Raw genomic sequence first — 57546 nt, 5'->3', positions numbered from 1 at the left:
GGCGACATTCTGGTAGGCAAGGTCACGCCGAAAGGCGAGACCCAGCTCACTCCGGAAGAGAAGCTGCTGCGTGCCATCTTCGGTGAGAAAGCGTCCGACGTGAAGGATACCTCTCTGCGGGTTTCCTCCGGCGTCAAGGGCACGGTCATCGACGTGCAGGTGTTTACTCGTGATGGTGTCGAGAAAGACGAGCGCGCCAAGCAGATCGAGCAAGAGGCCCTGGAGAAATTCCGTAAGGACCTGAAAGACGAGTACCGGATCCTCGAGCAGGACATCCTGGATCGTCTGCGTTCCGTGATGACCGGCAAGAAGGTCAACGGAGGGGCCGGCCTCAAGCGTGGCACCCAACTGACCCGCGAGATCCTTGATGAACTGGATGCGGACAAATGGTTTGAACTGCGCCCGGCGGACGAGGACGTGGCCGAACAGCTCGAACGTGCGCACCAGTACCTGGAGCAGCACAAGAAAGAGCAGGACGAGCGCTACAAGGACAAGCAGGCCAAGATCTCCGGCGGTGACGATCTGTCCCACGGTGTTCTGAAAGTGGTCAAGGTTTACCTGGCCATCAAGCGTCGTATCCAGCCCGGTGACAAGATGGCCGGTCGTCACGGTAACAAAGGTGTGATCTCCGTGATCATGCCCGAGGAAGATATGCCGTATGACGACAACGGTGTTCCGGTGGATGTGGTGTTGAACCCGCTGGGTGTGCCGTCGCGGATGAACGTGGGTCAGATTCTTGAAACCCACCTCGGCTGGGCCGCCAAAGGTCTGGGCGAGCGCATCGGCGAGATGCTGGACGAGCAGAAGAAAGTCGCCGAAGTGCGTGACTTCCTCGATCAGATCTACAACCGCACCGGCGCCGGTGGCAGCCGCGAAAGCCTGGACGAGTTCTCCGATGATGAAATCATCGAACTGGCCAGCAACCTGCGTGGTGGTGTGCCGATGGCGACCGCGGTATTCGATGGTGCCAAGGAGTACGAGATCAAGGCGCTGTTGGAGTTGGCCAAGCGGGACCGTTCCGGCCAGATCGAACTGTGGGATGGCCGTACCGGCGAGAAGTTCGACCGTAAGGTGACCGTCGGCTACATGTACATGCTGAAGCTGAACCACTTGGTGGACGACAAGATGCACGCGCGTTCCACCGGTTCCTACAGCCTGGTTACCCAGCAGCCGTTGGGTGGTAAGGCGCAGTTCGGTGGTCAGCGTTTCGGTGAGATGGAAGTGTGGGCACTGGAGGCCTATGGCGCCGCCTACACTCTGCAGGAAATGCTCACCGTGAAATCCGATGATGTGAATGGGCGTACGCGCATCTACAAGAACATCGTCGACGGAGATCACCGGATGGATCCGGGCATGCCGGAATCCTTCAACGTGCTGTTGAAGGAAATCCGCTCCCTCGGTATCAACATCGAGTTGGAAAACGACTGAGGCCGCGGCGCCGCTCTTCCAACAACAGAGCGGCGCCACTGCCTGACCCGGATTTAGTAGGAAAGAATCGCGAGCGAAAGCTCCATACGGAGGACTGGCCTTGAAAGACTTGCTGAATTTGCTCAAAAGTCAGGGACAAGTCACGGAGTTCGACAAGATCCGCATCGGTCTGGCACCGCCGGATCTGATCCGCTCCTGGTCTTTTGGCGAAGTGAAAAAGCCGGAGACCATTAACTACCGGACCTTTAAGCCGGAGCGTGATGGCCTGTTCTGCGCGCGCATTTTTGGTCCGATCAAGGACTACGAATGCCTGTGCGGTAAGTACAAGCGTCTCAAGCACCGTGGTGTGATCTGTGAGAAATGTGGCGTTGAAGTCACGCTCTCCAAGGTTCGCCGTGAGCGCATGGGCCATATCGAACTGGCCAGCCCGGTTGCCCACATCTGGTTCCTGAAGTCGCTGCCGTCCCGCATCGGTCTGATGCTGGACATGACCCTGCGCGACATTGAGCGGGTGCTGTACTTCGAATCCTTTGTCGTGACCGAGCCGGGCATGACCACCCTGGAACGTGGCCAGCTGCTGACCGACGAAGAGTACTTCGATGCGCTGGAACAGTTCGGTGATGAGTTCGAAGCGAAGATGGGCGCGGAGGCGGTGCAACAGCTTCTGCAGGATCTGGATCTGCGCGACGAGATCAACACGCTGCGTGAAGAGATCGACTCCACCAACTCCGACACCAAGCTGAAGAAGCTGTCCAAGCGACTGAAGCTGATGGAAGCGTTCCAGGCTTCCGGTAATGAGCCGGAGTGGATGATCATGACCGTTCTGCCAGTGCTGCCGCCGGATCTGCGTCCGCTGGTGCCGCTGGATGGTGGCCGCTTCGCCACTTCCGATCTGAACGATCTGTATCGCCGGGTGATCAACCGGAACAACCGTCTCAAGCGCCTGCTGGACCTGAACGCCCCGGACATCATCGTGCGTAACGAAAAACGCATGCTGCAGGAGTCCGTGGACGCGCTGCTGGATAACGGCCGCCGCGGCCGTGCCATCACCGGTTCCAACAAGCGCCCACTGAAGTCCCTGGCGGATATGATCAAGGGTAAGCAAGGGCGTTTCCGTCAGAACCTGCTCGGTAAGCGGGTGGACTACTCCGGTCGTTCCGTGATCGTGGTGGGGCCGACCCTGAAGCTGCACGAGTGCGGCCTGCCGAAGAAGATGGCGCTGGAGCTGTTCAAGCCGTTCATCTTCTCCAAACTGGAAGGGCGCGGCCTGGCCACCACCATCAAGGCGGCCAAGAAGATGGTCGAGCGCGAAACCGCCGAGGTCTGGGACATTCTGGCCGAGGTGATCCGCGAGCACCCGGTGATGTTGAACCGGGCGCCGACCCTGCACCGTCTCGGCATTCAGGCGTTCGAGCCGGTACTGATCGAGGGTAAGGCGATTCAGCTGCATCCGCTGGTGTGTGCCGCCTTCAACGCCGACTTTGACGGTGACCAGATGGCGGTGCACGTACCGCTGACCCTGGAAGCGCAGCTCGAAGCCCGGGCACTGATGATGTCCACCAACAACATCCTGTCTCCGGCCAACGGTGAGCCGATCATCGGCCCGACCCAGGACGTGGTGCTGGGTCTGTACTACATCAGCCGTGAGAAGGTGAACGTCAAAGGCGAAGGCCGGGTGTTCGCCGACACCAAGGAAGTGATGCGCGCGCTGGGCACCAAAGAGGTGGATCTGCACGCCCGCATCAAGGTGCGCCTGGAGGATGTGGTCAAGGACCAGGAAGGCAACATCCACCGGGAATGGCGTATCGCGGATACCACTCCGGGCCGCTGTAAAATCTGGGACATCGTGCCGGAAGGCATCGGCTTCGACATGGTCAACCAGAACATGACCAAGAAGGCGATCTCCAAGCTGCTGAACACCTGCTACCGGATCCTGGGTACCAAGGAAACCTGTATCTTCGCTGACCAGATCATGTATCTGGGTTTCCGCGAAGCGACCTTGTCCGGCTCCTCCATCGGTGTGGAGGACATGGTCATTCCGCAGGCCAAGTACGAGCTGATCGGCAAGGCCGAGGAAGAGGTGCGCGAGATCGAGGAGCAATTCGCTTCCGGTCTGGTAACCCGCGGTGAGCGCTACAACAAGGTTGTGGACATCTGGTCCCGTACCAACGACCAGATCGCCAAGGCGATGATGGAGAACCTGAAGACCGAAGTGGTGAAAAACCGCGAAGGCAAGGATGAAGAGCAGGGCTCCTTCAACTCCATCTTCATGATGGCCGATTCCGGGGCGCGGGGTTCCGCCGCCCAGATTCGTCAGCTGGCCGGTATGCGCGGCCTGATGGCCAAGCCGGACGGCTCCATTATCGAAACGCCGATTACCAGTAACTTCCGTGAAGGTCTGAACGTACTGCAGTACTTCATCTCCACTCACGGTGCCCGGAAAGGTCTGGCGGATACCGCACTGAAGACCGCGAACTCCGGTTACCTGACCCGTCGTCTGGTGGACGTGGCCCAGGATCTGGTGATCACCGAGGAAGATTGCGGCACCGAGCAGGGTCTGATCATGACCCCGCTGATTGAAGGTGGCGATGTGGTCGAGCCCCTGCGTGAGCGGGTGCTGGGTCGGGTCGTGGCCCGCGACGTGATGAATCCGCTGAACCAGGACGAAGTGGCCGTGGAAGCCGGCACCCTGCTGGACGAAGTATGGGTGGACAAGCTGGAAACCATGGGTGTGGACGAAGTGAAGGTGCGTTCCTCCATCACCTGTGCCACCCGTTGGGGCGTGTGTTCCTCCTGTTACGGCCGTGATCTGGCCCGTGGCCATCAGGTCAACGTGGGTGAGGCTGTCGGTGTCATCGCGGCCCAGTCCATTGGTGAGCCGGGTACCCAGCTGACCATGCGGACCTTCCACATCGGTGGCGCGGCAAGCCGGGCCTCCGCGGTGTCCAGCATCCAGATCAAGCACGGCGGCAAGGTGCGTTTCCACAACGCCAAGCACGTGACCCACAAAGACGGTCTGGTGATCGTTTCCCGCTCAGCCGAGCTGGCGGTGGCCGATGATCTGGGCCGCGAGCGCGAGCGCTACAAAGTGCCCTACGGTGCTCTGGTTACGGTGAATGAAGGGAATTCCGTGGACGGTGGTCAGGTCGTGGCGACCTGGGACCCGCACACTCACCCGATCATCGCCGAAGCCGCGGGTAAGGTGCTGTTCGGTGATATGGAAGAAGGTATCGCGGTTACTTATCAGACCGATGAGCTGACCGGCCTGACCAACATCGAAGTGATGCCGAGTCAGGACCGTCCGTCCGCGGGCAAGGACCTGCGTCCGGTGGTTCGTGTGGTGGATGGCAAAGGTAAGGCGGTAAGCCTGCCGAATACCGATGCCCCGGCCAACTACTTCCTGCCCGGCGGCGCGTTGTGCGGCCTGAAGAACGGGGCCGATATCTCGGTGGGTGACGTGATCGCGCGGATTCCGCAAGAGTCTTCCAAGACCCGGGATATCACCGGTGGTTTGCCGCGGGTGGCGGATCTGTTCGAGGCCCGTAATCCGAAAGAAGCAGCTATTCTGGCGGAAAAAACCGGTACCGTGTCCTTCGGCAAGGAAACCAAGGGCAAGGTGCGTTTGGTGATTACCCCGGACGATGGTGGCGACACCTACGAGGAGCTGATCCCCAAATGGCGCCAGCTCAACGTGTTCGAAGGTGAGCACGTGGAGAAAGGCGAGGTGGTTTCCGACGGCCCGCTGAACCCGCATGACATTCTGCGTCTCAAGGGTGAGGTGGAGCTGGCCCGCTATATCGTCAACGAAGTGCAGGAGGTATACCGCCTGCAGGGTGTGAAGATCAACGATAAGCATATCGAAACGATCATCCGCCAAATGTTGCGTAAGGTGGAAATCACCGAAGTCGGCGAGTCGGCCTTCATCAAGGGCGAGCAAGTGGAATACGCCCGGGTGATGGAAGAGCTGGATCGCCTGAAAGGTGAAGACAAGATGCGGCCTCAGTTTGATCGGATGCTGCTGGGTATCACCAAGGCTTCCCTGGCCACCGAATCGTTCATCTCCGCGGCCTCCTTCCAGGAGACCACCCGGGTGTTGACCGAAGCGGCGGTAACCGGGAAAGAAGACGATCTCCGCGGTCTCAAGGAGAACGTGGTCGTGGGCCGTCTGATTCCGGCCGGGACTGGCTATGCCTATCACATGGATCGCCGGCGCCAGCGTGCGGATGCGCGCGGTGACGGTCCGACCATGGACGAGGTGGAAGCGGCTCTGTCCGAGGCGCTCAGCTCTTCTGATCAGGAGTAAGGGGGCAGGAATTAAGCGCCCTCCAGGCCCCCTGGCATCTTGACTTGGTGCCGGGGGGTCCCTAGAATCGCTCGCCCCTATTCTGTAGGTAGGAATCGGGTGGCGAAAATCTGACAATCAAGTCAGTTCGTCACAGAACTGTAAGCGTGGAGCAGTAGTTTCATGGCAACTGTAAACCAGCTGGTGCGCAACCCGCGCAAAAGCAAGGTAGAGAAAAGCGACTCGGTCGCCCTGCAGGGCTGCCCGCAGCGTCGCGGCGTTTGCACCCGGGTGTACACCACTACCCCGAAAAAGCCGAACTCCGCGCTGCGTAAAGTGTGCCGGGTGCGCCTGACCAACGGTTATGAAGTGTCTTCCTACATCCCGGGAGAAGGCCATAACCTGCAGGAACACTCCGTGGTGCTGATCCGTGGCGGTCGTGTTAAAGACCTGCCTGGTGTGCGCTACCACACCGTGCGTGGCACTCTGGATACCGCTGGTGTTCAGGATCGCAAGCAGCGCCGTTCCAAATACGGTGCCAAGCGGCCGAAGAAGTAAGTCGTAACCCTATTCATACAGCCGGGCGTTGCTCCCGGTAGGATGAGTAAGGCCGGGCCTGGTCCCGGATAACCTGAAGCATTCCCGCCCCGCGGGTAGTAAGAGGAACACATCCGATGCCAAGAAGACGCGTCGTTGCCAAACGTGAGATCCTGCCGGATCCGAAATTTGGAAGCCAGTTGCTGGCCAAGTTCATGAACCACGTAATGGTGGACGGTAAGAAATCCGTCGCCGAGCGTATCGTCTACGGCGCTCTGGATATCGTGACCGAGCGTAAGAGCGGCGAAGCCCTGGAGCTGTTCGAGAAAGCCCTGGATAACATCCGTCCGGTGGTCGAGGTGAAGAGCCGTCGTGTTGGTGGCGCCACCTATCAGGTGCCGGTGGAAGTTCGTCCCAGTCGTCGTACCGCCCTGGCCATGCGTTGGCTGGTGGACTCCGCGCGTAAGCGGGGTGAGAAGAGCATGGCCCAGCGCCTCGCCGGTGAGGTGATGGACGCCGCTGAAGGTAAAGGCGCGGCGATGAAGAAGCGGGAAGACGTACACCGCATGGCGGAGGCGAACAAAGCCTTCTCCCACTTCCGCTTCTAAGGCAGAGCGTAGACAGAGTAAACCGGCCTGCGATCAGGCCGGTTTTTGTATTGGATCCAGAGACTCGAGGTTAGCAGCGTGGCACGTAAGACTCCTCTCAACCGCTATCGCAACATCGGTATCTGCGCCCACGTGGACGCGGGTAAAACCACCACCACCGAGCGGGTTCTGTTCTACACCGGTGTGTCTCACAAAATCGGTGAAGTGCATGATGGTGCCGCGACCATGGACTGGATGGAGCAGGAGCAAGAGCGGGGTATCACCATCACCTCCGCCGCGACCACCTGTTTCTGGCAGGGCATGGACAAGCAGTACGAACAGCATCGCATCAACATCATCGACACCCCCGGGCACGTGGACTTCACCATTGAGGTGGAGCGTTCCCTGCGGGTGCTTGACGGTGCCGTTGTGGTGTTCTGTGGTACTTCCGGTGTGGAGCCGCAGTCCGAAACAGTGTGGCGTCAGGCCAACAAGTATGAAGTGCCCCGTATCGTGTTCGTTAACAAAATGGACCGTGCTGGCGCCAACTTCGATCGCGTATGCGACCAGATTCGCACCCGTCTTGGGGGCAAGGTCGTGCCGATCCAATACAACATCGGCGCGGAAGACGAGTTCAAGGGCGTGGTCGACCTGATCCGCATGAAGGCGATCTTCTGGAACGAAGACGACATGGGGATGACCTACGACGAGCGCGATATCCCGGAAGATATCGCCGGTCGTTGCGCCGAACTGCGCGAGCAGATGGTGGAATCCGCGGCGGAAGCGTCTGAAGAGCTGATGGAGAAGTACCTGGAAGAGGGTGATCTCAATAATGAAGAGATCAAGACCGGGCTGCGTCAGCAGGTTCTGGCCAACGAGATCGTTCTGGCTCTGTGCGGCTCCGCGTTCAAGAACAAGGGCGTGCAGGCCATGCTCGACGCGGTGGTTGAATTCCTGCCCGCTCCGGATGAGGTGAAGGCGATTCAGGGTACGCTGGAAGATGGCGAGACCGTTGAGTCCCGCAAATCGTCCGACGATGAGCCCTTCTCCGCCCTGGCCTTCAAGATCGCTACCGACCCGTTTGTAGGCTCTCTGACCTTCATCCGTGTTTACTCCGGCGTGGTGAACTCCGGTGACAGCGTGATGAACTCCGTGAAGTTGAAGAAGGAGCGGATCGGTCGCCTGTTGCAGATGCATGCGAACAGCCGTGAAGAGATCAAGGAAGTCCGTGCCGGCGACATCGCCGCTTGCGTGGGGCTGAAGGATGTCACCACCGGTGACACCCTGTGTGATCAGAACAAGGTGATCGTGCTGGAGCGGATGGAATTCCCCGAGCCGGTAATTTCCGTGGCGGTGGAGCCCAAATCCAAGGCCGACCAGGAAAAGATGGGGCTGGCGCTGGGTCGTCTGGCTCAGGAAGACCCCTCTTTCCGCGTGAAGACCGACGAGGAGACCGGCCAGACCATCATCTCCGGTATGGGTGAGCTGCACCTGGACATCATCGTTGACCGCATGAAGCGCGAGTTCAAGGTGGAAGCAAACGTGGGCGCGCCGCAGGTGGCGTACCGTGAAACCTTCACCAAGCCCGCCGACGTTGAAGGCAAGTTCGTCAAGCAGTCCGGTGGTCGTGGCCAGTATGGTCACGTCAAGGTTAAGTTCGAGCCGATCGACCGGGACGAGGAGTTCCAGTTCGAGGAACAAATCCATGGTGGTGTGGTGCCGAAGGAATACTTTGGCGCGATCCAGAAGGGTATCGATGAGCAGCTGCAGTCTGGCGTGCTCGCTGGTTATCCGATCCTGGGTGTGAAGGCCATTCTGTATGATGGCTCCTACCACGAAGTGGATTCCAACGAGAACGCCTTCCGCATGGCGGGTGGCCTGGCGGTGCGTAATGCCGCCAAGGAAGCCGGCGCGGTCCTGCTGGAGCCGATCATGAAAGTGGAAGTGGTCACTCCGGAAGAGTACATGGGTGACGTGATGGGTGACCTGAACCGTCGTCGTGGTACCGTCCAGGGTATGGATGACACCGTCTCCGGCAAAGTGATTCGCGCCGAGGTGCCGCTGTCCGAGATGTTCGGCTACGCCACCGACGTGCGTTCCATGTCCCAGGGGCGTGCCAGCTACTCCATGGAGTTCCTGAAGTACTCCGAGGCTCCGCGCAATATTGCCGAAGACGTGATCAGCGGCAAGAAATCTTAAATTTACGGTGAATTTGTAAAGGTATAGAACCGTGGCAAAGGAAAAGTTTGAACGTAATAAACCGCACGTAAACGTGGGCACGATTGGTCACGTTGACCATGGTAAGACGACGCTGACGGCCGCTTTGACGCGGGTGTGCTTCGAGGTGTGGGGTTCTGGTTCGGCGAGCGCCTTCGATCAGATCGATAACGCCCCGGAAGAGCGTGAGCGTGGTATTACGATCGCGACCTCCCACGTGGAGTACGACTCTCCGACCCGTCACTACGCGCACGTTGACTGCCCGGGTCACGCCGACTACGTGAAGAACATGATCACCGGCGCGGCGCAGATGGACGGCGCGATTCTGGTGGTGTCCGCGGCGGACGGCCCGATGCCGCAAACGCGGGAGCACATTCTGCTGTCTCGCCAGGTGGGCGTGCCGTACATCGTTGTGTTCCTGAACAAAGCGGACATGGTGGACGATGAAGAGCTGCTGGAACTGGTTGAAATGGAAGTGCGTGAGCTGCTGAGCGACTACGACTTCCCGGGCGACGACACCCCGATCATCAAGGGTTCCGCTCTGAAAGCGCTGGAAGGCGACACCAGCGAGATCGGCATGCCGGCGGTACAGAAGCTGGTGGAAACGCTGGACGAGTACATTCCGGAGCCGGAGCGTGCGGTGGACCTGCCGTTCCTGATGCCGATCGAGGATGTGTTCTCCATCTCCGGCCGCGGTACCGTGGTAACCGGTCGTGTGGAGCGTGGCATCATCAAGGTGGGTGAAGAGATCGAGATTGTGGGTATCAAAGATACCACCAAGACCACCTGTACCGGTGTTGAGATGTTCCGCAAGCTGCTGGACGAAGGCCGCGCGGGTGAGAACGTTGGCGTGCTGCTGCGTGGCACCAAGCGTGACGAAGTGGAGCGTGGTCAGGTTCTGGCGAAGCCGGGATCGATCACCCCGCACACCAAGTTCGTTGCCGAGGTGTACGTGCTGGGCAAGGACGAAGGCGGTCGTCACACTCCGTTCTTCAACGGCTACCGTCCGCAGTTCTACTTCCGTACCACCGACGTGACCGGTGCCTGTACGCTGCCGGAAGGCACCGAGATGGTGATGCCGGGCGATAACGTGCAGATGGACGTTGAGCTGATCGCACCGATCGCCATGGAAGACGGTCTGCGCTTCGCGATCCGCGAAGGTGGCCGTACCGTTGGCGCCGGCGTGGTGGCCAAGATCGTAGAGTAAGATAAATTGAGGCCGGGGCTTGCCCCGGTCTTCTTTTGTCTATATACTTTGCGCCCTCTTTCCAGTGTTAATACTGGAAAGGGCACGATCAACCGGGGCATCGTTCCCGGGCTTGTTTTGACACCCACCTCCTTCGGATGAGAAGGATGGGCGGGCTTTTTGCCATCTAAAGTATGGTTCGAAACAGTCTGGAGTTTGTTAGCTATGGCTAGCCAGAGAATCCGAATCCGTCTCAAGGCTTTTGATCATCGCCTGATCGATCAGTCCGCCCAGGAGATCGTGGATACGGCAAAACGCACGGGTGCGCAGGTACAGGGTCCGATCCCTCTGCCCACACGTAAAGAACGGTTTACGGTGCTGGTCTCTCCGCACGTTAACAAAGATGCGCGGGATCAGTACGAGATCCGTACCCACAAGCGGATGGTGGACATCGTGGAGCCCACGGACAAGACCGTGGACGCACTGATGAAGCTGGATCTGGCCGCTGGTGTGGATGTGCAGATCAGCCTGGGATAACTCAGCCTGAGACAACAACGTGCGGCCTGGCCGCAACAGGTTGTGAAGAGGTAGACAATGGCGATTGGTGTAATCGGTCGAAAATGCGGGATGACCCGGGTGTTCACTGAAGAAGGTGTCAGTGTTCCGGTGACCGTGATTGAAGTGTCCCCGAATCGGGTGAGCCAGATTAAGACCGAAGAGACAGATGGCTACGAGGCCGTGCAAGTGACGGTGGGCGAACGCCGCGCAAACCGAGTGACCAAGCCAATGGCGGGCCACTTCGGCAAAGCGGGCGTCGAAGCTGGCCGCACTGTGGGTGAATTTCGCGCTCCGGCGGGCGACCTGCAGGTGGGCGGTGAGCTGACCCTGGAAGTGTTCGAGGCTGGCCAGATCGTGGACGTGACCGGTACCTCTAAAGGTAAAGGTTTCGCCGGTACGGTTAAGCGTTGGAATTTCCGTACTCAGGACGCCACCCACGGTAACTCTCTGTCCCACCGTGCTCCGGGTTCCATTGGTCAGAACCAAACCCCGGGCCGCGTATTCAAGGGCAAGAAAATGGCGGGCCACATGGGTGCCGAGCGTGTGACGGTTCAGAATCTGGAAGTCGTGCGCGTGGACGTGGAAAAGAATCTGTTGCTGGTTAAGGGTGCGGTCCCCGGCGCGGCCGGTGGTGATGTGATCGTGATCCCGGCAGTGAAGGCGAAGGCCTGAAAGAGGAATAGAGGATGAATCTCAATACCGCCTCTGGAGGTACCGTTACTGTGTCTGAAGTCGCCTTCGGCAAAGACTTCAACGAGCCTCTGGTTCATCAGGTTGTGACTGCTTATCTGGCAGGCACCCGTCAGGGTTCCAAAGCGCAGAAAAGCCGCTCCGATGTCAGTGGTGGTGGTCGTAAGCCCTGGCGGCAGAAAGGCACCGGCCGCGCTCGCGCCGGTACCATTCGTAGCCCGCTGTGGCGTGGCGGCGGCAAAACATTTGCCGCGGTGCCCCGTGACCACTCACAGAAAGTAAACCGCAAAATGTACCGTGGCGCGCTGCGCTGCATTTTGTCCGAGCTGGTTCGCCAGGAACGCCTGGTTGTGGTGGACGACTTCTCCGTCGACACCCCGAAAACCAAGCAGGTGGCCGCCAAGCTCAAGGATCTGAACCTGAGCAATGTTCTCATCGTGACTGATGATGTGGATGAGAACCTGTATTTGGCAGCTCGTAACCTGCCGAAGGTCGACATCCGCGATGCCAGCGGTGTGGATCCGGTCAGCCTGATCGCCTTTGACAAGGTGCTGGTGACCGTGCCGGCTCTGAAGAAACTTGAGGAGGCGCTGGCATGAACAAAGAGCGCATTTTAAAAGTGCTGCTTGCACCGCACTTTTCCGAAAAGGCCACCGACGCGACCGAGAGTAGCAATGCCTTCGCTTTCAAAGTGGCAAAAGACGCTACCAAAGCGGAAATCAAAGCTGCCGTGGAAGCTCTGTTCGAGGTCAAGGTGCGCAACGTTCGGACTCTGAACGTGAAAGGCAAGCGCAAGTTCTTCGGTCGTGTCGCCGGTAAGCGTAGCGACTGGAAGAAGGCCTACGTATCCCTTGAACAAGGCCAGGATATTGACTTCCTGGGCGCTGAGTAAGGTAAGGGAGTAAGTAATCATGGCGATTGTTAAGACCAAGCCGACTTCTCCGGGCCGCCGCTTTGTCGTAAAGGTGGTCAACGAGGAGCTGCACAAAGGTGCTCCCTACGCGCCCTTGCTGGAAGCCAAGGCCAAGAATGGCGGCCGTAACAACAACGGCCGTATCACCACCCGTCATAAAGGTGGTGGTCACAAGCAGAAATACCGCGTAGTGGATTTCCGTCGTAATAAGGACGGTGTCCAGGGTGTGGTGGAGCGTCTGGAATACGATCCGAACCGTTCCGCGCACATCGCGCTGGTGAAGTATCTGGATGGCGAGCGTCGTTACATTTTGGCGCCGAAAGATCTGAAAGCCGGCGACCGCGTTCAGTCCGGCGAAGATGCTCCGATCAAGGTGGGTAATGCTCTGCCGCTGCGCAACATTCCGCTGGGTTCCACGATTCACAATGTGGAACTGAAGCCCGGTAAAGGTGGTCAGCTGGCTCGCTCCGCGGGTACTTCTGTCCAGCTGCTGGCGAAGGATGGACAGTATGTAACCCTGCGTTTGCGCTCCGGCGAAATGCGTAAGGTGCACGCTGAGTGCCGCGCCACCATCGGGCAAGTATCCAACAGTGAGCACAGCCTGCGCTCGCTGGGTAAGGCCGGCGCAACCCGCTGGCGCGGTGTTCGACCCACTGTTCGCGGTGTGGCCATGAACCCCGTGGATCACCCCCATGGTGGTGGTGAAGGGCGTACGTCCGGTGGCCGTCATCCGGTAACCCCCTGGGGTGTACCGACCAAGGGCCACAAAACCCGTACCAACAAGCGCACCTCCAAGATGATTGTGCGCGACCGTCGTAAGTAAGGGATAGAGAGAGGTTCAGGCTGTGCCACGTTCACTGAAAAAAGGTCCGTTTCTGGATCACCACCTGTTGAAGAAGGTGGAAGAAGCGGTGGAAGCCGGCTCCCGTAAGCCGATCAAAACCTGGTCCCGTCGCTCCATGATCATCCCGGAGATGGTGGGTTTGACCATCGCGGTACATAACGGCCGTCAGCATGTTCCGGTATTGGTTTCCGAGCACATGGTGGGCCACAAGCTGGGCGAATTCGCCCTGACCCGTAACTTCCGCGGGCATATCGTGGACAAAAAGGCTAAGCGATAAGGTGACAGCCATGGCGACTGAAGTTGCAGCCCGTCTGCGGGGCGCAAGAATTTCGGCTCAGAAAGCCCGCCTGGTGGCCGACCAGATCCGAGGTCTGGAGGTGGAAAGGGCGTTGAATGTTCTCGCCTTTAGCCCCAAGAAGGCGGCCAAGATTGTTAAGAAGGTGCTGGAGTCCGCGATTGCTAACGCGGAAAACAACGACGGCGCCGATGTGGATGAGCTGAAAGTATCCACCATCTACGTGGATGAAGGCATGTCGATGAAGCGTATTCGGCCCCGCGCGAAAGGGCGGGCGGATCGCATTCTCAAGCGTACCTGCCACATCACTGTAAAAGTCTCGGAAGGTCAGGAGTAACCAGATGGGTCAGAAAGTTCATCCGATCGGTATTCGTCTGGGCATCGTCAAGGAGCACAACTCCCTGTGGTATGCGGGTCCCAAGACCTATGCTGACTGCCTGGTAACCGATCTCGAGGTGCGTGAGTATCTGTTCAAGCGCCTCAAGAATGCCTCGGTGAGCCGAATTAAGATCGAGCGTCCGTCCGAAAACGTTCGCATCACCATCTCCACGGCACGTCCGGGGATCGTGATCGGCAAGAAGGGCGAGGACGTTGAGCGCCTGCGTCGCGACGTCGCTGCCAAGATGGGTGTGCCGGTGCACATCAACATCGAGGAAGTGCGTAAGCCCGATGTGGATGCCCGTCTGGTAGCCGATAATATCGCTGGCCAGATCGAACGCCGCGTTATGTTCCGCCGCGCTATGAAGCGTGCGGTGCAAAACGCGCTCAAGGCCGGTGCCCAAGGTATTCGGGTCCAGCTTTCTGGTCGTCTGGGTGGTGCCGAGATTGCTCGTACGGAATGGTACCGTGAAGGTCGCGTGCCGCTGCATACTCTGCGTGCGGACATCGATTACGCCAACGTGCGTGCTGAGACCACCTACGGAACCATCGGTGTGAAGGTCTGGATCTTCCGTGGCGAAGTGCTTGGTGGCATGGAGCAGGTTCAGGAAGAGCAGAAGCAGTCCAAGGGCGCGAAAAAACGCGGCCGTGGTTAAAAGGTAACGAACGATGTTGCAGCCGAAGCGTACCAAATTCCGGAAAATTCATAAGGGCCGTAACCGTGGCCTGGCACAGCGCGGCAACAAGGTGTCTTTTGGCACCATCGGCCTGCAGGCCACCGGCCGTGGCCGGATCACCGCGCGTCAGATCGAAGCGGCTCGTCGGGCCATGACCCGTCACATCAAGCGTGGCGGTAAGATCTGGATTCGGGTCTTCCCCGATAAGCCGATTACCCAGAAGCCGCTCGAAGTGCGGATGGGTAAAGGTAAAGGTAGCGTGGAGTACTGGGTAGCCCAGATTCAGCCGGGCCGCATGCTCTACGAAATGGAAGGTGTTTCCGAAGACGTGGCGCGTGAAGCGTTCCGTCTGGCCGCGGCCAAGCTGCCGGTCAGCACCCGTGTCGTGACTCGGACGGTGATGTAAGCCATGAAAGCGAGCGAACTGAAAGAAAAAAGTGTTGAGCAGTTGCGCGAGCAGCACCTTGAGCTGCTGGAACAACAGTTCAAGCTGCGCATGAAGAAAGCATCCGGTCAGCTTTCCCAAACCCATCAGCTTGGGACGGTCCGCCGTGATATTGCACGTGTGAAGACCATTCTGCGGGAAAAACAGGGTAACTAATCATGGCAGAGTCGAAACAGAAACTGCGCCGGACCGTTACCGGTAAAGTGATTTCCAGTAAAGGTGATAAGACCATCACCGTATTGGTTGAGCGCCGGGTACAGCACCCCATTTATGGCAAGATCATCAAGCGTTCTACCAAACTGATGGCTCACGATGAGCAAAACCAGTGTGGCGAAGGCGACCTGGTCACCATCGAAGAATGCCGTCCGCTGTCCAAGCGTAAAAGCTGGATGCTGGTCAGCGTAGTGGAGCAGGCCGTTCAGGCCTGATGAGAGAATGCTGTGGCTGCCTGCACAGGGCAGGAGTTGGAGAGAGTAAGCGATGATTCAGACCGAAACCATGCTCGAAGTCGCCGATAACAGCGGTGCTCGTCGAGTGCAGTGCATCAAGGTGCTGGGTGGCTCCCACCGCCGCTATGCAGGCATTGGTGACATCATCAAGGTCACAGTAAAGGAAGCGATTCCGCGTGGTCGTGTTAAAAAAGGCGACGTGATGAGCGCTGTCGTGGTACGTACCCGTCGTGGTGTGCGTCGCCCCGATGGTTCTGTGATTCGTTTTGACGAAAACGCCGCGGTCCTGTTGAACAACAACAAGGCTCCGATCGGCACCCGGATTTTTGGGCCGGTGACCCGTGAACTGCGTAATGACCAGTTCATGAAGATCATCTCCCTGGCACCGGAAGTTCTTTAAAGGCGGGTTAAGGCAATGCTCAAGATCAAGCGCAATGACGAAGTCATCGTAATCGCGGGCAAGGACAAAGGTAAGCGGGGCCAGGTGCAGCGCGTGCTCCCTAACGGCCGCCTTCTTGTCTCCGGTGTGAACATGGTGAAAAAACACGTTCGCGCCAACCCTAACCGCGGTATTCAAGGTGGCATTGTTCAGCAGGAAGCGGGTATCCATGCTTCCAATGTGGCCATCTGGAATGCGAAGGCCCAGAAGGCCGATCGTGTCGGCGTCCGTTTCGAGGACGGCAAAAAAGTGCGGTTCTTCAAGTCCAACGGCGAAGCGCTGGACGCGTGAGGTTAGGTGAACCATGAGTGATCTGAAGAAGGTTTACAACGAAGAGATTGTAGCGAAACTCCGCGATGAGTTCGGTTACAAGAACGTCATGGAGGTGCCCCGCATCACCAAGATCACCCTGAACATGGGTGTGGGTGAAGCGGCTGCTGACCGGAAGGCGATCGAAGGTGCGCTGTCGGATATGACCGCCATCGCAGGTCAGAAGCCGCTGGTCACCAAGGCACGTAAGTCCGTGGCGGGCTTCAAGATCCGTGAAGGTTGGCCGATTGGCTGCAAGGTGACCCTGCGTAACCGTCGTATGTACGAGTTCCTGGAGCGCCTGGTATCCGTGGCAATCCCGCGTGTCCGTGACTTCCGGGGTCTGAACCCGAAGTCCTTTGACGGCCGTGGCAACTACTCCATGGGTCTGCGGGAGCAAATCGTGTTCCCGGAAATCGATTTCGACAAGGTCGACAAGCTGCGTGGTCTGGATATCACCATCACCACCACAGCCAAGACCGATGACGAAGCACGGGCGCTGCTGCGCGCCTTCAACTTCCCGCTGAAAGGCTAAGAGGATTTGTCATGGCAAAGGTCTCTATGAAAAACCGGGAGGCGAAGCGCGCCAAGTTGGTTCAGCGTTACGCCACCAAGCGTGCCGCGCTGAAAGCGGTTATCCAGGACCCCAACGCGGAACCCGAAGCGAAGTGGGAGGCTCAGCTGGAGCTGCAGAAGCTGCCGCGGGACTCTTCTTCGGTTCGCCAGCGTAACCGCTGCCGCATTACCGGCCGTCCGCATGGTTACTACCGCAAGTTCGGCCTGAGCCGCATTAAACTGCGTGAAGCGGCGATGCGTGGTGACGTTCCCGGGCTGGTTAAATCCAGCTGGTAAGCAAAGAGTAGCGGAGCAACTGCAGCATGAGCATGCAAGATACCCTGGCGGATATGTTTACCCGTATTCGCAACGCGCAAATGGCTCGTAAAGTCGAGGTGGAGATTCCGTCCTCCAAGGCCAAGGAAGCCATTGCCAAGGTACTGACAGAAGAAGGTTACATCGACGGTTACGCGGTGTCTGACGACGCCAAACCGACGCTGACCGTTCAACTGCGTTATTTTGAAGGCCAGCCGGTGATCGAGAAGATCGCTCGGGTGAGCCGTCCGGGCCTGCGTGTGTACAAAGGCGCCGGTGAGATTCCCAAGGTGAAAGGTGGCCTGGGTGTGATGATCGTGTCCACCAACCAGGGCATCATTTCTGATCGGGCCGCCCGCCAGGCGAATGTCGGCGGCGAGCTGATCTGCGAAGTGTCCTAAGGTTTTGGTGTAGACGGATTAGGTGCAGCGATGTCTAGAGTAGCGAAAAATCCGGTTAACCTGCCCAAAGGGGTCGAGGTATCTATCGACGGCCAGAAGGTGACCGTGAAAGGGTCCAAGGGCAGTCTGGAACACCAGGTGCACGATTTGGTGGAAGTGGCCGTGGATGACGGCGTGTTCTCCGTCAAGCCCCGTGAGGAGTCTCAGCAAGCCTGGGCCGTGGCCGGTACCACGCGTGCTCTGGTCAACAACATGGTGACCGGTGTCTCCGCGGGCTTCGAACGTCGCCTGCTGCTGAACGGCGTTGGTTACCGTGCTCAGGCCCAGGGCAAGACCCTGAATCTGACGCTGGGCTTTTCTCATCCGGTAGCCTACGAGCTGCCCGAAGGGATCACCATTGAGACCCCGAGTCAGACGGAAATCGTCATCAAGGGTATTGACAAGCAGCTGGTAGGCCAGGTGGCCGCCAATGTTCGGGGCTTCCGCCCGCCCGAGCCCTACAAGGGCAAAGGGGTGCGCTATGCTGATGAGCAAGTGCGCCGTAAGGAAGCCAAGAAGAAATAATCGTTGAGACTGAAGCCATGATGGACAAGAAAGTTGCACGTCTGCGCAGGGCAAAGCGTACTCGCCTGAAGATTCGTGAGCTGGGCGAGCTTCGTCTTTCCGTGCATCGCACTCCGCGCCATATTTATGCGCAAATCATCAGCACCGCTGGTGATCGCGTGCTGGCCTCCGCGAGCACGGTTGAAAAAGACCTGCGTGCTGGCGCGACGGGTAATTCTGAAGCCGCCGCTAAAGTTGGCGAGTTGATCGCTCAACGCGCTAAAGAGGCGGGTATCGAAAGCGTGGCCTTTGACCGTTCCGGTTTCCGTTATCACGGCCGGGTCAAGGCGCTGGCGGATGCCGCACGCGAAAACGGGCTTAAATTCTAAGGGTACTTGGTTATGGCGAAAGTTGATCCCAACGAAGGTCTCCAGGAGAAGCTGGTTCAGGTGAACCGGGTTGCCAAGGTGGTGAAAGGCGGCCGTATTTTCGGCTTCACTGCTTTGACCGTGGTGGGTGACGGTAATGGCAAAGTGGGTTTCGGTCGCGGTAAGGCCCGCGAAGTGCCCGCCGCCATCCAGAAGGCCCTGGAAGCTGCCCGTCGCAACATGATTCAGGTGGAGCTTAACGGCACCACCATTCAGCATCCGATCAAGGCTCGGCACGGCGCCTCCAAGGTGTTCATGCAGCCGGCCAGCGACGGTACCGGTGTAATCGCCGGTGGTGCCATGCGCGCCGTGCTGGAAGTGGCCGGTGTGCAGAACGTACTGGCCAAGTGCTATGGTTCCACCAACCCGGTGAATGTGGTTCGCGCCACGTTCGAGGGTTTGAAAGCGATGGCCTCCGCGGAATCCGTTGCCGCCAAGCGCGGTAAAACGGTCGAAGAGATCCTGAGCTAAGCGCAGACAGACGGAACGTAACGATGGCTGACAAGATCAAGGTAACGCAGGTAAAAAGCACCAACGGCCGGCTGGAAAAGCACAAGGCCTGTGTGCGTGGTCTCGGTCTGCGCCGTATTGGCCATACCGTTGAAGTTGAAGACACCCCTGCGGTACGCGGCATGATTAACAAAGTCGCGTACATGGTGCGGGTAGAGGGAGAATAAGCGATGCGTTTGAATGATCTGCATCCCGCTGAAGGTTCCCGTCCGGCCCAGAAACGGGTTGGCCGCGGTATCGGCTCCGGTCTCGGTAAAACGGGTGGTCGTGGCCATAAAGGTCAGAAATCCCGTTCCGGTGGCACCGTGAAGCCCGGGTTCGAAGGTGGTCAGATGCCGCTGCAGCGTCGTGTGCCGAAGTTCGGTTTCACGTCCAAGCTGGCAATGGCGACCGCTGAAGTACGCCTGGAAGAGCTGGCTAAAGTGGAAGGCGACGTGATCGACCTGGCCTCTTTGAAAGCCGCTGGCGTGGTTCGTTCTGACAAGAAGCGCGCCAAGATCGTGCTGCGCGGCGGTATTGACCGTGCCGTGACGGTGCGTGGCGTGGCGATCACCAAAGGTGCCCGCGAAGCGGTGGAAAAAGCCGGCGGTAAAGTCGAGGAATAACAGGAACCGGGCTATGGCCAAGAACCGTGCACAAACGCTTAACAGTGGTGCCGTCGCAGCCAGCGGTGGTGCCACTCGGGAGTTGTGGCGTCGTATCGGATTCCTGCTTGGGGCCCTGCTGGTGTTCCGGATCGGGGCGCATATTCCGGTGCCGGGTATGAACCCGGACATGTTGGAACAGATGTTCAACCAAAACCGGGATACCATCCTTGGCCTGTTCAACATGTTCTCCGGCGGCTCCCTGGAGCGCATGAGTATTTTTGCGCTTGGCATCATGCCGTACATTACCGCGAGCATCGTGATTCAGTTGATGACCGCGGTAGTGCCCAGCCTTGAGCAACTGCGAAAGGAAGGGGAGCAAGGGCGCCGCAAGATTACTCAGTATACCCGGTATCTGACCGTCGCCTTGGCGCTGGTGCAGTCTTTCGGAGTATGCGCGGGCCTGAAAAGCCAGGGGATTACCCTGTTGCCGGAAGGCGCCGACAGCATGCAGGTGGCGAGCTTCTATTTTGTAGCCGTGACCTCATTGGTGACTGGAACGATTTTCCTGATGTGGCTGGGTGAGCAGATCACCGAGCGGGGCATCGGGAACGGCATTTCCATGCTGATTTTCGCTTCCATCGTGGCCGGCTTGCCGGGTGCGGTGGCGCAGACCTTCGAGTCCGCCCGTCAGGGCGAACTGGGGCTGCTGGCCATGCTGATGGTGTTTCTGGTGGCCGTGGCGGTGATTTTCGGTGTGGTGTTCGTGGAGCGCGGTCAACGCCGCATTACCGTGAACTATGCCCGACGTCAGCAGGGCCGCCGGGTATACGCGGCGCAGCAAAGTCATTTGCCGCTGAAAGTGAACATGGCGGGTGTGATTCCGGCGATTTTCGCCAGTTCCATCCTGCTGTTTCCGGCGTCACTGACCCAATGGTTCAGTGATTCCAACCCGGATTCCTGGTGGGGGATGACCCTGCGCCGGGTTAGCGATGCGCTGTTGCCGGGTACGCCGCTGTACATTCTGTTATTTACGCTGGCGATCATGTTCTTCTGCTACTTCTATACGGCGTTGGTGTTCAACCCGAAGGACGTGGCGGACAACCTGAAGAAATCCGGGGCTTATATCCCGGGTATTCGCCCCGGTGAGCAATCAGCACGTTACATCGATACCGTGATGGGCCGTCTGACCCTGATCGGTGCCGTGTACATGACGCTGGTTTGTCTGTTGCCGTTGGGTTTGCAGGCGATCTGGAATGTACCCTTCTATCTGGGCGGTACTTCGCTGCTGATCGTGGTAGTCGTAGTGATGGACTTCTGGGGCCAGGTCAATTCCCATTTGATGTCCACTCAGTACGAAAAACTGATGAAGAAAGCCAACCTGAAAGGGTATGGCGGCACCGGTCTGGTGCGTTAACATGGCCTAGCGGCCGAGATAGTGAGGCGAGTGCGATGAAAGTTCAGGCTTCTGTAAAGAAGATCTGCCGTAACTGCAAAGTGATCCGCCGCAAGGGCCGGGTCATGGTGATCTGCAGTGCCGAGCCGCGGCACAAGCAGCGTCAGGGTTAATAGGCGAGCTTCTTTCCTAGAGATTGGTTGAAATTCAGTCGGTGTAACGCTAGACTCTCCCGCCTTTCGGCGCCAGAGACTGGCGATACCGCTTTGTGAATCGGAGATATTCGGATGGCCCGTATTGCAGGCGTAAACATCCCGGACAACAAACATACGGTGATTTCCCTCACCTATATTTTCGGGATCGGCCGCACCCGTGCTCGCCAGATTTGCGAGCAGACCGGCATTGCGCCGGAGGTTAAGATTCGTGATCTGTCCGGCGATCAGCTGGACGCGATCCGTGCGGAGATTGCCAAGGTTTCCACGGAGGGCGACCTGCGTCGGGAAATCAACATGAATATCAAGCGGTTGATGGATCTGGGCTGCTACCGTGGCATCCGCCATCGTCGCGGCTTGCCGCTGCGCGGTCAGCGCACCAAAACCAACGCCCGCACCCGTAAGGGCCCGCGGAAACCGATCCGCAAGTAAGTCCTGAATTTGGATAGGCATCATGGCTAAAGCGAAAAGAGACAGTGGCGCACGTCGGAAGAAGGTAACGCGGACCGTTGCGGATGGCATCGCTCACGTACACGCTTCTTTCAATAACACCATCATTACCATCACTGATCGTCAGGGCAATGCGTTGTCCTGGGCGACCTCTGGTGGCGCGGGTTTCCGTGGCTCCCGTAAGAGCACCCCGTTCGCGGCCCAGGTGGCTGCCGAAAACGCCGGAAACGCCGCCAAGGACTACGGCTTGAAGAATCTGGAAGTGCGGGTGAAAGGCCCGGGTCCGGGTCGCGAGTCTTCCATTCGGGCGCTGAACGCCTGTGGTTACAAGATTACCCATATTCAGGACGTGACGCCGATTCCGCACAATGGTTGCCGTCCGCCGAAGAAGCGCCGCGTGTAACGGGAGTTAGAGCAAGATGGCAAGATATCTCGGTCCCAAGTGCAAGCTTTCCCGTCGTGAAGGCACTGACCTGTTTTTGAAGAGCGGCATCCGTCCGCTGGAATCCAAGTGCAAGGCGGAGCAACCTCCGGGTCAGGCCGCCGCCGGTCGCCGCCCCAGTCGTTTGTCCGACTATGGTGTGCAGCTGCGGGAAAAACAGAAAGTACGTCGTATGTACGGTGTACTGGAAAAGCAGTTCCGTAGTTACTACAAGAAGGCGGCCCGCTCCCGTGGCGCCACCGGTGAAGTGTTGCTGCAACTGCTGGAAGGTCGTCTCGACAATGTGGTTTACCGCATGGGCTTCGGTGCTACCCGCTCGGAAGCGCGTCAGTTGGTATCCCACCGTGCGATCCTGGTTAACGGTCAGTCCGTTAACATTCCGTCCTACCAGATCAACGCCGGTGATGTGATTACCGTGCGTGAGAAGTCCAAGAACCAGCTGCGCGTGAAAAACGCCATGGAGCTGGCTCAGCAACGTGGCTTCCCGACCTGGTTGGAAGTGGACGAGAAGAAGCTCGAAGGTACTTTCAAAGCGCTGCCGGAGCGCATCGATCTCCCTGCTGAGATCAATGAAAACCTGATCGTCGAGCTGTACTCCAAGTAAGGACTGCCTGAGGGATCTCTATGACCGCCGTGAACGAATTTCTCACGCCCCGCTCGATCGCGGTCAACGCGATCAGCGAGACCCACGCCAAGGTTGTGCTTGAGCCGCTGGAGCGGGGTTTTGGGCATACGCTGGGCACGGCGCTGCGCCGCATCCTGTTGTCCAGCATGCCGGGATGCGCCATCACTGAAGTGGAGATCGATGGCGTACAGCACGAATACTCCACCATTGACGGTATTCAGGAAGATGTGATCAACATCCTTCTGAACCTCAAGGGTGTGGCTTTGAAGATGGAAGACCGGGAAGAAGCGGTCCTGGAACTGGTCAAAAAAGGCCCGGGTGACGTGACCGCCAATGACATCCAGCGTGATCACAGCGTGGAAGTCGTCAACCCGGAGCACCTGATCTGCACCATCACGGGTGACACCGAACTGCGTGTCCGTATGAAGGTGGAGAAAGGTCGGGGCTATGTGCCCGCGGACAGCCGTCGCGACGATGACGATGAAACCCGTGGCATTGGCCGTCTGCAACTGGACGCCAGCTTCAGCCCTGTGCGCCGTGTGGCCTACGTGGTGGAGGCTGCCCGGGTGGAGCAGCGGACCGATCTGGACAAACTGGTTATCGACCTGGAAACCAACGGGACCATTGATCCCGAGGAAGCCATTCGTCGCGCGGCCACCATTCTGCAGCAACAGATCGCGGTATTTGTCGATCTGGAGCAGGATGCCAAGCCCGAGCCGAAACAGGAACGGGAGGAAGTCGATCCCATCCTGCTGCGTCCGGTGGATGATCTGGAACTGACGGTACGTTCCGCCAACTGTCTGAAAGCCGAGAATATTTACTACATCGGTGATCTGGTACAGCGCACCGAGGTGGAGTTGCTGAAAACGCCGAACCTCGGCAAGAAGTCGCTCACCGAGATCAAGGATGTGTTGGCTTCCAAAGGGTTGGCGCTGGGCATGCGTCTGGAGAACTGGCCGCCGGTCAGCCTCCGTGATGATGACCGACTGAACACCAAATTGCGCTAATTGAGTTGTCGTGGACGCTGTGAAGCGCCCTTGAAGATAGGAATAGAACCATGCGTCATCGCAAGAGCGGCAGAAAACTGAATCGGAACAGCTCACATCGTCAGGCCATGTTCCGTAACATGGCGGTGTCGCTGCTGGAACACGAAGCGATCAAGACCACCTTGCCGAAGGCAAAGGAGTTGCGTCGTGTTGCTGAGCCCCTGATCACTCTGGCCAAGGAAGATTCCGTGGCCAACCGTCGCCTGGCGTTCAGCCGGACCCGGTCCAAGGAAGTGGTGGGTAAGCTGTTCAATGAACTGGGCCCGCGTTACAAAGCGCGTCCGGGCGGCTATGTGCGGATCCTGAAAATGGGCTTCCGTGCCGGCGATAACGCCCCGATGGCCTATGTGGAACTGGTGGATCGTCCCGAGCCGGGTGAAGCCGCCGACGCTGAATAAAAGCGTAGTCTTCCGCATCAACAAGAAAGCCGGGTTTATCCCGGCTTTTTTGTGTCCGCCATTCTTGGTGGCGATCCTTTCACGATCACTTGTGATCGTCCTCTTCCTCGCCTGGAAAGGCGTCCGCCTGTTCCAGCCAATCCGGGCCCAGCTGTGCCTGGACATACTCCCGAATGAATTGTCGGACTTTCTGTGATGGGGTTACGTCCTCGCGGGCACAGAGCTGCTCGAACGCGCGTTTCTTGCGAGGATCAATGAGAAGGGTGAGTCGGGCAGTGCGTTTTTCCATGTTAATTCGATTAACATTGAGTGAATGTTGAAGAAGAATATAATGGTCATCTTCTTTCTTTTCAATGGGATCGTACCTTTATGCCCCACCGTCGCTATCTATTCTCGTTGAAAGTAGGCTATGCGTTGCGGGAGAGCATGGCGGAGGGCTATGGCGCGGGGGCTCTGAGAAAGGACCTGATCGCCGGGCTCACGGTCGGCGTTATCGCTATTCCATTATCCATGGCGCTGGCCATTGCCAGTGGGGTGCCTCCCCAGCATGGCCTGTACACCGCCATTATCGCCGGTTTTCTGATTGCCTTGACCGGTGGCTCGCGCTTCAGTGTGTCGGGCCCGACCGCCGCCTTTGTGGTGATCCTCTATCCGGTGGCGCAGAGCCACGGCTTGCCAGGATTGCTGATGGCATCGGTGTTGGCTGGCGCCATACTGGTTTTGATGGCGCTGTGCCGCCTGGGGCGGCTGATCGAGTACATCCCCCAGGCAGTGACGCTGGGGTTCACCGGAGGAATCGCGGTAGTGATCGCGACCCTCCAGCTCAGTGATTTCCTCGGACTCAATAGCGGACCGGCGCCGGAAGGTTATCTGCAGAAGTGGGCGGCGCTGATTCAGTACTTGCCGGGACTGCATGGCCCCAGCCTGCTGGTGGCGGCGGTAACGCTGGCCACCCTGATTCTCTGGCCACGGCTTAAAACGCCGCTGCCGGCGCACTTGCCGGCGGTCTTGATCGGCTCGTTGCTGGCCTGGGGGCTCAGCCGTTACCAATTGCCGGTGGAGACCCTGGGCTCCCGTTTCAGTTTCCTGATGCCGGATGGCTCCCGGGGGTATGGAATCCCATCGGTACTGCCGGCCTTCGACTGGCCCTGGAATCACGGTGTGGGTGGTGGTGACAGCGATCTCTGGTCGTGGGCGTCTTTGCGGGAATTGGTGCCGGCGGCCTTCGCCATCGCCATGCTGGGAGCCATTGAATCACTATTGTGCGCGGTGGTCCTGGACGGTATGTCGGGTAAGCGCCACAGCGCCAATAGTGAACTGTTGGGGCAGGGTATCGGTAATCTGGTGGCGCCGTTTTTTGGCGGGATTACCGCCACCGCGGCGATCGCCCGATCCGCGGCCAATTTCAAGGCGGGAGCCAGGTCGCCGGTGGCCGCCATGATCCATGCCCTGGTGGTACTGCTGGGGATGGTGGCATTGGGGCCCTGGCTGGCCTATTTGCCGATGCCGGCCATGGCGGCGTTGCTGATGATGGTGGCCTGGAACATGAGTGAGGCTCACAAGGCGGTGCACCTGCTCCGCCGTGCTCCCCTGGGCGAGGTGCTGGTCTTTCTGACCTGTTTCTCCCTCACGGTCTTCCTGGATATGGTGGTGGCCATCACCGTGGGGGTGCTGCTGGCTGCATTGCTGTTCATGCGTGAAATCGCCGCCATGACGCGGATCTCCGACATTACCAATTCGCCCCGGTTGCGGGACTATCCGATCCCGGGACAGTGGGGGGTGCTCAAAATCGTGGGCCCGCTGTTCTTCGCCGCCGCCGACCGTGTCTTCACCGAAGCCGACGGGCTGGCCGCCGGCCGGTCTGGTGTGGTGCTGTATATGGATGGGGTGTCGGTGCTCGATGGTGGGGGTATTTCCGCTCTGCAGGGCTTTGTCGATCGTTGCGCCGCCCGCGGGTGTCAGGTGGTGGTGGCGGATCTGGGCTTCCAACCCCTCAAGACCCTGGCTCGGGCCGGTATGGAGCCGCTGCCGGGACAGTTGAGATTCTCTCCGAGTCTCGATGAGGCCTTGAAGACGCTGACCTGATCGGCCTGGCTGGCGGCCCCTCACTTTACGCAATTTTGCGTTTGTCCCTCTTGTGTTCCCCGGCGGCGGGGAGCATCACTAGTCAGACCCAGGTTCCCATGTCTGAATCCGCAGGGAGGTATCATGAGCGACAAGCAACCGTTTCTGACCGATATCAAAACATTGCGTGAGCGAGCCCGTAAACACATCGAACAAGGCGCCGTGACCGAAGGCTACAACGCCGACCGCGGCCAGGTGATCGAGCTGTTGAACGCGGCCCTGGCCACGGAAATTGTCTGCACGCTGCGCTACAAGCGGCACTACTATATGGCGGATGGGCTGAACGCCAGTATCGCCGCCGCGGAATTCCTCGAGCATGCCCAGCAGGAGCAGCAGCACGCGGACTGGCTGGCCGAGCGCATCGTGCAGTTGGGAGGGGCGCCGAATTTCTCCCCCGAAGGGCTGCAAAGCCGGTCCCATGCGGAATACGTGGAAGGGGAGACCCTCAAGGATATGGTGCGCGAGGATCTGATTGCCGAGCGGATCGCCATTGACAGCTATCGTGAGATCGCCTCCTATCTGGGCGATAAGGACCCCACCACCCGCCGTATCATGGAAGAGATCCTGGCCCAGGAGGAAGAGCACGCCGACGACATGGCGGCGATCCTGGAAGCGCTGTGATTTCTTTCCACGGGGCGCCGGCCGGAGAGCCGGCGCCGCTTACGTCGACGTCGTAATGGAGATATCCATGACCGAGCCCCGTGTGGTGAAACAGCCCGGCCGAATTATCGCCGGCATTCAGATTCGCACCAGCAATGAACTCGAAATGCGGCCGGATGACGCCCGCATCCCCCGCCTGTGGCAAAGCTTTGAAAGCGAAAAACTCAATGAGGTGATTCCGGATAAGGCGGCGGGATCCCCGGTGTATGGCGTTTACACCGAGTACAGCAATGGCGTGGACGGTGAGTACAGTGTACTGGCCGGTGTCGAAGTCACTGACGAGGCCAAGGTGCCGGAAGATTACGTCACGGCGGTACTCAATGCGGGCGACTATCTGGTTTTTGAAGGGCAGGGGCAACTGGACAAGATCGTTCCGGAAACCTGGGCGCGAGTATGGGCCTATTTCGAGTCCGCTGACGCCCCGGAAAGGACTTTCGAGACGGACTATGAGATCTACGAGAGCACCGACAAGGTCACCCTCTACGTAGGGATCCGTTAGTCAGCCATTGGCAGGTGTCAAACGGGAGCCAGGCCTTGGCCCGACTCCCGTGGTGTTCTTACAAGCCCATGCAATTGGCGTAGAAGGTGGTGGTGGCGGGCCAGTCGGAGAATACCGCGGTAACCCCTACGTCCCGGGCCAGCACGTCCAGCAGTGTCAGCGTATCGCCGTCATTGTTGATGGTCTCATTGACGCTCTGATAATACCAGCCGCCTCCCGAAGCCAATGGGCCGGAACGCTCCAGTGACCAGGCAATCAACTGCAAGCCGGCGGCGCGGGCCGCTCGGGCGTATTCGCTGGGGACGATTTGGTTGCCGGCATCGGTGGTGACCAGCATCCACAGCGGCGGCGCCAGATAATTCACGCCCTGACCGGCCAGGGTGGCCATGTCCGGTTCCCAGGTGCCGGGGTTTTGCGGGTCCAACCCGCTGCCGTCACGGTCATCCAGGTAAACCGCCTGGCGGCCATAGGCCGGCTCGGCGCTGATCCAGTAGAGCACATCGTCCAGATTGAAGGATTGGGGGAACACCTGGCGTGGTGAGACGCCAGCTTCCTTGTATTCGTTGATCAATTGTTGGGCATACTGTTCCTGGGTGTAGTCCCCGTCGTAGGGCATGGGGACGCTGGGAGCCTTGAGTTCCGGCGTCATCTTCACGCCCAGTTCCCGGAACAGCGCAATGCTCTCCTTGTGGCTCATCAAAGTGCCGTTCTGGCTGTAGAGATCGGTACGCCAGCCCGGTGTGGCCGCCATGTATTCCTCCACCGTGGTGGCATCGGGATTGCCGGCGTCCATCTTGCCTGCAAGGCTCTTGAACTCTTCCAGGGTCAGATCACTGGTACAGCAGCTCACATTGCTGAAGTCGTACTCGCCGTTGCCCAGCGGCACCGGCGGGCTGCTGCATTTGCCGGCCAGATCGGTGGCCAGGATGTTGGTGGTGGTGTGCAGGTCGCACTGGGAATGGCGGCAAACCAGTTCCTTGTCCCGGGTGAAGGCGACATCGCATTCCAGAATACCGGCGCCCATGCGAGCCGCGGCCCGATAGGATTCCTCGGTATGCTCCGGGAATTGTAATGGGGCACCGCGGTGGCCGATGGACCAGTCAGTGCGCCGTTGCGGGCGTTTCCTCTCGGCACAGGACTGCAGGCGCTGCTTCAACGGGCCCGGGTCCATATCGTCCACCAGATAGTAGGGGCGCGGCCCCAGTTCCACCGCGCCGCCGACATGGGCAGGGTGGTGGCGGTTGGGACCATGATCGGCACCGTGGCCATGGCCGTTGCCTTTGCCGTTGTTGGCACAGGCAACGGTGGCCAGACCGAGCAGAGACAGGGCAAGCATGGAACGAGTCAGGGGCGAACGCATGGTGGGAGCTCCCTTGTTGCGTTATTGGGGGGACTTCCCAACCTAGAAGTGTTCTATGACGATCCGGTTAGCGTCGTGCCCCCGCTCGGGCCGGATGCCTGAAGTGTGCACTATGTCACGATCCCCCAGGAGGCAGGGTGCCTTTCGCGGAAGGATGTTCCGTTATGGTGCGCGTTTGGCATGGATGCTGCTTCTTTATTCAGGAAAGGGAAAGAAAAAAGGGGGGGAGGCATGAGCACGGGATTGAGCGATCACTGGTTGATGCACCGGCAGGTGGTCAGCCTGGTAAATCAATGCCGGCGCCTGATCCGCGAGGAATTCGCGGTAGCGCTGCGATTGTCCGATGCCGACCTGCGCCAACAGCTCAGACACTATGCGCGGGTCAGCCAGGACACGCGGATCCGCGCATTGCTGAACGAGATCGATAGCCTGGCGCCGGCGCTTCCGGCCGGGCCCGAGGCGCCTCGTCAGATGTACCGTGGCCAGGCGGTCCGTTCAGAGGAGAAACCTTCCCTGGCCATGGCGCCCAAGCCGGTGAAGAAAAGCAAACGAATGTACCGCGGGCGCCCAGTGGAGGATTAGGGGAAGGGCTTCCTTTCAATCCGGGGTTTTGCCTTTCTGGAGGGGAGCGTCACCGGTCAGGGCGTTCCAGGACACGCTGTGAATACGTCCCTGTACGCTCGGGTTTGGCCATCCCTGGCCAAACACGGTCCTGGAACGCCCTGACCGGCGACACTCCGCGAGTTCTGAAGCACCAAGGCTTCCCATCACAAAGAGTCGATTTCCCGCCAGCCCGCGATGAACCTTATTTTTTCCCCAGTAGAGGTTTCAGAAAACGTCCGGTGTGGCTGGCTTTGACTTTGACCACCTGTTCCGGGGTGCCCTCGGCGATGATCTCGCCGCCGCCGTCACCGCCCTCCGGGCCGAGATCAACGATCCAGTCGGCGGTCTTGATCACGTCCAGGTTGTGCTCGATCACGACGATGCTGTTGCCGTGGTCGCGCAGCCGGTTGAGGACGTCCAACAGTAGCTGGATATCCTGGAAGTGCAGCCCGGTGGTGGGCTCGTCGAGAATGTAGAGGGTGTTGCCCGTGTCGCGGCGGGACAGTTCCCGCGCCAGTTTCACCCGCTGTGCCTCACCGCCGGACAGCGTGGTGGCGGCCTGGCCCAGCTTGATGTAACTCAGACCCACGTCCAGCAGTGTCTGCAGACGCCGTTGCAGGGCCGGCACCGCGTCGAAAAACTCGCGGCCTTCCTCCACGGTCATGTCCAGCACTTCGTAGATGTTTTTGCCCTTGTAGGTGATTTCCAGGGTTTCCCGGTTGTAGCGTTTGCCTTCGCACACCTCGCAAGGAACATAGATGTCTGGCAGAAAGTGCATTTCCACCTTGATCACGCCATCCCCCTGACAGGCCTCGCAGCGGCCGCCCTTGACGTTGAAGCTGAAGCGGCCAGGTTTATAGCCGCGGGACCGGGCTTCCTGGGTGCCGGCGAACAGCTCCCGCACCGGCGTGAAAATGCCGGTGTAGGTGGCCGGGTTGGACCGCGGGGTGCGGCCGATGGGGCTCTGATCGATATCCACCACCTTGTCGAAGTGATCCAGTCCCTTGATCTCCCGGTACGGAGACGCGCGCAGGGTAGTGGCCTTGTTCAGGCGGGTGGCGGCCACCGGGTACAGGGTGTGATTGATCAAGGTGGACTTGCCGGAACCCGAGACGCCGGTAATGCAGGTGAACAGGCCCACCGGCAGTTTGAGATGGGCGTCTTTGAGGTTATTGCCGCTGGCGCCGGTGAGCTCCAGCCAGCGGTCGGTGGCGGCCACCCGTTTTTTCGGCACCGCAATGGCGCGCCGGCCGGACAGATAGTCGCCCGTCAGGGACCGAGGATTGCTGGCCACGTCTTCCGGCTTGCCCTGGGCCACAACCTGCCCACCGTGTACGCCGGCGCCGGGGCCAATGTCGATCACATGGTCCGCCATCCGAATGGCGTCCTCGTCATGCTCCACCACCAGCACGGTGTTGCCGAGATCGCGTAGTCGGGTCAGGGTGCTGAGCAGGCGCTCGTTGTCGCGCTGGTGCAGGCCAATGGACGGCTCGTCGAGCACGTACATCACCCCCACCAGGCCGGCGCCGATCTGGCTGGCCAGGCGGATGCGCTGAGCCTCGCCACCGGACAGGGTCTCGGCGCTGCGCTCCAGAGTCAGATAGTCCAGGCCGACATTGACCAGGAACTGCAGACGGTCGCGGATTTCCTTGAGAATCTTCTCGGCGATTTCGCCCCGGCTGCCGGCCAGTTTCAGCTGATCGAAATAGTCGAACGCCTTGCCCACCGCCATGCGCACCACCTGGGGCAGCGTGATCTCGTCGATGAACACGTGCCGGGCGGCTTCCCGAAGCCGGGAGCCGTGGCAGCTCGGGCAGGTGGAGGTGGACAGGTAGGTGGCCAGGTCCTCGCGTACCGCCTCTGACTCGGTTTCCCGGTAGCGGCGCTCCATGTTGGGAATGATGCCCTCGAACGGGTGGTTGCGGCTGATGATGTCTCCGCGGTCGTTGAGATAGCGGAATTCCACGTTTTCCTTGCCGGTACCGTAGAGGATCTTCTTGCGAACGGCTTTGCTCAGCTTCTTGAACGGCACGTCCATATCGAAGCCGAGGCTGTCCGCCAGAGAAGTGAGCATCTGGAAGTAATAAACGTTGCGGCGATCCCAGCCGCGAATCGCGCCCTCGGCCAGGGACAGTTCATCACTGGTGATGACCTTGTCCTCGTCGAAGAACTGTTTGACGCCAAGACCGTCGCAGCTCGGGCAGGCGCCGGCCGGGTTGTTGAACGAGAACAGGCGTGGCTCCAGTTCCGGGATGGAGTAGCCACAGTGCGGACAGGCGAACTTGGCGGAGAAGGTGGTTTCATCGCCCTTGCCGTCCATTGGTGCAATGACCGCGATGTCATCCGCCAGGTGCAGGGCGGTCTCGAACGATTCGGCCAGCCGGTTCTGCAGATCCGGGCGCACCTTGAAGCGATCCACCACCACTTCGATGGTGTGCTTCTTGTTTTTGTCCAGGGTGGGGGTGTCGTCCATATCGCAGATGCGGCCGTTCACCCGCACCCGTACGAAGCCCTGGGCACGCAGTTCATCGAACAGATGGAGATGCTCGCCTTTCTTCTCCCGCACCACCGGGGCCAGCAGCATCAGCCGGGCGCCGTCTTCCATGGCGATCACCTGATCCACCATCTGACTGATGGTCTGGGCCGCCAGCGGCGTATCGTGCTCGGGGCAACGCGGCTCGCCCACCCGGGCGAACAGCAGGCGAAGATAGTCGTAGATCTCGGTAATGGTGCCCACGGTGGAGCGCGGGTTATGGCTGGTGGACTTCTGTTCGATGGAGATAGCCGGACTCAGCCCTTCGATGTGGTCGACATCGGGCTTTTCCATCATCGACAGGAACTGCCGGGCGTAGGTGGACAGTGACTCCACGTAGCGGCGTTGCCCTTCCGCGTAGAGCGTATCGAACGCCAGCGACGATTTGCCGGAACCGGACAGGCCGGTGATCACCACCAGCTTGTCCCGTGGAATGTCCAGATCCACGTTTTTCAGGTTATGGGTACGGGCACCGCGCACCAGAATGGTATCCATGGGTACTGCCACCTACTGTCAAAATGAACAGTGGAGTATAGGGGAAATGATATGAAGGAGAAAAGAAATCAACGGCCGGATGGTAATGCCGTCGGAAGGGCCGACACGCCGATGCGTGCCAGCCGGGGCGGATTACAGGTTTTCCTGGGCCCAGTTCACGGCCTGCAGGCGGTTGGAGGCGTTGATCTTTTTGAAGATATTGTAAATGTGGGTCTTGATGGTGTGCGGGCTAAGGTTCAGCGCAGTGGCGATTTCGGAGTTCTTGGCGCCAGTGGCCATCACCTTCAGCACCTCCACTTCGCGGTCGGTCAGGTTCACTTCGCTGCGTGAGAACGTTTTGTTGAAGGCGCGGCTCTTCACCAGGTATTGCTGCAGCACCTTGCGCGGGAACCACAGTTCGCCTTCGAAGATCGCCTTGATGCCCTTGGTCAGCAGACCCTGGGGGCAATCGTGCAGGAAGCCGCCGTTGACCATCGGCAGCCCGGCCAGACGCGACAGGGAAGCGTCGTCGTCCACATTGAAGACGCCGGTGAGCACGTCGCAATCCAGGCGTTGATCCACGGCCAGGAGGTGATTGATGACGTCATTGACGTCCACCGAGTGGTAATCCACCAGGAACAGATTCTGCTCCGCTCCTGCGAGATCGTCTTCGGCTACCATGTCGACCGTTTTCACGGCGGTGGCGGGAATGGACTCCTTAGCGAGAAACTCGGTAAGCAGGGCGTTTTGCAGGTGCTGGTTACCAACCACGTACACCTTCTGAGCAGGGATTTTATCCATGGAGTCTTCCGTGATGCGCTGAGGCTATCGGAGTGGCTACGAAAAATACCGTATTGTGCAAAAATCTATCACCCCTGGCGGGGCGGTTCAATTTGCTATTGTCTTAAGTGACAAGGTTTTACAGGTTTGAGCTTGAGCAGGGGCGTGATCAGGGCGTTTTGTCCCCGCCCGGTGCCGGGGGAATCTGATACACTTGCCGCCCCCTAACCAGCCGCACCGGTTGCCAATCACCATGACGGACGAGTCCACCGCCGCCCTGCGGCGCACGGAAATCAGTACCAGCAGTTCTCTGGCGGCGATTTTCGCCCTGCGTATGTTCGGGTTGTTCATGATCCTGCCGATCTTCGCCGTGTTCGGTGGGCAGCTCGAGGGCGCCACACCACTATTGATTGGTACCGCCATCGGCGCCTACGGTTTGATGCAGGCGTGTCTGCAGATCCCCTTTGGCATGCTCTCCGACCGTTTCGGGCGCCGCCCGATGCTGCTGATCGGCCTGGCCCTTTTCATGGCCGGCGGGGTGGTGGCGGCGATCAGCGACACCATATACGGCGTCATCCTGGGGCGCGCCCTGCAAGGATCCGGCGCCATTGCCAGTGTCATCATGGCGCTGATTGGCGATGTAGTGAGCGAGCGCAACCGCACCAAGGCCATGGCCCTGATCGGCATGTCGGTGGGCGGTTCCTTTATTTTGGCACTGATTCTGGGGCCGCTGCTGGCTCACTGGCTGGGGCTCAGCGGCCTGTTCTGGCTGACCGTGGCGCTCGGTGGCGTCGCATTGCTGGTGGCGTTGCGCGTGCCGGTGCCGAAGGTCATGCTCGATGAGGCCCTGCCGCCATCGCAGCGGTTCCGGCAAGTGCTCGGCAGCCCGGACCTGCGCCGTCTGGATCTGGGCATCCTGGTGTTGCACCTGACCATGACCGCGTCCTTCGTGGTGCTGCCCAAATTATTGCAAACCCGGCTCGGCTTGAGTCTGGATCAGCATAGTCTGCTGTACCTGGTGGTTCTGGTGGCCGGTTTCCTGGCCATGATTCCGCTGATCATCGCCGCGGAGCGCCGCGGCGCGGTGCCGATCAAAAGGGCGGCGGTGGCCCTGCTGATCGTCGCCGAGGTGCTGCTGGCGGTGGCGGGGGAGACCTTGTGGCACTTCGTGCTGGCGCTGTTTGTCTATTTCATGGCCTTCAATCTGCTGGAAGCCCTGCTGCCCTCCATGGTTGGCCGCGCCGCGCCGGCCGGCACCCGTGGCACCGCCATGGGTGTGTATTCCACCAGCCAGTTCCTGGGCGTGTTCATCGGCGGTCAATTGGGCGGTGCCCTGTTTCAGTGGGTGGGGGCCGAGGCGGTTTTCTACGGGTGCGCCGCCATGGCGCTGTTCTGGTTGTGGCGTCTGGCGGGCATGAAGGAACTGCCCAAGCTCGATAACCGGGTCATTCAGCTGAACCCGGCTGATGACCCGCGCCACACGGTGGAGCGGCTGCGCGCCGTGCCTGGCGTGCTGGAGGCGGTGGTGGTCACCGAAAAGCACCTGGCCCTGCTGAAAGTGGATAACCAGCTGCTTGACGAGCACGCGCTTCAGGCCCTCGCCGCCGAAGGGCAAAACTGACAGAATACCCGTTTATCCAGTTACGCCGCCGCAGGGCGGCCCGTCGAATATGAGGGAGTGAAAGGCCATGGCGAGAGGGGTGAACAAAGTGATACTGATCGGCAACCTGGGTGCCGATCCGGAAACCCGCTTCATGCCCAGTGGCGGGGCGGTGACCAATGTCCGCCTGGCCACCTCGGAAACCTGGAAGGACCGGCAGACCGGTCAAATGCAGGAACGTACCGAATGGCACCGGGTGGTGTTCTTCAACAAGCTCGGCGAGATCGCCGGTGAATACCTGAAGAAGGGCAGCAAGGTCTACATCGAAGGCTCGATCCGTACCCGTAAATGGCAGGGGCAGGATGGCCAGGACCGCTACACCACCGAGATTGTCGCCAACGAAATGCAAATGTTGGACGGCCGTGGTGAAGGCGGAGACCGCCAGGGCGGCGGCGCCCCCCGTCAGCAGCAAGGGGGTTACGACCAAGGCGGCGATGACTACAACCAGGGCGGTGGCCAAAGCGGTGGCGGCCAAGGTGGCGGTCAAGGTGCTGGTTTCGGCGGCCCGGCCGACGACTTCGACGACGATATCCCGTTCTGATTGTCCCGCCTGCTTTCGCCCAGGGGCCACCGGCCCTTGGGCGTCCCCCGGTGCCTGTCGGCCTCTCCATTTCCTGAAATTCCCGCTCCCGTGAATATTTCATGACAAAACGACGGTCATGGCGGTGGCGGCTCGTCTTGTTAATGCGGTTCACCTGTTGGCGGCATGTTGCCCGCCGCCAGCGTGGTCGGGCGGCATCAAGCATCAATCCAGACAATCGGCATCTTCTCGTTGCCCCCGCTCCCGGGGCAACGATCTTTTTCCGCTGAGCGATGTCGGTTCCCTTCTCTGCTTTCTTCAACACCGCCTGTCACGGTTGCGTCACAACGGCCTCGCACCCTGCTTGAGGCCCCCGGACGACGGGCCGGCGTTTTCTACCCGATGCAAGGTGGTTGTGTTCGCAGGCACGGATTTCCCTGTTCGTCCCGTCCAGCGCGGGTGTTGGTGGCGATTATGGCCATTGGGGATCGCTATTGGCTGGCTGCTGTGTGTTGCGCCGGCGAGCGCCGCACCGGTGGTGCTGAGCTTCGATATCCCCCGTCAGGACCTGACGGGGGCGCTGGAACAGTATGGCGAGACCAGCGGTCGCTCCCTGCTCTACGAAAGCGCCCTGCTGGAAGGGCGGCTCTCCACCGCGATCCACGGTCGTTTCGATGCCGATGAAGCGCTGCGGCGTCTATTGGCGGGTACCGGGCTGATCGCTGAGTACACCAGCGCCGATACTTTTATCGTGCGGCGCGCGGGGGAGCGGGGTGGGCGGCAAGCCATTGGCAACCATGAGGCACCCTCATCCCGGGCCGCGTTCTTCGCCCGGTTGCAGCGGCGTTTGTCCTGGATGATGTGCACACGGCGCGAAATCCGCCCCGGTGATTACCGCGTCGCCATGCAGTTGTGGGTCGACGCCTCGGGACAGGTTCTGCAGGCGCGATTACTGGCCTCCAGCGGTGAGCGGGAACGTGACCAGGTGCTGCTGCGGCACTTGCGGGCGCTGCGTTTGGAAACGGGGCCGCCGCCCTCGGTGACGCAGCCGGTGACGGTAGTGGTCGAACCGGCGTCCGCGGGCAGGGTCGATGCGTGTGCCGGGGTGAGGGGTTAGACCGACAATTGGGGATAATAATGAATGTGGTGGAATTGCGCGGCTTTCTGGTCGCCAACTACGATCTCCTGAAGCATCAGCTCGGCAAGAAACTGGGGTGCCAGAAGCGGGCGGAAGACCTGCTGCATGAAACCTTTCTGCGGTTGCACGATAAACTTTCGGTGGGTGTTGTGCGTAGCCCGCGGGCTTTTATTCTGCGCATGGCCAGTAACATCGAAATTGACCGCTGGCGCCGGGATAGCCGGGTCCTGTCCACCGGCGAGGTGGAACAGTTGCTGGACATCGAGGAAGCCGTGGAAACGCCCCATAAACAATGGGAAGACCAGTTGGCTCTGGAGTCCCTGCTGCTGTGGATCAAGGAATTGTCGCCCCGCCGCCGGGATATCCTGTTGTCGGTACGATTGGACGGCGTGTCCACTCGCGAGCTGGCCCAACGTTATGGCATTAGCCAGCGCATGGTGGAAAAAGAACTGAAATGGGCGCACGAATACTGCGCGCGCAGGATGGAGCAACATGGACTCTGAAGATCAGGAGCAGGTCCGGCAGCAGGCGCGTGCCTGGCTGCGCCGGCTGGTTTCCGGTCGGGCCACGGAGCAGGATGCTCGCGAATTCAAGGATTGGTTCCACGCCGATCCCGGTCATGCGCGTGCTTTCCGTGAAGCGCGTGGCACCTGGCGCCAACTGGGGGAAGCTGGCGGCGTCTGGCGGCGGCAATCTCTGGATGGCATGGCCGCGCCGTCTCGCGTCAGCCGCCGTACCGTTCTGACCATGGTCGCTGGCGGCACCGGGCTGGCGGCGGCCTCGTTGCTGGCGGTTCATCCGCCGCTGGGATTGTGGCCGTCGATATCGGAACTGGGAGCGGACTACCGTACCGCGGTGGGCGAGCAGCGCAGCCTGTCGCTGCCGGGGGAGATCGACGCCTTGATGAACACGCGGACCAGTCTGTCGGTGACGGCGTCGGGGGAAGGCAAGCGCATCGAACTGATTGCCGGGCAGGTGGCACTGCAGCGCCGGGGTGGGGGCCGCCCGGTGGAGGTGGCGGCCGGGGCCGGGCTGATCGAGCTGGGTGAGGCGGACATCGAGGTGCGTTTGCTGGCGGAAGGTGCTTGTCTTTCCTGTACCCGCGGCCGGGTGCGTCTGCATCACGCTGCCGGAGATCGGGAAGTATTGAAGAACCAGCAGGTTCTTTATGACCAGCATGGTGCCAGGCCGCCAGCGCCGGTGGATCCCGTGGCGGTGGCGGCCTGGCGCAGCGGCATCCTGCTGTTCCGGGAAACGCCGGTCAGCGAGGTGGTGGGGGAAATCAATCGCTACCGGCCGGGCAAAGTGATTTTGCTGGATGAGAGCCTTGGCCGGCGCCGGCTCAGCGGTCGCTTCGACATCGGGCAACTGGACGTGGCTCTGACTCAAATTGAGCGGCTGCTGGCGGTGCCGGTGCGCCGGTTGTCCGCCGGTCTGGTGTTGATCGGGTAACCGGGTATCACCGGAATGTCATAAAAAAGACGTTCGTTGGCGGCAAGGGCTTGCGTCTATTCGGTAATGGCCATGCCGGGGGGCATGGCGCCACCCGAAGCCTTGTAGAACGTGGGACGCTCCGCTCATGAAGATTGCCGCCTCGCCTCGTGATGTTTCCTCTTCCGCCCGCCGTCGTTATCGGCGTATTCGTCTCAAACCCCTGACACAGGCGATCGCGCTGGCGCTGATGGTGGGCAATGCCGAAGCGGGGTCTCGGCCATTCAGCGCGCAATGGTTCGATTCCATGAGAGAGAGCCGGGCCGAGCATACCCAACGTCCGGCCAGCCGCCCCCATCAGCCGCCGCCGCTGGCGCAACAGCAGCATGGTCGGGAAGTGCGGCAATCGTTCGAACGGATGACGAGGACGGCTGCTTCCATTGCGGCGCAGCAGGCCGCCGCCCGCGCTGCCGCCGAGGCCGCGGCCGCGAATGTGCCCAACGGCCTGGGGCAAGGTGGTCTGCAAGTGGACACCGATGCCTTGACCGCCGGCTGGCATAACGCCGAAGCGCCACGGCAAAGCCAGGATGGAGACCGTACCCGGGTGACCATCAAACAGACCGACAAGAAAGCCATCCTCAACTGGGAAACCTTCAACGTGGGGCAGGACACCACGGTGCGCTTCGATCAGAGCGGCGGCAACCGGGATGGTGGCAACGACTGGTCGGCCCTGAACCGGGTCAACGACCCCAATGGCCGGCCCAGTGAAATCGCCGGCCAGATCAAGGCGGAAGGGGCGGTCTATCTGATTAACCGCAACGGCATCGTGTTCCATGGTGGCAGTCAGGTGAATGTGCGCAATCTGGTGGCCTCCAGTCTGAGTTTGTCCGACGAGCAATTCGAAGCCGGCATCAACACGCCGTTGTACTTTGAAAAAACCGGTGGCGGCCATTTCGGTATCCCCCAGTTCGGCGCCTATCCGGATCAGGCCGGCAGCCTCTACAGCGGCTTGCATGACGAAGGCCAGCCGGCGCGGTTTGAACCCGGCGAAGCGCCCGGTGAAGTGATCATCCGCAAGGGCGCCCGCATCGAGTCCCGCGACGGCGGCAAGATCATGGCGTTCGGTCCCAAGGTGGAAAACCACGGGACGCTTTTCGCCCCGGATGGTCAGGTGATCCTGGCCGCCGGCGAGAACATCTGGCTGGCGGAGTCGGTGGACCCGCTGCAAGTGCGAGGGCTCGATGTGGCGGCGTCGGCTCCGGCGCCCTGGGCGTTTGGCCATGGCCAGATGATGGGGGCCCTGGGCATTGGCCGGGTGGTGGGGGCGCAGCGCGAGTTCGTCGAGGGGATTCGCGACGAGGTGATGCCGGCCATGCAGCAACGCGCCGCGGAGGTGGGCTACGCGGTCACCAACACCGGTCTGGTCAGCGCCGACCGTGGCAACATCACGATGGTTTCCCGGGAGGTCAATCAAGATGGCGCGCTGATGGCGTCCACTGCTCTGGATAACCGCAATGGCAGTATCCGTCTGCAAGCGTTCGGCCAGGGCATGCTCAGCCACAGCACGTCGCTTGAAGGGACGCCGGTGGTGCATTGGGCGGCGGGCAGACTCACCCTGGGCGAAGGCAGTTTGACCCGGGTGCTGCCGGATGCCGGGGACCTCGACGAGATTGAACTCTCCGCCCTGGAAACCCGTTATCAGACCAGCCGGGTGGAACTGCAGGGCAAGGAAGTGGATATCCGTCCGCGCGCTGATGTTTATGTGCCGGCGGGGGAAATCGACCTGCGTGCCGCTGAACTGCCGTTCTATCTCAACAGCGTGGTCAATTCCGGCAGTGACAGCGATTACGCCGGTGACGGCAGCCGTATCCTTATCGGTGAGGACGCCTATCTGAGCGTGGCCGGGCTCACCGATGTGAGCGTGGAAATGGCGCGGAATTTCGTCGAGGCGGAACTGCGTATCAATGAACTGCGCGATTCGCCGCTGCAGGCGGGCTCCTGGCTCTATGGCCGCACCATTACCGTGGATCGGCGCGACAGCGGCTTGTTCCGCAGCGGTGTTATGGCCGGCGTGCTCTGGAACAAGGATGAAAACGGCGCCGATGCGCCCGGTCTCTGGGTGGGCACGCCGCTGGCCGATGTCAGTGGTTGGGTCGGCACTGGCAGCACCGATCTGGCGGAACTGTCCACCATTGGTGGCCGCATCAACATTCAAGCCGGCGGCGATGTCATTACCCGCGCGGGCTCCATCCTGGATGTGTCTGGTGGCTCGGTGCGTTACGAAGGGGGGTGGAACCAGTCCACCGTGCTGTTGGGAGCGGATGGCCGACGCTACGATATCGCCAATGCTGATCCGGGGATCCTGTATCAGGGTATCGCCGGAGAATACGCCAGCGAGCATGCCCGCTGGGGGGTGACCCGTCGCTGGATGAATCCGCTGGTGCGTGGCTACCGCTACGAAAACGCCTACACCGAGGGTCGTGCCGGTGGTGCCATCGAGATTCGCTCCGGTTCCGGCATGGTGCTGGAAGGGGGCTATCGCGGTGGGGTCGTGCTGGGTGAGCGCCAGCGTGGCCTGGGGGACGCGCCCAAGGGCGGTACTCTGGAACTGGGCGGCGTCAGTCTCGAGGACCGTAAATGGTCCCCCGGTCGGGTCGTGGTGGGCGGGAATCCGGTGCGTCTCGGTGACGATTTTGATTTTGACTCCCCGTTGGGCGGGGACTTCGTCGATGTTCCCGATCCGGACGAACCGTTCAACTTCCGCATGCGCACCACCTACCTGGACTCGGCGACACTGGAGGAATCCGGGCTGGGCGAAATCATCATCAACATGAGCAATGATTTCACCCTTGAGGAAGGCACGTCCATGAACCTGACCCCGGGTAGCCGCTTCTACGCCCGGGGTAACCTGTCCAAGGATCAGGCTGCCGACGTGCGCATCAATGGCGCCATTCATATCGCCGGAGGGGAGATCCTGATTAGCTCCGATGGTGACGGTGAAATGGTACTTGGCGCCAATAGTGTGCTGGACACCAGCGGGCAGTGGATCAACGAATTCCTGCAACCGGAAAATGCCCGGGTGGTAGTGGACGGCGGCTCCGTGCGACTGATCAATGGCGTCAGCAGTGCCATGACCGTGGAAGACGGCGCCGTCATTGACGTGTCCGGCGGCGGCCTGGTGACGGTCAAGGACGGCGGGCAACGGACCCTGACCGTGGGCGATGCCGGCCGGGTGCAACTGGATCGCGTGGACAGTGACTCGGTGGAGCGGCTGGATATGCGGGCCTACGCCGCCGGTTCCGCGGGCACGTTGGATATCGCCACCCATTTGCCGGTATGGCTGCAAGGTTCGCAAGGGGATGAGGAGGGCATCTTCTATCTGCCGGAGCATCTTTATGCCGCCAGCGGTTTCGGCAGTATTCGCGTGTTCAGCCGGTCCACCGAAGGGCTCACTGTCGCCGCCGACGCGGACGTCGAACTCAGGCCCGTGCATCTGGATATGAGCCGGATCGCCTGGAGCGAACTGTCCACCGGCACCGATCTGGCCGACGCGGTGCCCCTTGGCGTGCTGCGGCCCGAACAAAGGGCGGAACGTGCGCCGGCTTCACTGGTGCTGGAGGCCGACGCCCCGGTACGGGTGGAGCAGGGCGCTCGTCTGGCGGTGGATATCGGCGGCCGTCTGGAAGTGCTGAGTACAACGTCAGGCCGCACCGGCCATCTGGAAATGGGCGGCACCCTGGTCGCGCCGGGAGGAGACATCCGCTTGGCGGCCTCCGGAGGCGAATTGGTGTTGAGCGACAGCGCCCGCCTGCTGGCCCCGGGGGCTTCGCTGGTGTACGTGGAAACGAACACCGGCCGTCGCGTCGGCAAGGTGCTCGACGGCGGCGAGGTGGACGTGTCCGACGCCGGTTTCGTCACCATGGCCGAAGGGGCGGTGATTGATGTGTCCGGTACCCGGGAATGGATCGACGGGGCCGGAGGCCGTAATCCGGTGGTATTGGCCAGCGATGGCGGGCGCGTGAACTTCAGCGGCATCGGCTTGCTGGCGGGGACGGTGCGAACCGATGCTGGCGGCGCCACCGCCCAAGACGGTGAGATCCATGTCCGGGTCCGTCCCGCCGAGGGCACGTCGCTGTTGGATACGCTGGCGGGCGTGTTGGCGTTCGCCGACCCCGGGTGCTACGGGCTGGAAGGCAATGCCTGCGATTACGCGAACTGGGAAGACGCCCTGGATATCGATTGGGCGCCGCTGCTGGGGATTGATTCCGAGCAACCGATTACCCTGCCATCGGCGTTCATCAAGACGCTGGCCGCCGCCGAGGGACGCAGTGGCGGTCTGGTGATTTCCGAGACCGCATCCGGTGGTGAAACCGCCGCGGAAACCGTTCGCCCGGCCGACTTCGGCATCACCGAGGAAACGCTGGATGTGTTCCGTGACCGCCTGCTGTGGGGGTCGGATGCGTTGCGCCAGGAGCTGGCGCCCGGGCAGACCTTGGCGATTCGGCCGTCGTTGTTGAATGGCGCCGGCGAAGTGCACCTGTCGGTCGACAGCGGCGCGATCAAGCTGGGCGGGGTGTCGCTGTCCGCCACCTCGGCCCTTCATATCGATGGCACCCTGGATCGCGGGGACGGCGGTGGCGCTACTCTGACGGCGCCGCGCGTGGTGCTGTCCGGCAGTTACGACGGCGGCCTGGACGATCTGTCCGATCCTCGGGCCAGCGACCGATTGCTGCTGGACGCGGAACTGATCGACGTCGTCGGTGGCAATTATATTGGCGGCTTCGCCGATACCGTGCTGCAGGCCGAAACGGTCCGCTTTTCCGAAGCGCAGGCGCAACTAAGTACCCCGGGTGCGCTGCGCCTGCGGGCGGACAGCATTTACCCGGACAGTGGCACGGAAGCCATCATTTACAGCCGCGAGCGGTTGGCACTGGAGCGCTATCGGGGCGGCCCCGCCGCCGTGCCGTTGTCCGCCGGTGGCGCGCTCCGGCTGCAGGCGCCGGTGATTGATCATAACGGCGTGTTGCGGGCACCGTTCGGGCAAATCGAACTGGTGGCCGGCGACAGCCTGACGCTGGGCGGGCAGAGTCTGACGTCGGTCTCCGGCGCTGGTGTCGTGGTGCCTTACGGGGAATTGTCCAACGGCGAGCACTGGCTGGATCCCACCCGGCCGCCCGGCACCGGTGATGCCGAACACTATCTGGCCGCGCCTCCGGAAAAACGCATCCTGATGGACTCCGACCAGGTCACGCTGGCGGAAGGGGCGGTGATCGACCTGAGTGGCGGCGGGGATCTGCACGCCGCCGAGTTCGTGCCCGGTCCCGGCGGGTCCCATGATGTGCTGACCTTGCCAGGGATGTACGCGGCGTTGCCCGGGTACGACGGACCGGCTCCGGGGGTGGAGGAGCCGGTACGCCGGGTATGGCTGCAGGGCGGCGGCCTGGAAGCAGGCTGGTACACCTTGCTGCCCGCGCGCTATGCGTTGCTGCCTGGGGCCTTCGCGGTGCAGGCCACGGATATCCCGTGGCTGGGCGGCGAGGGCAAGGTGGCGCCCCAGCGGGATGGCTCCGTGATTGTCGCCGGCCGCGAAGGGCGTCGCTATGGTCCCGGTGAGGACGAGGTCCCGTCGGTGTGGCGGGTGATGTCCGGTGACGTGGTGCGCCAATACACCGAATACAATGAAGCCCTGGCCAACACCTTCTTCTCCTCGGAGCAGTTCGCGCTGACCCGCTACCGGCTCACCGGCAACGACATCGTGGTGCCGCGCCTGCCTCGTGACGGCGGTGCGGTGGTGTTCGATGCCGGCCAAAGGCTGCGACTGGACGGGGAACTGCGTTCCCAGGCGGATACGGGGGGGCGCGGTGGCCTGGTGGACATTTCCAGCGCCCGAATCGCAGTGGTCGGCGCCGGGCAGGACCGGGCCGATCTCACCGCCGGTGGCTATCTGATTCTCGACAGCGATGATTTGTCGGCGTTTGGTGCCGGCAGCCTGTTGCTGGGCGGTACCCGGCGTGGCGATGACCAGGGGGTCCGGGTTGATGTCACCGCCAGCGAGATTCTGGTCCGCAATGACGAAGAATCGGCTCTGCGTGGACCGGAGATCATTCTCGCCGCCAGCGACACCGTCACCCTGGAAGACGGAGGGGTGATCGTTGCCGAAGGCGATGCCGGCGGCGGTGCGGAAGATTTGCTGGTCAGCCCGCGGGAGGCCGCGCAGTACCAGGATCCGGATGGCCAGTTGGATGACAACTTTGATGGCGTCATCGACGAGCTGGACGCCGCCGATGATATCTTCGTCGCCCCGGCCCGGGATTGGGGGGCGCTGGTGCGGGTTTCCACGGGCCCGGCGGTCCGGGTTCGCCGGGAGGGGGTCGACACCCATGCCCCGGGGGTGGTGGACATCGGCGCCAACGCGCGCCTGGCCGGTGGTGCCGCGCTGTTGATCGACGCCACCCGCACCACCAACTTGGCCGCGTCCGCGCGGCTGGCCGGGGAAGAGCTTTCGGTGGCCGCCGGCCGTATCGGCTTCGGCGGTGGTGGTGAAGGTCTGATTCTGGATCAGAACAGTCTGGCGCGCTTCGCTCAATCACGCCGGCTGACCCTGCGCAGTTACTCCTCGTTTGACTTCCATCGCTCGGTGGCGCTGGACGCCGCCGGCCTGGAATGGGTGACGCTGGACGGCGCCGCCCTGGTCGGACATGGCGATCAGGGCATCAGCCTGCGCGCCGATACCATCGCCTTGCGCAATACTGGCGGTGGTACGCCGGTGATGTCCGGCTCCGGCACGGGGCGGTTGTCCCTGGATGCCGGTGTGCTGCGTCTGGAGGATGGCGACAAATCCCTGGCCGGTTTCGACACCGTGGATATCCGGGCCCGGGACTATGTGCTCGCGGTGGGAGAGGGGGACCTGCGCGCCGCCACCAATACCTTGACCCTGGATGCACCGGTGGTGACCGGCGCCAGTGGCGCCATCCACAGCCTTGGCACCGATGGCCGGTTGCGGCTGATAGCGTCGTCCGCCATGGGCGATGACATGCCGATGAACCACCTGGGGGCGCAACTGAGCCTGGAAGGGCGCAGCGTGGACATCGCCGGTCGGGTGATCGCCAGAGGCGGATCCGTGTCGGTGCACAGTACCGGTGGCGATCTGGTGCTGGCGGAAAGCGCTGTGGTTTCCGTGGCGGGGGCCGCGCGCTACTTTTTTGATCATGCCGAGGACGCCGGAGCCGGAGAGATTCGCCTGTCCGCCCTGGGAGGCGATGTGCGTCTCGACGCGGGCAGTCAACTGGATCTGAGTGCCGAGGGGGCCGGTGACGCCGGCACTCTGACAGTAGCCGCGGCGGACGGCGGCAGCGTCAGGCTGGACGGTGACATGAATGCCCGGGCCGGTGGCAGTGGCCGCGCCGGGGCGTTTTCTCTGGATATCGATACGCTGGCGGATTTCGCCGGTTTCAGCGAGCGTCTCAACCAGGCCGGTTTCAATCGGTCCCGGGAATTCCGTATTCGTCAGGGCGATGTGGTACTGGATGGTCAAACCCGGGTGGAAAGCCTGCGGGTTACCGCCGATGCCGGGCAGGTGCGTGTCGCCGGCACCGTGGACGCGCGCGCCCGCTATGGCGGTGAGGTGAATATCAACGCCGGCAATGGCATCGCCATGGAGAGTGGCGCGGTGTTGCTGGCCGGCGCCACCGGGGATCTGGGCAGTGGCCGGGTGATGTTGGACGCGGTGGGCGGTGTGCTGGATCTGCGGGGTGGCGTGATCGATGTCTCCGGTGGTGAGCGCGGCAAGGTGCGGTTGCGTGCCGATCGCAATGCCGCCAATACCGACCTGGCCGTCGAGCACCTTGACGTCGAAGTCGTGGGCGCACGGCAAGCGGTGCTCGAGGGGCTGCGACGTTATCACAGTGATTCGGTGAGCGCCGTACGTGATCTGGTGGTGACGGAAGCCAACGCTTTCGCCGCCAATGCCGGCGCCATCGGCCAGCGTCTGGGCAATGACGACTTCATGGTGATGCCCGGTGTGGAAATTCACAGTGACGGTGATTTGCGTGTCGGCATGGACTGGAACCTGCACGATGACTTTGCCGGAGCCCGAAGCGGCAGCCTGATTCTGCGCGCCGCCGGCGACCTGATCGTTGACGGCCACCTCAGTGATGGCTTCGGCCGTGCCGATCGTGCCGGCGAACAGCTGGCGGACGTGTCCTGGGATCTGAACCTGATTGCCGGGGCCGATCTGACCTCGGCGGATCGGCTGGCACTGCGATCCTCCGGAGACAACGGCGACCTGACCGTGGGGACGGTGGATGCGGACACCGGTGAGGCGCAAGGGAAAATGGTCCGCACCGGTAGCGGCGATATCGCCGTGCGGGTGGCCGGTGACCTGATGCTGGAAGACGCCGGCTCGGCGATTTATACCGCCGGACGCCGGGACACCACCGCATGGGATGACTTCACTACCGCCCGGGACGGGGCCAGCTACGGCATCGAAGGGGGGCATCTGTCCGTGGTGGCTGGTGGCAGCATCCAGGCGCAGCCCTCGGACCAGAGTTTCGTCGACTGGATCAAGCGGCAGGGCAACGTCAACGAAGGGTTCTATTATGGTGTGGCACCGCCCTTCCTGTCGGCACCGGAGCAACCCAGCTGGTGGGTGGATTACGGTGCCTTTGAGCAGGGGCTGGGCACGCTGGGGGGCGGCAACCTGAGCGTCCGCGCCGGCGGTGATCTCAATGACCTGAGGGTGGCGCTCACCACCAACATGCGCATGCGTGGCGGCCGTACGGCGGACGAACGCAAACTCATGGAAGTGCGCAATGGCGGCGCGCTTTCCGTGGAAGCCGGCGGAGCAATCCGGGGTGGCCACTACTATCTGGCTCGAGGAGAGGGGCGCATCAACGCCGCCACCACCGCGGAAGGGCGCTCCGTGACGGTGTCCTACACCGATGATCGTCCCCAGAAAAGCTATGATCTGGCGCCGGTTGTGTCCTTGGGGGATTCACAGTTGATCGTGCGGACCAGCTCCGATCTGCGCCTGCAAAGCGTGGTGGATCCGCTGTTGGTGCGAGATTACCGGGGCATTACCGAATCCCGCGAAGACTTCGGCGCCTATATGTCCGGCTATACCGATCGCACCAGCCTGGATCTGGTCTCCGTGGGCGGCGACGTCACTCTGGTCAATCAGGGCGAGTTCATTTTCCGCGATGTGACCCTGGGGCACGCGTCGTACCCGGATGTCGAATTGGTGGGAATAGGCGCCAACCGTTACCCGGCGATGACCCGGGTGGCGGCCCTGAACGGTGACATTCACCTGCACGACTTGATGTGGCTGCTGCCGGCCCGGCAAAGCGATTTCCGGCTGCTGGCGGCAGGCGACATCACGTCCACCAATCCGAACCGGGGCAACAACGACTCTTCAGTGGTCATGGCGCGCGCCACGCCGGAAATGATGCCCAATCCCTACCTGCCGGTGGGCGGTGACGGCTACCCGTTGCAGATCAACCTGGATGCGGTCCTGCGCAACCAATACAACGGTTATCTGAGCGGCACCCACGATGGCTATTACCAGGAATTGGGCAACCCCGATGTTCTGCCGATGATCGGTGATGATCAGCCGAGTCTGATTTACGCGGCCGGGGGCTCGATCCAGAATCTGGACGTGTTTGCCTCCGAAGCGCTGTGGGCCCGTGCCGGTACCGACATCCGTGCTATCTCGCTCTATGGACGCAACCTGCACGCCACCGACACCACCTGGATCGATGCCGGCAACGACATCGTCGCCACGTCCGCTTCAAACTGGCGTAATCAGGTGATACAGGAAGGGCCGGGTGCGCTGTTGTTGTCGGCGGGACGGGATATTTACGCTGATCGCATCGCTCTCATCACCCAGGGCAATCGTGCCTATGACTATAACAATCGTCCGATCCCGGACAGTGAAGTGCGTGGCTTGCCGGAGCAGGGCGCGTCAGTGACGCTGATGGCCGGTCTGCGCGGTGAGCCTCGTTATGAAGCCTTCCTCGATGCCTACCTGGACCCGGAGCGGATGGCGGAGATGCCGGACTACCTTACCGCCACCCTGGATGACGGCACACGGGTGCCGCTGTACTGGCTGGAGCGCACCGAGGTCCGTGGCGATCATGAGAAGGTGGTGCAGCGCGGTCTGGTGTCCTATGTCCGGGAGGTGACCGGCGAGACCCTGGCGCCGATGGCGGCCTGGGAACGTTTCCAGGGCTTGCCGGAATTGGCTCGCAATGCGTTCCTGCAGCGCATCTTCCTGCTGGAACTGAGGGAAGCCGGTCGCGATCAGAATGTACCCGGCGTTGATGATCAGCCGTTAAACGGGGGCTATAACCGCGGCTATGCCGCCATCAAAACCCTGTTTCCCGGCAGCGAATGGGACGGTGATGTGGCCGCCAACAGTCTGACCGTGCGCACCATGTCCGGTGGCGATATCAATGTGCTCACACCAGGTGGTGGTCTGCAGGTTGCTGCTCTGGGTGTCACCGTGCCGGATGGGGAAGGGTTGGTCACGCTGGGCAGCGGCCACATCAATGTGTTTGCCCACGACGACGTGGTGGTCAACCGCTCCCGTCTGTTGTCCTTCGTGGCGGATCAGTCCCGCCAGGGCAGCGATCAGATCATCTGGGCCACGGAAGGGGATATTGATGCCGGGCGTGGCGCCAAGACGGTACGCTTGCCCTCGGCGCCGGAAGTGGTCACCGACGCTGACGCCAATACCATCATGCGGGAACGGCCGGACATGAGTGGCAGTGGCATCGGCACCGTCGGTGATGGCGATGTCGACCTGATCGCTCCCAAGGGTACCGTCAACGCCGGCGATGCGGGAATCCGCGTGGCCGGCAATCTGAACGTGGCGGCCTATCGCGTGGTCAATGTGGACAACATCGAGGTCGGGGGCGAGTCCTCCGGTTTGCCACCGGTGATCTCGGTGAACGTGGGCGCGCTTACCGCCGCCAGTCAGGCCGCTGGCAGCGCCCAGCGAGCGGCGGAAGAGGTGACACGCCGGACTCCGCGGCGGCCGCCCTCGGTGATCTCCGTGGAGATTCTCGGTTACGGCCAGGAACGGCTGGAACCGCAACCCCGGCCGTCGCCGGTACCGGCACCACCACTGAGCTACAATCCGAACAGCGCGATCCGTGTGATCGGTGATGGTGACCTGAGTCCGCAGCAGCGCCGCGAGTTGACCATGGAGGAGCGCCGCCGCCTGTGACATGACAAGGCGCGCCGAGAACCGGCGTGTCCGCCAATCGCTGGTACCCGACCTTGTGCCTGGTGCCGGCTACCGCTGATTCCCCGTCATCCCGCCCCGGGGCGGGCCGTCATGAGCGTGTCATTGTGATGGCCCACCCTGGCGCCCCTTCTTGTGAAATCGCGCCGTCTTGCCTGCCGCGCGGCACCGGCCGTATTTGATCAGGTGCTAGCAGGCTCCGGATTGAGGTACAGTTAGCGTTTCGGCTTCGTTAGTGGCGCGGTCGTACCAGCCGGTCCGTCGGGATTCGGCCAGGCAAGTTCATTGGGGTAGTGGATTCATGACCATGGATGCCATGGAAAATAAACGTCTGTGTCAGCACCATCGTGTGCCTGGCAGGATGTCGGATGTTGGATCGAAATGATGCGTCGTGGTTTCGCCTTGGGGGCGGTGTTTGTTGTCAGCCTGATCCTGTTTCTCATCGTGTTGATGCCCGCGGCGGTGCTGGTGGAGCGTATTCCGCAACTGCGTCCGGGCGGGGCTCCGCTGACCCTGGCCGATGCCCGGGGCCGCTGGTGGAGCGGCTCCGCGGCGGTCAGTTGGCGCGATCAACAGGGGCGGGTGCGCTGGGAGGTCAATTGGCACGGATTGACGCCGGGGCTTGATCTGGCCATGGTATCCAACGATTTGGATGTGCAAGGCTGGTTGGGCGCTGCCTGGGGCGACTGGCGCCTGGAGCAGTGGCGCGCCAGTGTGCCGGTGGCGATGGTGAGCCGCTACATTCCCCAGGGCCAGGCCGATGGCACGGTGCGGATGACACTGATTGCCCTGGAACTCGCCGATGATGCCGTGGTCGATGCCAAAGGTACCCTTGATTACAGTGGGGGCACGGTTGGCTGGGGGCGTGGTGAATCCGCGCCGGTACCGCCTCTTCAGGGACGTCTGAGTATGCTGGAGGCCGGTCCGGCGCTGGTGGTGACGGATCCCGAGCAGAAGCAAGTGTTCGCCGCGCGGGTGGCGGAACAAAAACTGAACGTACAAGTATTCAGGGCGTGGCCCCAATTGCTCGGGGTCAGCCAGGGGGGGGATCCCTCCGATGTGGTGTTCCAGATGAGTCAGCCGTTCCTGCCGGGACGCTGAAATATAGCACTGGAAAAAAAACCGCATTTTTTATATTACGGTAATGTGTCCGCTGTAGGGTCGGTCGATGTCGGCACGCGTGAACGTGTGTTGATGGGGCAGGCCCGGGTGAACAAGGACATCCAGCCAGCCCAGGAGCGTCGGTTCCGGTACGAAAACGGCGCATATCGGTGGCGGTTGGTATAACGATAACGGGAAGTGACGCTTTTATGATTCAGTGGGCCCAAAGGGGAAACGCGCAGCAATGGCAGCCTCCGCTTCGTTTGGCGGTGATGTTGCTGTTGCTGGTGGGGCTCGCCTACCTGATCGCGCAGACCGTCTGGCTGCTGAGTTACGGTCCCAATGACCCGGTACCGGAATCAGGGCTGCGTACCGTGTCCGCCTCCGGGCCGGGCGGGGAGCGTCGTGGTATCTCCCCGTCGGAAATGGAATCCTGGAACCTGTTCGGGGTGTACCAGGGGCAGGAGGAAGCCAGCGACAAGCCCGTCGATGCTCCGGATACCCGCCTTAAACTGCAATTGCTTGGTGTTTTTCGCAGTCTGGATCGCAGCCAGTCTTCCGCCATCGTTGCTGAAAGCGGCGGCGATGCCGAACTGTACCGCATCGGCGATGCCCTGCCCGGCAATGCCACCGTCGAGGAAATTTACGCCGACCGTATCATTCTCAAACGCGTGGGGCAGCTGGAAACCCTGCGCCTGAGCGAGCTGGCCGCGCTCGGCGGGGTTTCGGTATCGTCGCGGCCGGCACCTCCTCCTCCGCCAAGACGATCCCAGGAGACGCCATCGTCCACTGAGGCGGACCTTGGCCAGCAGCGCACCACCCTGATTCGCCAGCTCGGACTCAAGGCCGTCGCCGGTGGCGAGAGTCAGGGGTATTCGCTGGGCTCTTCCGCGCCAAAACAACTGATTGAGCAGGTCGGCCTGAATCAGGGCGATGTGATTTTGTCGGTGAACGGGTACCCCCTGGGCACCGAGGAAAATGACCTGGCGGCGTTGCAGTCGTTCCAGGAGTCCCAGAGCGCCACCATCGTGGTACAGCGTGGCGATCAGGAATTCACCGTGAGTTATCCACCGTAGCGAGACCTTTATGGAGCCCCTGAAACAGCACCGCGGAGTTTCTGCCAAGAGGCTCCTGGCACCGGCCCTAGGCAGCATCCTGGCTGTCCTTGTTGTGTCCGTGAGCCTGCCGGCCCACGCGCAGCGCGCCGGCCAGGACCAGGTGGTGCAGAATGCCGATGGCAAGACATGGACCGTCAATATTCGCAATGCGGATATACAGGCGTTTATCAGCCAGGTGGCGGAGATGACCGGCAAGAATTTCGTGGTCGACCCGCGGGTCCGGGCCCGGGACGTGACGGTAATATCCAATCAGCCGCTGACGTCCGCCGAGGTCTACGAACTGTTCCTGTCGGTATTGCAGGTGCACGGTTACGCCGCGGTGCCTTCCGGTGATGTGGTCAAGATCGTCACCAACACCACCGCCAAGCAAAGTAACTTGCCGATGACCGAGGCCAACGAGGCCGGCGGTGAGGAACTGGTGACCCAGGTGATCGCGGTGCAGAACTCTCCGGTGGAGGAGTTGGTGCCGGTACTGCGGCCCCTGGTGCCCCAGTACGGCCACCTGGCGGCGGTGGGCTCCGCCAACGCTCTGATTATCAGCGACCACGCGGACAACATTCAGCGCCTGCGCGCCATCATTCACCACCTCGACAATACCGAAAGCGAGGAGGTGGAAATTGTTCAACTGCGGCACGCTTTCGCCGGCAACATGGTGTCGTTACTCGATCAACTGGTCAGTAGCACGCAGGCGGCCGGGGGCAATCGCCGTGCGCCGAGAACGGAGTCCGCCACGGTGGTGGCTGATGAGCGCACCAACCGCCTGATCCTGAAAGGTGATCGGGCCACCCGGGCGCGTTTGCTGCCATTGATTACTCGATTGGATACGCCGTCTTCCGCCTCCAGCCGGGTTCAGGTGATTCGCTTGAGCCACGGTGATGCCGAGGATATGGCCGAACTGCTGATGAATTTCGCCCAGGGGGCGGCGGCGGTGCGCAAGGGCGGGGAAGGCTCCGGCGCCGCGGGCGGTGCCAGTGGTGCCGCCGTGGCCGGCACTGGCGACAACAAGGTGTCGATCCAGGCGGATGCGTCACTCAACGCTCTGGTGGTTCGAGCCGAGCCGGAAATGATGAACGAACTGCAATCGGTGATCAGTCAGTTGGACGTGCGCCGCACCCAGATCCTGATTGAGGCGGCGATTGTCGAAGTCACCGGCGACAAGGCGGACAGCCTGGGCTTTCAGTATCTGGCCGGCAGCAGCAGCGGCGGCTATGGCGGGGTCAATTTCTCCGGTCAGGGGCTGAGCGTGCAAGGGCTGATTCAGGCCATGCTTACCGACGATCCCACCAATCTGACGCTGGGCGACGGTATCGCCGCCGGTTTCGGCGAAACCGATGCGGATGGCAACCTGCGTTGGGGCGCACTGGTTCAGGCCCTGGCCAGCACCACCAATACCAACCTGTTGTCCACGCCCAGCATCCTGACACTGGATAATCAGGAAGCCTCCATCATCGTGGGGGAGAACGTGCCGTTCATTACCGGGCAGTCCACTTCCTCCAGTTCCACCACCGCCAACCCGTTCACCACCATCCAGCGGGAAGACGTGGGGCTGACCCTGAAAGTAACTCCGCATCTGGCGGGTATGGATACCATCCGGCTGGAACTGGACCAGGAAACCTCCGCGGTGAAGGATGATTCCTCCGCCTCCGATATCATCACCACCAAACGCCAGTTGACCACCACGGTGCTGGCGGATGACGGCCAGACCATCGCCCTGGGCGGTTTGATCAGCGATGATGTGCAGAAGACGGTGCGCAAGGTGCCGTTACTAGGGGATATTCCGCTCCTGGGCGTGTTGTTCCGCTCCACCAGCGAGACCCATGTGAAACGCAATCTGATGGTCTTCATCAAACCGACCATCCTGGAAAGCAATGAACGTCTGGTGGAGATGACGCGCGACAAGTACATGGGGATCACTGCCATGCAGTTCAGCGTCGATGAGAATGGCGAGTTGGTACAGGAAGTGAAGAACCCGCTGCCTACCCGGGTCGATCGCCTGTTCAATGGCCGTACCAGCACCTCCGACGACTATCGCCGGGCCTATGAGCGTGAGCAGCAGCGCAGCGCCGATGAGAGTGTGGTGCCGCCGGCCTCCGGACCGGTGATCAACGCCGAACAGGGCTCGGCGGCGCAGAACAACAAGTCCGGCGACGAACAATAACCCCCTCTGGAAGCGGTTGGAGTCCCAGCCGCTTCCTCTCCTTCCTTTCAGAGCTTTTCGGTGAGTTGGCGCTTGTTCAGACGAGAGAGGCGCGGGCTATTCCGATGAGGTGGCGTCCAGGGCCCGCAGATTGTTGAGGACCCGCCGGGTTCTTTCCAGTTTCTTGTTGAGCTCCACGTTGTCGGGTGCAAGGGGCTTGAGTTCCTGCCAGATGGCGTACGCGGCTTGGTATTCACCACGGGCGTAGAGGGCATCCCCGGTGGCCATATCCTTGGTGTAGCGTTCACGGCAAAGCGTCTCCACCTCGTCGCGTAAAGCGGTGAGATGGTTGTTGGGGGCGGACCGCAGGTACTCCCGTATCGCCAGCAGGTCCTTCAGGGAGCCGCTCTCGCGGTAGGCCGTCATCAACGACTCAGAGCGTTCCCGTTGGCGTTGAGTCTGTTGCTGCTCGGCCCTTTGGCGTGCCCGGGCCAATACCTGTTGCGCCTGACCCAGGGCCTCAGGCGCGGGTTGATCCGGCTGCAACTGATGCGCCAGATGCAAGGCCCGTTGCGCCCGTGACCAGTCGCCTTGCTCGGCGTACGCGTTACCCACCTCGGTGAGCCGCTCGGTCAAATCGGCTTTCATGGCCTGGCGAAGTTCAAGGGTTTGTCCCGCCTCCGGCAGGGTGTAGCCGGTGAGCGCGCTGTCCAGAGTGGCACTGTCCAACAGCGCGCGGGCCTGGGCTTGCCACCATTCGGAAAGGCGTTGCCGCAGGCGCCGGGCTTCCTGCTGGTGCAGTGATTCGCGCAAGGCCACCAGCGGGCCGGGATGGATCAAATGGCCGCCAGTGGACTCCAGCAGTCCCTGGGCGTCACGCCATTGCTCTTGCCCGGCCAGACGCTGCGCTTCCGCCAGGGTTTGCTCTCGGTATTCGCGGCTCGCCTGGATGATGTCTTCACGCTGTTGGCTCAGTTCCGGCTGATCCGGGTCTTGCAACAGGCGCGCATCCAGCATGGTCAGCGCTTCCCGATAACGGTGTTCATGGAGCGACTGTTGCAACGACTTCCGGGTAACCTCCGGTGGTGGTGGCGTGGTCTGGCATGCGCTCAGGGCGACCAGTCCGGCCAATAAAAGAAGAGAGGGGCGGCGCGCTGAATCAGGACGATGCACGGTGGCCGTCCGTGTTGAGACGGGTCAGGAACTGGGCGATCCGTTGCTCCATCAGGGTCTCGGACAAGGCGTGCACGCCATTGACCCGGTAGGTGCTGACCGGCTCCTGCCGGCCGCGAACGCGCATTGAACCGTATTCCAGCGCCCGTACCCGAGGGGCAATGTTGGCGTCCTTGAACACGGCGGCGGCGGCGATGATTTCGCCGGCGGCGGCCATATTGGAAAGCCGTGATGCCAGATTCACGGTATCGCCGACCACGGTATATTGCATGCGATCGCGGGAGCCCAGGTTACCGGCCAGCATGGCGCCGGAATTGATACCGATGCGGAATTCCACGGTAGTCAGGCCGCGGGCCTGCCGATGTTCATTGAGGCGCTGGATCAGGCGCTGGATCATCACCGCGCAGCAGAGGCCATGGAACAAGTGCTCGGGATCCTCTTCCGGCACCCCGAACACGATCATGGCGCAGTCGCCCATGTACTTGTCGATGGTGCCGCGATAGGAATCCGCCGCCCAGGCGACGGCATCAAAGTAAACGTTGAGCATATGGGCCACCGCTTCCGGCGCCAGGCTTTCCGACAACCGGGTGAAGCCGACGATATCGGCGAACACCACGGTGGCGTTGACGTCGCGCCCGCCGAGGGTGACCTGATCCAGGTCGGCCATCATGCTTTTCGCCACCGAAGGACTGACGAAACGCTGCAGTACCCTTTCCACCTGATCTTTCTCCAGCATGCTGTGGGCCATGCTGTTGTAGGCTTCGATCAGCAGACCGATCTCGTCATTGCGGCGTTCACGAATACGGAACTGCAAGTCGCCGCGCCGCATGGCGCTGGTGGCGGCCAGCAGATCGCGGATCGGTTGGGACAGCCGGCGGCTGATCACGAAAGAAGCGATGATGGCGATCAGCCCCATGATCACGGTGGCGGTGATCATGGCGGTCCGGACTTCTTTCTGGGCCAGGGCGATAGGTTGATCGGAGAGAGTGATCGCCACCGCTCCGACCTGGGTATCGTTCACCGTTACCGGGGAAATATAGGTGCTCATGGGCGAGCCAGCCATGGTCCAACGGCTGATGCCCGCTTCGCTCAATGGTCCGCGCTGGGCCGGCTGTACCCCCGCTTCGTCGATCAGGCCACCGTTCCGGTCAAACAAGGTGGCGCCGTAAATATTGTCACTACGGACCAGATTGTTGATGTGCACCTTGAGCAGGAAGCGATCCTCGGCCAGCAAGGGTTCGCGGGCGGTATGCGCCAATTGGGAGGCGATGGCGCCACCGAAGCTGTCCGCCTGTTGGCGCATACGTTCAAGCTGATTGTTCAGCAGGAGGGTGCCGAGAACGGCCATGCCCAAAAGAATCATGGCGGAGATCGACAGACCCATCTTCCACGCCACCGGGAAGTAGGCGGGCAGATAAGGGCGCAACAGCCGGCGGAACCGGTGCTTCTTTTGTTGCGGTTGTTGTCTTGAAGGATCGTCCACGCTGCTGTTCCTAGAGCCCGTTTTGCTAGTGCCCGTCTTTGCTGAAGCTTGACCGGCGGTATCGCCGCACCCTTGCCGGGGATGGCTCATGCCCGGCAAGGGTGCCGTCGACACCGGATTGCTATTCTACCCGAATGGCCGCTCCGCGGAGGAATGGATCGGTGTGTGTCTCCGCCAGCGGCTTGCCAGGTTGTGGCTCCGGTGTCACATTGCCAGAATGACGCAGGTTAGGGAACCATGGAATGGGCCTCGTTTCCACCCAACCAGCATGACGGGCTTCGGTGTCGGATGCGTTACGCATCCGGTAGCCGGGTAGTTCGGGTTTATTGTCCCGGGAAAAGCGGGTTCCAGGAAATCACGATGGGATTTATACAAGAGCGGCGCGTGCCCGCCAACGGTCTGGATATGTTCATTGCCGAAGCGGGCGTCAAGGGCGCCCCTTTGGTGTTGTGTTTGCACGGCTTCCCGGAATGCTGGGCCTCGTGGCGCTACCAGTTGCCGGTGCTGGCTCAGTCCGGATACCACGCCGTGGCGCCGGATTTGCGCGGCTACGGCGAAACTCGTGGAGCGGCGACGGTGGAGGACTGCCGACTGTCCCGGTTGGCCGGGGATGTGGTGGCCTTGATCGACGCCCTCGGTGCTGAGCGGGCGGTGCTGGTGGGGCATGATTGGGGATGCGCGCTGGCATGGGAAGTGGCCAGGACCTATCCGGAGCGAGTGACGGCGGTAGTGGGATTGTCGGTCCCCTACGGCGGCCCCTCGCCGCGTGCGCCCACCGAGGCGATGCGGGAGCTGTTCGGAGATCATTTCTTTTATATGCTCTATTTTCAGCAAGCCGAAGTGCCGGAGCGGGAGCTTGGAGAGGACGTTCGCTATAGCCTGCGGGCTCTGTTTCACAATCTTTCCGCCGAAGGCATGGCCAACTTCCAGGTGGCGCCGGACGACAGCGGCGTGCTGGATTCCATGCGCGTGCCGGCTCGGCCCTCGCGCTGGATGCGTGAGGAAGACCTGGATTACTACGTGGCCCGTTTCGAGAAGACCGGGTTTACCGGTGCGCTCAACTGGTATCGGGCCATGGATGCGTCCTGGGAAGAAAGCCGCGCTGACGACAACTGGACGATCCCGGCGCCGGTGCTGTTTCTCGGTGGCATGCAAGACCCGGTATTGATGTTCAGTCAGAAGGCTCTGGCACGCATGCCGGACTATGTGCCGAATCTGAATACCGTGGTACTGGACCAGTGCGGGCACTGGATCCAGATGGAGCAGGCGGCGGAAGTGAATCGGGAGATGCTGGCGTTTCTGGCGGAGGCGGCCCCACCCGGAGTGGATCACCCCGAACCCTGATCTGTATCAAGGGCGTCCAGGCGCGGA

54 protein-coding genes (1 of these 54 cut by a window edge) are annotated in these 57546 nt (G+C 61.2%); 48 read left to right on the top strand and 6 right to left on the bottom strand.

Going from position 1 to position 57546, the window contains the following annotated elements:
• From rpoB to rplQ, 34 genes are all read left to right on the top strand, one after another.
• A protein-coding gene (gene rpoB, locus B5T_RS18805; protein WP_014996119.1) for a DNA-directed RNA polymerase subunit beta crosses the window boundary here: on the top strand, positions 1-1428 show its 3' end. The gene continues 2715 nt to the left of window position 1, outside the view; 1428 of the gene's 4143 nt are visible here — the last part of the coding sequence; its start codon lies off the left edge, out of view; its stop codon occupies positions 1426-1428.
• Positions 1429-1528: 100 nt separating this feature from the next.
• On the top strand, positions 1529-5731 hold the full coding sequence (gene rpoC / locus B5T_RS18800) for a DNA-directed RNA polymerase subunit beta' (RefSeq protein WP_014996118.1): 4203 nt from the start codon (positions 1529-1531) through the stop codon (positions 5729-5731).
• Positions 5732-5893: 162 nt separating this feature from the next.
• Positions 5894-6268, top strand: a complete 375-nt coding sequence (rpsL, locus tag B5T_RS18795) for a 30S ribosomal protein S12 (RefSeq protein WP_014996117.1) — start codon at positions 5894-5896, stop codon at positions 6266-6268.
• 116 nt (positions 6269-6384) lie between these two features.
• Positions 6385-6855, top strand: a complete 471-nt coding sequence (rpsG, locus tag B5T_RS18790; protein ID WP_014996116.1) for a 30S ribosomal protein S7 — start codon at positions 6385-6387, stop codon at positions 6853-6855.
• A 78-nt stretch (positions 6856-6933) separates the two neighbouring features.
• Positions 6934-9033 carry an elongation factor G gene (gene fusA / locus B5T_RS18785; RefSeq protein ID WP_014996115.1) on the top strand — a complete coding sequence of 700 codons (2100 nt, stop codon included), beginning with the start codon at positions 6934-6936 and terminating at the stop codon, positions 9031-9033.
• Between the two features lie 31 nt (positions 9034-9064).
• Positions 9065-10258: an elongation factor Tu gene (gene tuf / locus B5T_RS18780; protein WP_041717128.1), complete on the top strand. Its 1194-nt coding sequence runs from the start codon at positions 9065-9067 to the stop codon at positions 10256-10258.
• Between the two features lie 204 nt (positions 10259-10462).
• Positions 10463-10774 (top strand): 30S ribosomal protein S10, encoded by a 312-nt coding sequence (rpsJ, locus tag B5T_RS18775; RefSeq protein ID WP_014996113.1) that lies wholly within the window; start codon positions 10463-10465, stop codon positions 10772-10774.
• A gap of 57 nt (positions 10775-10831) precedes the next feature.
• Positions 10832-11467: a 50S ribosomal protein L3 gene (gene rplC, locus B5T_RS18770; protein ID WP_041717127.1), complete on the top strand. Its 636-nt coding sequence runs from the start codon at positions 10832-10834 to the stop codon at positions 11465-11467.
• A gap of 14 nt (positions 11468-11481) precedes the next feature.
• Positions 11482-12084, top strand: a complete 603-nt coding sequence (rplD, locus tag B5T_RS18765) for a 50S ribosomal protein L4 (RefSeq protein WP_014996111.1) — start codon at positions 11482-11484, stop codon at positions 12082-12084.
• On the top strand, positions 12081-12377 hold the full coding sequence (rplW, locus tag B5T_RS18760; protein WP_014996110.1) for a 50S ribosomal protein L23: 297 nt from the start codon (positions 12081-12083) through the stop codon (positions 12375-12377). Before rplD ends, rplW begins: the two co-directional genes overlap by 4 nt.
• A 19-nt stretch (positions 12378-12396) precedes the next feature.
• A complete protein-coding gene (gene rplB, locus B5T_RS18755) occupies positions 12397-13221 on the top strand; it encodes a 50S ribosomal protein L2 (protein ID WP_014996109.1) in 825 nt (274 codons plus the stop codon).
• Positions 13222-13243: 22 nt separating this feature from the next.
• Complete coding sequence (rpsS, locus tag B5T_RS18750; protein WP_014996108.1) at positions 13244-13519, top strand: 30S ribosomal protein S19; 276 nt, start codon at positions 13244-13246, stop codon at positions 13517-13519.
• A 10-nt stretch (positions 13520-13529) separates the two neighbouring features.
• Complete coding sequence (gene rplV, locus B5T_RS18745) at positions 13530-13874, top strand: 50S ribosomal protein L22 (protein WP_014996107.1); 345 nt, start codon at positions 13530-13532, stop codon at positions 13872-13874.
• A 4-nt stretch (positions 13875-13878) separates the two neighbouring features.
• Positions 13879-14571 (top strand): 30S ribosomal protein S3, encoded by a 693-nt coding sequence (rpsC, locus tag B5T_RS18740; protein ID WP_014996106.1) that lies wholly within the window; start codon positions 13879-13881, stop codon positions 14569-14571.
• 13 nt (positions 14572-14584) lie between these two features.
• On the top strand, positions 14585-14998 hold the full coding sequence (gene rplP, locus B5T_RS18735) for a 50S ribosomal protein L16 (protein WP_014996105.1): 414 nt from the start codon (positions 14585-14587) through the stop codon (positions 14996-14998).
• Positions 14999-15001: 3 nt separating this feature from the next.
• Complete coding sequence (rpmC, locus tag B5T_RS18730; RefSeq protein ID WP_014996104.1) at positions 15002-15193, top strand: 50S ribosomal protein L29; 192 nt, start codon at positions 15002-15004, stop codon at positions 15191-15193.
• A gap of 2 nt (positions 15194-15195) precedes the next feature.
• Complete coding sequence (rpsQ, locus tag B5T_RS18725) at positions 15196-15465, top strand: 30S ribosomal protein S17 (RefSeq protein ID WP_014996103.1); 270 nt, start codon at positions 15196-15198, stop codon at positions 15463-15465.
• Positions 15466-15517: 52 nt separating this feature from the next.
• A complete protein-coding gene (gene rplN, locus B5T_RS18720) occupies positions 15518-15886 on the top strand; it encodes a 50S ribosomal protein L14 (protein WP_014996102.1) in 369 nt (122 codons plus the stop codon).
• A gap of 15 nt (positions 15887-15901) precedes the next feature.
• Positions 15902-16216, top strand: coding sequence for a 50S ribosomal protein L24 (gene rplX / locus B5T_RS18715; RefSeq protein WP_014996101.1), 315 nt, complete (start codon positions 15902-15904; stop codon positions 16214-16216).
• 13 nt (positions 16217-16229) lie between these two features.
• Positions 16230-16769, top strand: coding sequence for a 50S ribosomal protein L5 (gene rplE, locus B5T_RS18710; protein WP_014996100.1), 540 nt, complete (start codon positions 16230-16232; stop codon positions 16767-16769).
• A gap of 11 nt (positions 16770-16780) precedes the next feature.
• Positions 16781-17086, top strand: a complete 306-nt coding sequence (rpsN, locus tag B5T_RS18705) for a 30S ribosomal protein S14 (RefSeq protein WP_014996099.1) — start codon at positions 16781-16783, stop codon at positions 17084-17086.
• Between the two features lie 26 nt (positions 17087-17112).
• Positions 17113-17505, top strand: coding sequence for a 30S ribosomal protein S8 (gene rpsH, locus B5T_RS18700; protein ID WP_014996098.1), 393 nt, complete (start codon positions 17113-17115; stop codon positions 17503-17505).
• 30 nt (positions 17506-17535) lie between these two features.
• Entirely contained in the window at positions 17536-18069 is a 534-nt protein-coding gene (gene rplF, locus B5T_RS18695; RefSeq protein WP_014996097.1) for a 50S ribosomal protein L6, read from the top strand.
• Positions 18070-18086: 17 nt separating this feature from the next.
• On the top strand, positions 18087-18437 hold the full coding sequence (rplR, locus tag B5T_RS18690) for a 50S ribosomal protein L18 (RefSeq protein ID WP_014996096.1): 351 nt from the start codon (positions 18087-18089) through the stop codon (positions 18435-18437).
• A gap of 12 nt (positions 18438-18449) precedes the next feature.
• Positions 18450-18947, top strand: coding sequence for a 30S ribosomal protein S5 (gene rpsE / locus B5T_RS18685; RefSeq protein ID WP_014996095.1), 498 nt, complete (start codon positions 18450-18452; stop codon positions 18945-18947).
• 23 nt (positions 18948-18970) lie between these two features.
• Positions 18971-19153 (top strand): 50S ribosomal protein L30, encoded by a 183-nt coding sequence (rpmD, locus tag B5T_RS18680; RefSeq protein ID WP_014996094.1) that lies wholly within the window; start codon positions 18971-18973, stop codon positions 19151-19153.
• Between the two features lie 3 nt (positions 19154-19156).
• The gene (gene rplO / locus B5T_RS18675; protein WP_014996093.1) at positions 19157-19591 is read left to right on the top strand and encodes a 50S ribosomal protein L15; all 435 of its coding nucleotides are present in this window, start codon (positions 19157-19159) and stop codon (positions 19589-19591) included.
• A 13-nt stretch (positions 19592-19604) separates the two neighbouring features.
• Positions 19605-20987 carry a preprotein translocase subunit SecY gene (secY, locus tag B5T_RS18670; protein WP_014996092.1) on the top strand — a complete coding sequence of 461 codons (1383 nt, stop codon included), beginning with the start codon at positions 19605-19607 and terminating at the stop codon, positions 20985-20987.
• Positions 20988-21022: 35 nt separating this feature from the next.
• Positions 21023-21139, top strand: coding sequence for a 50S ribosomal protein L36 (rpmJ, locus tag B5T_RS18665; protein WP_008928865.1), 117 nt, complete (start codon positions 21023-21025; stop codon positions 21137-21139).
• A 114-nt stretch (positions 21140-21253) separates the two neighbouring features.
• Positions 21254-21610 carry a 30S ribosomal protein S13 gene (gene rpsM / locus B5T_RS18660; protein WP_014996091.1) on the top strand — a complete coding sequence of 119 codons (357 nt, stop codon included), beginning with the start codon at positions 21254-21256 and terminating at the stop codon, positions 21608-21610.
• 22 nt (positions 21611-21632) lie between these two features.
• Positions 21633-22031: a 30S ribosomal protein S11 gene (gene rpsK, locus B5T_RS18655; protein WP_014996090.1), complete on the top strand. Its 399-nt coding sequence runs from the start codon at positions 21633-21635 to the stop codon at positions 22029-22031.
• A 16-nt stretch (positions 22032-22047) separates the two neighbouring features.
• On the top strand, positions 22048-22674 hold the full coding sequence (gene rpsD / locus B5T_RS18650) for a 30S ribosomal protein S4 (protein WP_014996089.1): 627 nt from the start codon (positions 22048-22050) through the stop codon (positions 22672-22674).
• A 20-nt stretch (positions 22675-22694) separates the two neighbouring features.
• Complete coding sequence (locus B5T_RS18645) at positions 22695-23702, top strand: DNA-directed RNA polymerase subunit alpha (RefSeq protein WP_014996088.1); 1008 nt, start codon at positions 22695-22697, stop codon at positions 23700-23702.
• 50 nt (positions 23703-23752) lie between these two features.
• A complete protein-coding gene (gene rplQ / locus B5T_RS18640) occupies positions 23753-24139 on the top strand; it encodes a 50S ribosomal protein L17 (protein ID WP_014996087.1) in 387 nt (128 codons plus the stop codon).
• An 85-nt stretch (positions 24140-24224) separates the two neighbouring features.
• Here rplQ and B5T_RS18635 read toward each other — a convergent pair whose 3' ends face one another.
• Complete coding sequence (locus B5T_RS18635; protein ID WP_014996086.1) at positions 24225-24428, bottom strand: hypothetical protein; 204 nt, start codon at positions 24426-24428, stop codon at positions 24225-24227.
• A gap of 80 nt (positions 24429-24508) precedes the next feature.
• Between B5T_RS18635 and dauA the strand changes: the two genes are divergently transcribed.
• The 3 genes from dauA to B5T_RS18620 all read left to right on the top strand — a co-directional run bounded on the left by dauA (position 24509) and on the right by B5T_RS18620 (position 27422).
• Entirely contained in the window at positions 24509-26224 is a 1716-nt protein-coding gene (gene dauA, locus B5T_RS18630; RefSeq protein WP_041717126.1) for a C4-dicarboxylic acid transporter DauA, read from the top strand.
• Positions 26225-26347: 123 nt separating this feature from the next.
• Positions 26348-26884, top strand: coding sequence for a ferritin-like domain-containing protein (locus tag B5T_RS18625; RefSeq protein ID WP_014996084.1), 537 nt, complete (start codon positions 26348-26350; stop codon positions 26882-26884).
• A 67-nt stretch (positions 26885-26951) separates the two neighbouring features.
• Positions 26952-27422, top strand: a complete 471-nt coding sequence (locus tag B5T_RS18620; protein WP_014996083.1) for a GyrI-like domain-containing protein — start codon at positions 26952-26954, stop codon at positions 27420-27422.
• 58 nt (positions 27423-27480) lie between these two features.
• Here the strand turns inward: B5T_RS18620 and B5T_RS18615 are convergent, their stop codons facing one another.
• The gene (locus tag B5T_RS18615; protein ID WP_014996082.1) at positions 27481-28782 is read right to left on the bottom strand and encodes a glycerophosphodiester phosphodiesterase family protein; all 1302 of its coding nucleotides are present in this window, start codon (positions 28780-28782) and stop codon (positions 27481-27483) included.
• Positions 28783-29013: 231 nt separating this feature from the next.
• Between B5T_RS18615 and B5T_RS22390 the strand changes: the two genes are divergently transcribed.
• A complete protein-coding gene (locus B5T_RS22390; protein WP_014996081.1) occupies positions 29014-29364 on the top strand; it encodes a hypothetical protein in 351 nt (116 codons plus the stop codon).
• Between the two features lie 223 nt (positions 29365-29587).
• On the opposite strand, the gene uvrA is transcribed toward B5T_RS22390, so the two are convergent.
• Positions 29588-32413: an excinuclease ABC subunit UvrA gene (uvrA, locus tag B5T_RS18605; protein WP_014996080.1), complete on the bottom strand. Its 2826-nt coding sequence runs from the start codon at positions 32411-32413 to the stop codon at positions 29588-29590.
• A gap of 132 nt (positions 32414-32545) precedes the next feature.
• Complete coding sequence (locus B5T_RS18600; protein WP_014996079.1) at positions 32546-33193, bottom strand: LuxR C-terminal-related transcriptional regulator; 648 nt, start codon at positions 33191-33193, stop codon at positions 32546-32548.
• A gap of 232 nt (positions 33194-33425) precedes the next feature.
• Between B5T_RS18600 and B5T_RS18595 the strand changes: the two genes are divergently transcribed.
• The 9 genes from B5T_RS18595 to gspD all read left to right on the top strand — a co-directional run bounded on the left by B5T_RS18595 (position 33426) and on the right by gspD (position 53540).
• A complete protein-coding gene (locus tag B5T_RS18595) occupies positions 33426-34793 on the top strand; it encodes an MFS transporter (protein ID WP_014996078.1) in 1368 nt (455 codons plus the stop codon).
• 67 nt (positions 34794-34860) lie between these two features.
• Positions 34861-35373 (top strand): single-stranded DNA-binding protein, encoded by a 513-nt coding sequence (ssb, locus tag B5T_RS18590; RefSeq protein ID WP_014996077.1) that lies wholly within the window; start codon positions 34861-34863, stop codon positions 35371-35373.
• 460 nt (positions 35374-35833) lie between these two features.
• On the top strand, positions 35834-36469 hold the full coding sequence (locus tag B5T_RS18585) for an STN domain-containing protein (protein WP_041717125.1): 636 nt from the start codon (positions 35834-35836) through the stop codon (positions 36467-36469).
• A gap of 20 nt (positions 36470-36489) precedes the next feature.
• Positions 36490-36993, top strand: a complete 504-nt coding sequence (locus tag B5T_RS18580; protein ID WP_014996075.1) for an RNA polymerase sigma factor — start codon at positions 36490-36492, stop codon at positions 36991-36993.
• Positions 36983-37942, top strand: a complete 960-nt coding sequence (locus B5T_RS18575; RefSeq protein ID WP_014996074.1) for a FecR family protein — start codon at positions 36983-36985, stop codon at positions 37940-37942. The genes B5T_RS18580 and B5T_RS18575 overlap by 11 nt, the downstream gene beginning before the upstream one ends.
• Before the next feature lie 127 nt (positions 37943-38069).
• Entirely contained in the window at positions 38070-49145 is an 11076-nt protein-coding gene (locus tag B5T_RS18570) for a filamentous haemagglutinin family protein (protein WP_041717124.1), read from the top strand.
• A 399-nt stretch (positions 49146-49544) separates the two neighbouring features.
• Positions 49545-50264 carry a type II secretion system protein N gene (gene gspN, locus B5T_RS18565; protein ID WP_014996072.1) on the top strand — a complete coding sequence of 240 codons (720 nt, stop codon included), beginning with the start codon at positions 49545-49547 and terminating at the stop codon, positions 50262-50264.
• A 209-nt stretch (positions 50265-50473) separates the two neighbouring features.
• A complete protein-coding gene (locus tag B5T_RS18560; RefSeq protein WP_041717123.1) occupies positions 50474-51340 on the top strand; it encodes a type II secretion system protein N in 867 nt (288 codons plus the stop codon).
• A 94-nt stretch (positions 51341-51434) separates the two neighbouring features.
• The gene (gene gspD / locus B5T_RS18555; protein ID WP_014996070.1) at positions 51435-53540 is read left to right on the top strand and encodes a type II secretion system secretin GspD; all 2106 of its coding nucleotides are present in this window, start codon (positions 51435-51437) and stop codon (positions 53538-53540) included.
• Between the two features lie 96 nt (positions 53541-53636).
• Here gspD and B5T_RS18550 read toward each other — a convergent pair whose 3' ends face one another.
• Together B5T_RS18550 and B5T_RS18545 are read right to left on the bottom strand one after the other, a co-directional pair.
• Positions 53637-54692, bottom strand: a complete 1056-nt coding sequence (locus B5T_RS18550) for a tetratricopeptide repeat protein (protein ID WP_014996069.1) — start codon at positions 54690-54692, stop codon at positions 53637-53639.
• Positions 54679-56175, bottom strand: coding sequence for an adenylate/guanylate cyclase domain-containing protein (locus B5T_RS18545; RefSeq protein ID WP_014996068.1), 1497 nt, complete (start codon positions 56173-56175; stop codon positions 54679-54681). Before B5T_RS18545 ends, B5T_RS18550 begins: the two co-directional genes overlap by 14 nt.
• Positions 56176-56535: 360 nt before the next feature.
• On the opposite strand from B5T_RS18545, the gene B5T_RS18540 reads away from it, so the two are divergent.
• On the top strand, positions 56536-57519 hold the full coding sequence (locus tag B5T_RS18540) for an alpha/beta fold hydrolase (RefSeq protein WP_014996067.1): 984 nt from the start codon (positions 56536-56538) through the stop codon (positions 57517-57519).
• The last annotated feature ends 27 nt before the right edge of the window (positions 57520-57546 follow it).

This window comes from Alloalcanivorax dieselolei B5 (assembly GCF_000300005.1).
Classification (GTDB): domain Bacteria; phylum Pseudomonadota; class Gammaproteobacteria; order Pseudomonadales; family Alcanivoracaceae; genus Alloalcanivorax; species Alloalcanivorax dieselolei.
Note: the sequence above shows the minus strand (reverse complement) of the source record. Positions and strands in the feature narration are given on the sequence as shown.

Excerpts from the sequence above, each read along its gene's own strand:
- ssb (WP_014996077.1), top strand. The coding sequence starts at position 34,861 with ATGGCGAGAGGGGTGAACAAAGTGATACTGATCGGCAACCTGGGTGCC.
- rpsL (WP_014996117.1), top strand. The coding sequence starts at position 5,894 with ATGGCAACTGTAAACCAGCTGGTGCGCAACCCGCGCAAAAGCAAGGTA.
- rplX (WP_014996101.1), top strand. The coding sequence starts at position 15,902 with ATGCTCAAGATCAAGCGCAATGACGAAGTCATCGTAATCGCGGGCAAG.
- B5T_RS22390 (WP_014996081.1), top strand. The coding sequence starts at position 29,014 with ATGAGCACGGGATTGAGCGATCACTGGTTGATGCACCGGCAGGTGGTC.
- rpmC (WP_014996104.1), top strand. The coding sequence starts at position 15,002 with ATGAAAGCGAGCGAACTGAAAGAAAAAAGTGTTGAGCAGTTGCGCGAG.
- B5T_RS18575 (WP_014996074.1), top strand. The coding sequence starts at position 36,983 with ATGGACTCTGAAGATCAGGAGCAGGTCCGGCAGCAGGCGCGTGCCTGG.
- rpsJ (WP_014996113.1), top strand. The coding sequence starts at position 10,463 with ATGGCTAGCCAGAGAATCCGAATCCGTCTCAAGGCTTTTGATCATCGC.
- rpsG (WP_014996116.1), top strand. The coding sequence starts at position 6,385 with ATGCCAAGAAGACGCGTCGTTGCCAAACGTGAGATCCTGCCGGATCCG.
- B5T_RS18595 (WP_014996078.1), top strand. The coding sequence starts at position 33,426 with ATGACGGACGAGTCCACCGCCGCCCTGCGGCGCACGGAAATCAGTACC.
- rplV (WP_014996107.1), top strand. The coding sequence starts at position 13,530 with ATGGCGACTGAAGTTGCAGCCCGTCTGCGGGGCGCAAGAATTTCGGCT.
- B5T_RS18600 (WP_014996079.1), bottom strand. The coding sequence starts at position 33,193 with ATGGATAAAATCCCTGCTCAGAAGGTGTACGTGGTTGGTAACCAGCAC.
- rpsH (WP_014996098.1), top strand. The coding sequence starts at position 17,113 with ATGAGCATGCAAGATACCCTGGCGGATATGTTTACCCGTATTCGCAAC.
- B5T_RS18540 (WP_014996067.1), top strand. The coding sequence starts at position 56,536 with ATGGGATTTATACAAGAGCGGCGCGTGCCCGCCAACGGTCTGGATATG.
- rpsQ (WP_014996103.1), top strand. The coding sequence starts at position 15,196 with ATGGCAGAGTCGAAACAGAAACTGCGCCGGACCGTTACCGGTAAAGTG.
- B5T_RS18560 (WP_041717123.1), top strand. The coding sequence starts at position 50,474 with ATGATTCAGTGGGCCCAAAGGGGAAACGCGCAGCAATGGCAGCCTCCG.
- B5T_RS18620 (WP_014996083.1), top strand. The coding sequence starts at position 26,952 with ATGACCGAGCCCCGTGTGGTGAAACAGCCCGGCCGAATTATCGCCGGC.
- rplP (WP_014996105.1), top strand. The coding sequence starts at position 14,585 with ATGTTGCAGCCGAAGCGTACCAAATTCCGGAAAATTCATAAGGGCCGT.
- rplF (WP_014996097.1), top strand. The coding sequence starts at position 17,536 with ATGTCTAGAGTAGCGAAAAATCCGGTTAACCTGCCCAAAGGGGTCGAG.
- B5T_RS18615 (WP_014996082.1), bottom strand. The coding sequence starts at position 28,782 with ATGCGTTCGCCCCTGACTCGTTCCATGCTTGCCCTGTCTCTGCTCGGT.
- B5T_RS18580 (WP_014996075.1), top strand. The coding sequence starts at position 36,490 with ATGAATGTGGTGGAATTGCGCGGCTTTCTGGTCGCCAACTACGATCTC.
- rpmJ (WP_008928865.1), top strand. The coding sequence starts at position 21,023 with ATGAAAGTTCAGGCTTCTGTAAAGAAGATCTGCCGTAACTGCAAAGTG.
- rpsM (WP_014996091.1), top strand. The coding sequence starts at position 21,254 with ATGGCCCGTATTGCAGGCGTAAACATCCCGGACAACAAACATACGGTG.
- rplW (WP_014996110.1), top strand. The coding sequence starts at position 12,081 with ATGAACAAAGAGCGCATTTTAAAAGTGCTGCTTGCACCGCACTTTTCC.
- rplE (WP_014996100.1), top strand. The coding sequence starts at position 16,230 with ATGAGTGATCTGAAGAAGGTTTACAACGAAGAGATTGTAGCGAAACTC.
- B5T_RS18570 (WP_041717124.1), top strand. The coding sequence starts at position 38,070 with ATGAAGATTGCCGCCTCGCCTCGTGATGTTTCCTCTTCCGCCCGCCGT.
- rpsN (WP_014996099.1), top strand. The coding sequence starts at position 16,781 with ATGGCAAAGGTCTCTATGAAAAACCGGGAGGCGAAGCGCGCCAAGTTG.
- rplC (WP_041717127.1), top strand. The coding sequence starts at position 10,832 with ATGGCGATTGGTGTAATCGGTCGAAAATGCGGGATGACCCGGGTGTTC.
- B5T_RS18645 (WP_014996088.1), top strand. The coding sequence starts at position 22,695 with ATGACCGCCGTGAACGAATTTCTCACGCCCCGCTCGATCGCGGTCAAC.
- rpsE (WP_014996095.1), top strand. The coding sequence starts at position 18,450 with ATGGCGAAAGTTGATCCCAACGAAGGTCTCCAGGAGAAGCTGGTTCAG.
- secY (WP_014996092.1), top strand. The coding sequence starts at position 19,605 with ATGGCCAAGAACCGTGCACAAACGCTTAACAGTGGTGCCGTCGCAGCC.
- dauA (WP_041717126.1), top strand. The coding sequence starts at position 24,509 with ATGCCCCACCGTCGCTATCTATTCTCGTTGAAAGTAGGCTATGCGTTG.
- rpsK (WP_014996090.1), top strand. The coding sequence starts at position 21,633 with ATGGCTAAAGCGAAAAGAGACAGTGGCGCACGTCGGAAGAAGGTAACG.
- rplB (WP_014996109.1), top strand. The coding sequence starts at position 12,397 with ATGGCGATTGTTAAGACCAAGCCGACTTCTCCGGGCCGCCGCTTTGTC.
- rpmD (WP_014996094.1), top strand. The coding sequence starts at position 18,971 with ATGGCTGACAAGATCAAGGTAACGCAGGTAAAAAGCACCAACGGCCGG.
- rplN (WP_014996102.1), top strand. The coding sequence starts at position 15,518 with ATGATTCAGACCGAAACCATGCTCGAAGTCGCCGATAACAGCGGTGCT.
- rpsC (WP_014996106.1), top strand. The coding sequence starts at position 13,879 with ATGGGTCAGAAAGTTCATCCGATCGGTATTCGTCTGGGCATCGTCAAG.
- B5T_RS18635 (WP_014996086.1), bottom strand. The coding sequence starts at position 24,428 with ATGGAAAAACGCACTGCCCGACTCACCCTTCTCATTGATCCTCGCAAG.
- rplD (WP_014996111.1), top strand. The coding sequence starts at position 11,482 with ATGAATCTCAATACCGCCTCTGGAGGTACCGTTACTGTGTCTGAAGTC.
- rplR (WP_014996096.1), top strand. The coding sequence starts at position 18,087 with ATGATGGACAAGAAAGTTGCACGTCTGCGCAGGGCAAAGCGTACTCGC.
- B5T_RS18625 (WP_014996084.1), top strand. The coding sequence starts at position 26,348 with ATGAGCGACAAGCAACCGTTTCTGACCGATATCAAAACATTGCGTGAG.
- rpsD (WP_014996089.1), top strand. The coding sequence starts at position 22,048 with ATGGCAAGATATCTCGGTCCCAAGTGCAAGCTTTCCCGTCGTGAAGGC.
- gspN (WP_014996072.1), top strand. The coding sequence starts at position 49,545 with ATGATGCGTCGTGGTTTCGCCTTGGGGGCGGTGTTTGTTGTCAGCCTG.
- rplQ (WP_014996087.1), top strand. The coding sequence starts at position 23,753 with ATGCGTCATCGCAAGAGCGGCAGAAAACTGAATCGGAACAGCTCACAT.
- rplO (WP_014996093.1), top strand. The coding sequence starts at position 19,157 with ATGCGTTTGAATGATCTGCATCCCGCTGAAGGTTCCCGTCCGGCCCAG.
- uvrA (WP_014996080.1), bottom strand. The coding sequence starts at position 32,413 with ATGGATACCATTCTGGTGCGCGGTGCCCGTACCCATAACCTGAAAAAC.